A 56584-nucleotide genomic window follows, 5' to 3' on the forward strand; every position below is an offset into this window, starting at 1 on the left:
GGATCCTCAACCCGGTCGAGGCGACCAAGCTGTCGGTGGAGCGCATCCGCCGCGGCGAGGACACCATCTCCGTCACCGGCAACGTGCTGCGCGACTACCTGACCGACCTGTTCCCGATCCTGGAGCTGGGCACCAGCGCCAAGATGCTGTCGGTCGTCCCGCTGATGGCGGGCGGCGGCCTGTTCGAGACGGGTGCCGGCGGCTCAGCGCCGAAGCACGTCCAGCAGCTGGTCAGGGAGAACTACCTGCGCTGGGACTCCCTGGGCGAGTTCTTCGCGCTCGTGCCCTCCTTCGAGCAGTACGCCGAGTTCACGGGCAACACCCGTGCCAAGGTCCTGGCCGACACGCTCGACCGCGCCACGGCGACCTTCCTGAACGAGGACAAGTCCCCGACCCGTCGCGTCGGCGGCATCGACAACCGCGGCAGCCACTTCTTCCTGTCCCTGTACTGGGCGCAGGAGCTGGCCGCGCAGACCGACGACGCGGATCTGGCCAAGGTTTTCGCCCCGCTCGCCGAGACCCTCGCGGCGAACGAGCAGACCATCGTCGACGAGCTGAACGCCGTCCAGGGCAAGCCCGCCGACATCGGCGGCTACTACCAGCCCGACCCGGCGAAGGCGGCGGCTTTCATGCGCCCGTCGACCACCTGGAACGAGGCCCTGGCGTCCCTGAACTGACGCACCGCGACACCCACCTCCGCCCCGGCCGGGTCTCTCCGGCCGGGGCGGCCGTGTGTCCGGCACCGCCCCACCGATCGCGACGCCCCCGGCCCGGGCGGGTCGATATAGCATCTTGATCTTGCGCCACGCCCACCGTCCACACCCCCGGAGCAGCCTCATGACCCCTGCCGCACCATCCTTCTCCTTCCTGCCCGGCGCCGCCGGCTCGCCGGTGATCCTTCATGTGCCGCACTCGGCACGGGAGATACCGGCCGGGGTGCGGGAGGGCATCGTGCTGGACGACGGGGCGCTGGAGCGGGAGCTGGACCACATCACCGACTCGCACACCGCGGAGATCGCCGAGGCGGCGGCGCGGCTGGCGGGAGTGACGCCCTGGCGGTTCGTGAACCGGCTGTCGCGGCTGGTCGTCGATCCGGAGCGGTTCCCGGACGAGCGCGAGGAGATGCGGGCCGTCGGCATGGGGGCCGTGTACACCCGGACCACGCACCGCGAGGTGCTGCGACCGCGGGAGACCGATCCCGAGCCGCTCGTCGCCCGCTACTTCCGGCCCTACGCACGGGCGATGACCGACGCCGTCGCTGAGCGGCTGGCGGCGGTCGGCCGGGCCGTGGTCGTCGACGTGCACTCCTACCCCACCGAGCCGCTGCCCTACGAGCTGCACGGCGAGGGACCGCGGCCGCCGGTCTGCCTCGGCACCGACGCCTTCCACACCCCGCCCGAGCTGCTCGCCGCCGCGCGCGCGGCGTTCGGGGAGGCGGTCGGGGAAACCGGGCTCGACACCCCGTTCGCCGGAGCCTATGTGCCCCTGGAGCACTACGGGAAGGAACCGCGGGTGAGCGCGCTGATGGTGGAGATCCGGCGGGACACCTACATGACGGAGCCGGGCGGGCCGGCCGGGCCGGGGCTCACCCGGCTCGCCTCGGCACTCGCGGCCCTCGTGGACACCGTGTCCGCCTGACCCGCGCCCCACGCACCCGCACGCCGCGGCGGCAGGGCCCCGGTGCCGGTGGGCGGCACGGCCGAGGAGAACCGGCCGCGTCGGCCTACCGGTCCCCCGGCCACCGACGCCCACACCGGCGGACGCGCCGCGGGCCGGCTGCCGCAGTCTCGGCTCACGGTCCGGGCCGACCGGTCTCGCACTCCCCGGCCGACGGGCCCCCCCGGCGGCCGGTGGTGACGCCGTCCGTCGGCAGCCGCTGCCCGTCGTCCCGGTCGGTCGGGTCACGCGCCCGAGAGGCGTCGTCCGGAAGCCGCGCAGCCCGTCCTGCGCCTCGCCTCCGGGCTCAGGCGCGCAGCCACTCGGTCACAACGACCTCCGCGTCGGTCCGCAGCCGGAGGGCGAACGGGCCGCCCGGAGGCGCGTCGCAGGCGAAGCGGCCCATGTCGTCGGCGGTGAGCGAGGCGCCCGCCCGGGGGCCGTGCAGGACCTCGATCGAGGCCGACTGGGGCGGCAGCAGCTGACCCATCAGTCCCTCGTCGCTCACCTCCACGTCGACCGTCAGGCCACCCGTGTGGAAGGTCAGCATCCGCGGCACGTCCACCGCTCCCCGCACCGGGATGGCGTCGACCAAGGAGTCGAACGTCAGCTCGGCGATCCGCGCGTCCAGGTCGTGCAGCGCGTAGGCCTCGATGGCGGCCCGCCGCAGCTCGGCGGGGACCGGGTCCAGGATGGCGGCGGCCTGGCGTAATTCCTCCTCCAGCCGGTCGTGGTCGAACTCCTCGTCGACGAAGGGGACTTCGCCGAAGATGTCGTCCTGCTCGTCGTCGTTCATACCGTTCATGCCGTTCACAGGGCTCCCCGTGCGTCGAGTCGGGCGCGCAGGCGGCGCAGACATCGCTGGCGCATCGGTCCGATGCTGCCGACGGCGATGCCCAGGGCGGCCGACACCTCCTGATAACTGGGCGGCGGCGAGGCGATCAGGACCCGCAGCAGTTGCCGGCAGCGCTCGCCGAGCGCCTCGAACTCCTGCCACAGGAACCGGACCCGCTCGCTCTGCGCGGCCGCCTCCTCCGAGTCGAGGACCGACTGCTCAGGAGTCAGGTTCTCGCTGGGCCGGTCGAGCAGCAGGGGATCGTCGGTCGGCGTCAGCCGCCTTAAGCTCTTGATCACTTTCAGGCACTCGTTGCGCGCGGTGCTCGCGAGCCACGAACCGGCCTTGTGCGGCTCGCGGATCCGCCCGAGATGCTGGGCGAAGCGGAACCACACCGTCTGGTACACCTCGTGCCCGTCGGCGTCGGAGAGCCGATGCGCGCGCACGACCGACCACACCAATGGGCTCAGCCCGTCCACCAGCGCCTTCCAGGCCGCCGTGTCACCGTCGACGGCGGACTGGACGAGCGCGCCGACATCAGTACGGTCCACGGCCCCACCCCTCGTGTACGGCCTGTCATCGTACGCCGTGACGGGGCACCTCTCGGACGTCATGCCGCCCTCACGCCGGACCCGCCTGGGCCGGCTGCCAAGTGGGCGGAAGCAGTGCCGGTACGTGCGCACCCCGCACCTCGGCGAACTCGGAACCGGTGGCGAGGAGCCGGCGGGCGGCGGCCCGTGGATCGGTCAGGCCGTGCGCGGTCATGTGGGCCGCGACGAGCCCGGCGACCAGGGGGGTCGCGAAGGAGGTGCCGCTCCAGGACGCCAGCCCCTCGAACATCACCTGGTCCGGTTTGCCCGGGGCGACCTGCTGCGCCTCGCTCAACACGCCGGTGTGGCGCGGGGAGCGGCAGGTGCAGGAGTAGCTGAAGCCGTAGCGGCAGGCGTCGTAGGTGGAGTGCTGGTAGACGTACGGGACGGGGCTGTCGAAGCCGGTGAGGGCGCTGGTGAGGCGCTCGCCGGGGGCGTACACCTTCACCCAGGGGCCGTGGTTGCTGAAGCAGGCGCCGAACTCGCCGTCGCCGCGCAGCGCGCCCACCGACAGCACCGCGTCGGCGTACTCGGGCAGCGAGGCGTAGGCGGCGGGCCAGAAGGGCGCGGCGCTGCCGTTGTTGCCGGCGGCCGCGACCAACAGGGTTTCCTGGGACCGGAGTTCCTCCATGAACGCGGCCACGCCGAGCAGGCCGTCCACCCGGCCGTTGGAGGTGCCCGCGGAGAGGCTGATGATGTCCGGCCAGCCGTCCTGCACGGCGTCGAAGAGCCGCTCGCCGAACTCGGACTCCAGGATCGCGCCGGCGTCGTTGAGGGTGCCCCGCACGGTGACGTCGGTGTCCGGCGCGACGGCCGCGACGAGCCCGGCGATGAACGTGCCGTGGCCGACGTACTGCTGGAGGATCCCGTCCTCGTCGGTCTCCCTGACCTGGGCGTCGCCCTCGGTGCGGGCCAGCAGCGGGTAGGAGCGGTAGTCGTGGGTCAGGCCGGTGTCGATCACGAGCACGCCGACGGTGTCGGCGCCCTCCGCGCCCTGCGCACGGGCCGCCGGTGCCGCGGCGGGGTTGGGCCGGGCGCTGCGCGGGGCGGGCACCGGTTCGTCGCCGGGGCAGGCGTTGACGGCGATCGACACCAGGTGGTTGCGGCTGATCAGCCGGCGGCCGGCCCGGCCCTCCGTCTCCCGCAGCGCGCGCAGGGCGCCCGCGACGGTGTGGTCGGCGCCACGGCCGCCCTCGCCGGGGTCGCCGACCCGGATCCGGGTGATGCCCGAGCGGTTGGTCTCCGGGCCCGCCCGGCGCACATGGTCGGGGACCAGGCCCTCGGTCGCGGTGAAGTGCGAGCGGACCGCGTCCTCGACGGTCCGGGCCTCCTCGCCGTCGCGTGCGAGGACGACACCCTTCTCGTAGATGAACTCGGCGGAGTCGTCCGGTCCCATCGCCAACGGGACGTCGGGCAGCGCACGTTGGAGATGGTCGAACTGCTCGTGGAATCGCTGTGGTGCCATGGCGTGTCCTCCCCTACAGCCGGTGGTCGACAGCAAGACCCGCGGGACGGCCGTCTGATACAGGTGGTGCGACGGCGAACGGGGGTCGTGCGGTTGCGGCCGCGCGCCCCCTCACGATGCCGATTCCGTTGACACGACGTCCAATTGTTACTGGTGGATACAGTGCCGAACCGGTGTGGCACGCAGGCCGGAGCACTACCATCCGTGGAGTGACAGCGGGAAACGACTCGGTTCTCGAACTGCTGCCGATGGTGTTCGCCGCCCCGGGCGACGCGTTGTCGCGGGCGGAAGGCGTGCTCGACACCGATCCGACGCCGCTGCACGCCTCGGTCGCCCACCAGGTGATCGGCATCTGGCAGCGGGACTGGGGCGACATGCGGCTGGCCCTGGACCATCTGCGGCGCGCCCGGGACCTCGCGGCGCGCGCGGACTCGGCCGAGCGGGAGGCGGACGTCCTCGGCACGCTCGGCGTGGCGCTGGTGCACGCGGGCCGCACCCGGCAGGGGCTCGCCGCCTTCGAGCGGGGGATCGAGCGCGGGACCGGCCACACCCGCGCCCGCGTGATGTACCGGCGGGCCTACTCCCTGTGGGTCCTCGGCCACCATCGCGAGGCACTGGAGGACGTACGCCGGACGATCCCCGTGCTGCGTCAGGCCGACGACGTCATCTGGACGGCGCGCGCCCTCACCCTGCGCGCCACCGTGCACCTGGCCCTCGGGGCGGTGGAGCGGGCCGAGGCGGACTTCACGGCGGCCGAGGCGCTGTGGGACACCACCGGCCAGGAGCACGACAAGGCGGACGCGGTGGAGAGCCGGGGGCTCGCCGCCTTCCGTTCCGGGGACGTACCGGCCGCGCTGCGGCTCCTCGACGAGGCGGAGGAGCGGTACGCGAAGCTCGGCACACCGACGTTCATGCTCAACATCCGGCGCTGCGAGGTCCTGATGGCCGCCGGTCTCGCGCCGGAGGCGCTGGCCGAGGCGGACGCGGCGATCGGGGTGCTGGACGGCATCGGCGGCCAGTCCACCCGCAAGGCGGAACTGCTGCTGACGGCCGCGAGGGCGGCGCGGCTGGCGGGCGATCCGGGGACCGCGATCGCGCGCGCGGCGGTGGCCGAGCGGCTCTTCGCCGGACAGCGGCGCACCTGGTGGGAGACGCACGCCCGGCTGGTGCTGATCGAGGCGCGGGTGGCCACCGGACGCGGCTCGGGGCGGCTGGTCGCGGACGCCGCCAGGCTCGCCGAACGGCTGGCCTCCTTCCAGGCGCCGGCCGCACCGGAGGCCTGGCTGCTGGCGGGCCGGATCGCGCTGGACCTGAACTGGACCACGGACGCCGAGCGGTACCTCCAGATCGCGGCCCGCAGCCGGCGCAGCGGGCCGCCGCTGGCACGGATGACGGGCTGGGCGGCGCAGGCGCTGTGGGCGCGGGCCACCGGCTCGGGCCGGGGCGTCCTGGAGGCCTGCCGGCGCGGACTCGACGTCCTCGACGACCACCGGACGACGCTGGGCGCCTCGGAGCTGCGGGCCCGGGCCACCGCGCAGGGCGCCGAGCTCGCCGCGCTGGCCCAGGAGGTCAGCCTGGAGCGGGGCGGGCCACGGCAGTTGCTGGTGTGGAGCGAGCGGTGGCGGGCCACGGCGCTGTCCACGCCGCCCACCCGGCCGCCGGCCGACCCGGCGCTGCTGAGCGGGCTGACCGCGTTCCGGGTGATCGCCGCCCGCGCGGAGGCCGCCCGGATGGACGGCCGGCCGGTGCCGACGCTCGAGCGCGAACAGCGGCGCCTGGAGCGGGAGATCCGTTCCCGGACCCTGCACATCCGCGGGGTCACGCCCTGGGGCGGCGACCGGTTCGGCGGGGACCGCTTCGACGCGGGCCGGCTGCTGGAGCGGCTCGGCGACGGGCGGCTGGTCGAACTGGCCGTACTGGACGGGCGGGTTCAGGTGCTGCTGTGCGGGGGCGGGCGGGTGCGCCGGTTCCCGGGCGGGCTGCTGGCCGAGGCGGAGCGGGAGGCCGAACACGTACAGGCCGGGCTGCGGCGGCTGGCCCACCCGGGCGCGGAGGGCCGGCTGCCGGTGGTGGAGGCGGCGGGGCGCAAGCTGGAGGAACTGCTGCTCGGCGAGGCGGCGAGGCATCTGGGCCCGGGGCCGCTGGTCGTGGTGCCGCCTGCCCGGCTGCACCGGGTGCCGTGGGCGCTGCTGCCGTCGCTGCGGGAGCGGGTGGTCAGTGTGTCGCCGTCGGCCAGCGGCTGGCTGCGCGCGCGGGAGACCGAACCGCCCCCGGGCGGCCGGCAGGTCCTCGTACGGGGGCCGGGGCTGGCGTCCTGCGGGGCGGAGGTACCGGAGGTCGCCGGGCGGTACGGCAGGCCGATCGTGCTGGAGCAGGAGGACGCCCATGTGTCGCGGGTGCTGCAGGAGTTGGACGGGGCCGCGCTGGCGCACATCGCCGCGCACGGCACGTTCCGCGGCGACAGCCCGATGTTCTCGTCCCTGCGGATGGCGGACGGCCCGCTGATCGTCCACGACTTCGAGCGGCTCGCCCGCAGCCCGTACCGGATCATCCTCTCCAGCTGCGACACCGCCCGGCTCGCCTCGGTCGGCGCGGACGAACTCCTGGGCCTGGTCACGGCGTTGCTGCCGCTGGGCACGGCGGGTGTGCTGGCGAGCAGCGCACCCGTCAACGACGCGGCGGTCGTCCCGCTGATGCTGGCCCTGCACAAGGGCATCAGCGCGGGCCTCTCCCTGGCCGAGGCCCTGCGGGACGCCCGTGCCGCGCTGCCGGACGACGCGCTGCACCAGGCGACGGGATGGGCGTTCACGGCGTTCGGCGCGGCGTGAGACGGCCCCGGGCCCGGCCGGTTCAGGCCGGCTGCTCCACCAGCCACGGAAGGGCGCCGCGGTCGCCCGCGCCGAGCCGCGTGTAGGCGCCGTAGAGGTGGTTGCCGACGGTGCGGACGGACAGGGTGAGGCGTTCGGCGATCTGCCGGTTGCTGAGGCCGGCCGCGGCGAGGGTGACGATCTGCCGTTGGCGTGCGGTGAGTTCGCCCAGGACCAGACCGGACAGGGCCGGGGTGCGGGCGCCCTGGCAGCGCCGGGCCAGGGCGACGGCGCGCGTACGGGCGGTGCGGGCCGCGCCGGCGTCCCGGTGGACGCGTGCCGCCTGCGCGTACGCCTCGGCCGCGAAGAGAAGGAATCCGCGCTCCTCCAGCTCGGCGGCCACCAGGTCCAGCGCCGGTCCGTCGCCCCGGGCCAGCGCCCGGGCGTGCCGGGCGAGGCAGCCGTCGGCAGGGAGAAGCCGCACCGCACGCCGGGGGGCGCCGAGGCGTACGGCGTCGTAGGCGATGTAGGGGTCGTGGGCGATGTAGGGGTCGTGAGCCTCGCGGGGGTCACCGGTGGCGGAGTCGCCGGTACCGGGGTCACCGGTGCCATGGCCGGTCTCGGTCTCGGTCTCGGTCACGTCGAGTGTCTTCAGGGCCGTGTCGAGGTCGCCGCGGGCGGCCGGTGGCCAGGCGGCGGTGCCGGGGTGTTCGGCGAGGAGGTCGATCGGCGCGCCCGTCTCGCCCGACTGGGCGGCGGCCAGGGCGAGTTCGGTGCGGCAGGCGCGGTCCTGCGGGGCGGCGGCCAGGCCCTCCCGCGCCCAGGCCGCCGCCTCGCGCAGCTCTCCCCGCAGCCGTGAGAACCGCGCGCGGACGGCGGCGTACCGTGCCGGTACCGGTTCCCCCTCGGCGACGGCCCACTCCCCCACCGGCGTAGATGCCGTCCGGACGTCGGCCCGCTCGATGCGGCGGGTGAGCTCCGCCGCCTCGGCGTCGAGGGCGGACGCGGTGGACCGTCGTCGGCCGGTGAGCCGCCTCGCGCGCAGCCGGCCGGCCTCGGCGCGCAGGACCGGGCCGTGCAGGGGGTGGGCCAGACGGACGGTCGTGTCGTCGCCGACGTCGAGGAGGCCGTCCGCCTCCAGGCGTTCGAGGATCCTCAGGTCCAGGGTGTCCGCCGCCAGCGGCAGCGGTTCGGCGAAGGCGAGCCGGTCGAGGATCTCGCGTTCGTCGGGACAGGTGCGGGCGAGCACGACGGCGGCGCGTTCCCGCAGGGCCGGGGTCACCGGGACGCGGCCGCGCCATGTCCGCTCGTCGGTGTCCGCGTCCCTGGTCAGCAGGCTCTGCTCGCGCAGCGCGTCCAGCAGATCGCGCAGGAGGCGCAGATCACCCCCGCACAGACGGTGCAGACGGTTGACGGCGAGGGGCTCCAGGGGACCACCGGCACCGGCGTCGAGGAGTGGGGCGGTGTCCTCGCGGGGCAGGGGTTCCAGGGCGAGGCGGGGCAGCAGTTCGCCGGTCCACAGGCGGGCCACCGCACCGGGCGGGTGGACCCCGTCCGTGACGAGGACCAGCAGACGGGTGCGGCCCTGGACGGCCAACTGGTGGAGCAGGGCCGCGGAGGCGTCGTCTAGCAGCTGCGCGTCGTCGACCAGCAATGGCCGTACACCGGACAGGAGTTGGACCGCCCTGTGCAGGGTGACACCCTCGGGGAGCAGATGGGCGAAGGCGGCGAACGGCAGGTCGCGTGTCCCGGGGGTGCCGGCCACCCGGGCGCAGTCGGTGCCGCGGAGCGCCTCCACGGCCAGCCGGGTGCGGCCGCAGCCCGCCGGTCCGGTGATCACCATGCCGGGCCGGCCCACCGCCAAGGAGCGGCGGACGAGAGCCAGTTCCTCGTCCCGGCCGGTGAACGGCCACGGCGGTCGCGGGGTCCTGTCCTGGGGTTCGAAGGTCGTCACATCATGGGGAGTCGGCATACTCACGTCTGATACAGGGTGACTTGAGTAGCCCCCGACTCAGGCCGGCCACCGGTCCCGCACGGCAACATGGAACCCATGACCGCCCGTTACTGCTCGCTCGCCCGGCAGTCGGCCCCCGCCTTCGCGCCGGGGCTGGCCGTCGAGCGACTCGGCGCGCTGATGAGCGGGCGGCGGATCTGGGTCAACGGGACGGTGCTGCACTACTGCTTCCTCGACGGCGAGAGCGACGGGTCGGTCATCGCCCTGCCGGGTTCCGGGGGGACCCGCTGGGTGTCCTGGGTCGGCGGGGAGGACCAGCGGGAGGTCGTGCGGGACTGCTTCCGGGAGTGGCGGGAGCTGGGCATCGGGGTGTCCTTCGCCGAGGTCGCCGACCGCTCGGAGGCGGAGCTGCGCATCGGTTTCCAGCCGGGTGACGGCTCCTGGTCGGCGGTGGGCCGCGACGCGCTGTCGGCCGGTCTCAACGAGCGCACCATGAACTTCGGCTGGGACCTGACCGCGCCCGGGGAGCGCGCGACGGCCCTGCACGAGATCGGGCACGCGCTCGGCATGCAGCACGAGCACCAGAGCCCGTTCGCCGGCCTCCACTGGGACGACGAGGCGGTGTACGCCGATCTCGCGGGCCCGCCCAACCACTGGAGCCGGGAGCGGACCTGGTTCAACATCCTGCGCAAGCTGGACCCGGCCGAGGTGAACGGGTCGGTGTGGGACTCGCAGTCCGTCATGGAGTATCCCTTCTCGGCGGGGCTGATCCTGGAGCCGGAGCAGTTCCGCGGGGGTGTGCATCCGTCCGGCGGGCTGTCTCCGCTGGACAAGGAGTTCGTCCTCGGCTGGTATCCGCCGCCCGAGGGGGCGCGGCCGCCGGCGCTGGTGCCGTTCCGTTCGGTGCCGCTGTCGCTGGGGCCGGGCGAGCAGGTCGACTTCACCGTCGAGCCGCGCGAGACCCGCGAGTACACCTTCGCCACCTTCGGGGAGAGCGACTCCATGGTGGTGGTCTTCGAGGAGCGGGACGGGGAGCCCCGCTTCCTCGCGGGGCACGACGACGGAGGCACTGCGCACAACGCCACGATCAGGGTCCGGCTCGTCAGGGACCGCCGCTACTTCGTCCGCGTACGCCTGTACTCCGGCTGGGGTTCGGGCGAGACGGCGGTCATGTGCTGGTGAGCCGTGAGGCCACCCGCGAACCACAGTCCGGCGCCGGGGGAAGCGCCGGGGACGCGTCGCCTTCGGGGGAGGGAGACGCGTCCCCGGCCACACCGGGTCAGCCGTTCCCGGGCGGGCCCGCCCGGCGTGTTTCCATCGTGCGAACAGGCCGGCCGGGACGGCGACAGGAGCGTCCGGGCGGTGTGAGCATGACGGCATGCTTCCGGGAGATGATCGCGCGGCCCGGCGGGTACTGACGGTCTGTCTGGCTGCCGGGGCGACGACCCTGCTGGCCCAGTCGGTCCTGAACATCGCCGTCCCCGCGCTGCGCCAGTCGCTGTCCGCCGGCGCGACGGACGTGCAGTGGATCGTCTCCGGCTACTCGTTGGCCTTCGGGCTGGCCCTGGTGCCGGGCGGCAGTCTGGGTGACGTACGCGGCCGCAAACACCTGCCCTGCCGGTGAGCCTGGCGCTGCCGCGCGTTCCGTCCGGTGCGCGGCGGGTGCGAGGGCGGGCGGGGGCCACGGACCGTACGTCGAGCGAGGCGCCGTAGGCCGTCGGCGGTCAGTCACCCTGCCCCGGCCCTGTCCGGGCCGTTCCGCTCAACTCGAGCGGTCGCGCCGGGTCCTTCGACCACTCCTCCAGCGAACCGTCGTAGAGAGACACGTCCTCGCGCCCGAGCAGGGTGAGGGCGAGGGCGACCCCGGCGGCCGAGACACCGCCGCCGCAGTACAGGACGACCGGCGGGTCTGCGGTGCCGAGAACGGCACCGACGCGCGCGGCGAGGTCGGCCGCGGGCAGCACGCGGCCTTCACCGTCCAGGAGTTCGCGACCGGGAAGACTTCGGCTCCCGGGGATGTGTCCGCGTCGGCTGTACCGGGTGGGGGCCGACCCGTCGAAGCCGGCCGCGGGCAGCGCGCAGACCAGGGTGCCGGGCCGCTCGCCCCGGCTGATGGCCCCCACTTCGTGGACATCGGTCCACACTCCGGGACGCGGGACGGGCGCCACGGGGGTCACCTCGGGCACCGGCACCGGGTCGTCGCCGGACTCGAGGGGCCGTCCCGCCGCCTCCCAGGCCGCGAGGCCCCCGTCGAGCACGGCCGCCGGCACGGAGATCGCCCGCAGCATCCACCACAGCCGGGCCGCCCAGATCCCGCCCCCGGTGTCGTACACGACCACCGCGCAGCCCTGCCCCACGCCGACCCGGGCGAGCGCGCGGGCCAGCGCCCCCGGGCCCGGCACGGTGAAGTGCCAGGGCGCGTCGAGGTCGGCGAAGCCCCCGGTCAGGTCGGCGTGTCGGGACCCGGGGAGGTGTCGTCGGAGCCATCCCTCGCGGCCGCTCGCACTGCGGTGGTCACCGTCGTGCCGGGGTGAGGGAAGCAGCACCGTGGCGTCGAGGACGACCAGCCGGGGATCGTTGAGCCGGGCGGCCAGCCAGGTGTCGTCGACGAGGGGGCCGGGCAGCGGGGAGGTGGTCATGGCGGCCGATGGTACGCCCGTGAGCTGGGCGTCTTACCCACTGATCATGGCCGTCTCATATTACGGATCAAGGTTGCGCGAGGACCGTCGGCTGCCGTTATGGTTTCGGCCATCTACGCGGGAGCCCCTCCCCGGACGGGCTGAGAGGGCGTCTGGGATCCGTTCGTCGAACGCGGTCCCCATGGGGACGCCGACCGCACGAAACGCGCCCAGGCGCCCCGCGTAGGAGTTCACGTGTCCGCAGCAGTAGAGCAGAAGCCTCCGGTGGCCTCCACCCCGGCGGGCAGCTCCTGTTGTTGTCGGCTGGGCCGTTGCCGCGCGTGCCGCTGTCGCCGGTCCGTCTGACCGCGCACCAGCCCGCACGCCGCACGCCTCTCCCCCTCACCACCCTTCCGCGTTCCCGCGCGCCGCCTTCGGAGTTCCCTCATGCCGCACATCCGGGTCATGCTCGACTATTTCCACCCCTGGCCCAATTCCTCCGGTTTCTATGTGGCCCGTGCCCGCCGCTGGTTCGCGGAGGCCGGGCTGGACGTGGAACTCGTGGTCCAGGATCCGGGACGCGGTGACACCCTGGAGTACCTGGCCCGCGGCGAGGTGGACTTCGGCGTCTTCCCGCCCAACCGGCTGCTGGCCCGGCGCGCCGCGCACGGCCAGCCGCTGATCGCGGTGGCCGCCGTCAACCACCGGGGCCTGGAGGCGATCCAGACCACCGCCTCCACCGGCATCACCCGCCCCCGTGAGCTCGCGGGCCGACGCGTCGCCCTGAACCCGACCCCGCGCGGCCTGGCCATGGTCCGCCATCTGGTGGCGGCCGACGGCGGCGACCCGGACGCGGTGGTCACGATCGACGCGGGCACCCGCGAGCTCACGGTCGACGACATCGAGGCGGGCGAGGCCGACGCCACCTTCGGCACCTACTGGTCCTGGGACGCGCTGCGCGGCGACCTCCCCGAGGAACGGCGCGTGACCTGGCCCGTCGACGAGATCGGCGCACCCCGCTACCACAGCTACCTGCTGGGCACGAACGAGCGCCTGCTCGCCGAACAGCCCTCTCTCGTACGGGACTTCCTCGCCGTCACGGCCCGGGGCTACACGGCCGCCGCCCAGGACACCGAGCGCACGCTGGAGCTGCTCGAAGAGGTCATTCCCTACTTCCCGCGCCCGCTGATAGCCCGTTCCCTCGCCCTGATCGCGCCCACCTGGACGGACCCGCAGGGCCGTTGGGGAGTGATCGACCCGGCGCGCACCGGCCCGTACGCGCACTGGCTGTCGGAGCACGGAGCCCTCGCGCACGACCGGGACTGGGACCGGTCCTTCACCAACGCGCTGCTGCCGGCCGTGACCGCGTGAGCGTCCTGTCCTGCCAGGCGCGGGGGCTGACCCGGCGGCTGGCCGTCGACTTCAAGAGGGTGGACAGCGCGCTGTGTCGCCGGACGTGACCGCGCCGACACCGCCCCGACCCCCTCGCCCCCGAAGGAACCTCATGCACCGCCGTACCGTCCTGTCCGTCATCGCCGCGTCGGCCGTCCTGGCCGCCACCGGCTGCTCCGCGGACCCCTCGGCCGACGCCACCGCGAAGGACGGCACCACGACCGTCACCCTGGCCCTGGACTGGACCCCGAACACCAACCACACCGGCATCTACGTCGCCCAGCGGAAGGGCTGGTTCAAGGCGGCCGGCATCGACCTGAAGATCGTGCCCTACGGCTCGACCGCGCCCGAGACGCTGATCGCGAGCCACAAGGCCGACTTCGGCATCTCCTACCAGGAGGGCGTCACCACCGCGCGCGCCGCGGGACAGGACATCACCTCCGTCTACGCGGTCACCCAGAAGACGAACGTCACCATCGCGGTGCGCGCCGGCCGTACGGACATCGCGTCCCCGAAGGACCTGGACGGCGAGACGTACGCCGGTTTCGGCGCGCCCTACGAGAAGCCGCTCCTGCAGAAGGTGATCCGCAACGCGGGCGGCAAGGGCGACTTCAAGCAGGTCACCCTCAGCACCTCGGCGTACGCGGCGCTCTACGCGGGCAAGGCGGACTTCGCGATGCCGATGCCGACCTGGGAGGGACTGGAGGCGGAGCTGAGCGGCAAGCCGCTGAAGAACTTCCAGCTGTCGGAGTACGGATTCCCGGCGATCTACTCGACGCTTCTCGCGTCCTCCGACCGGTTCCTGAAGAAGAACCCGGAGGTCGCGAGGAAGTTCCTGGCCGCCGTCGACAAGGGGTACCGGTACGCGGCCGACCACCCCGACCAGGCCGCGGATCTCCTCATCGACGCCAACAAGAGCGTGCTCACCAACACCGAACTCGTACGGAAGAGCGAGGAGTTGCTGGCCAAGGAGTACTACAGGGCGGCCGACGGCACAATCGGCACCCAGAGCGAGGAGCGCTGGCAGGCCTTCGCCGACTTCGAGTACCGGGCCGGGCTGCTGAGCGACGCGAACGGCAGCAGGCTGACCGAGGCCCCGGACGCCACCTCGTTCTTCACCAACGCCTATCTGCCGGCCTCGAAGGCTGCGGGGAGCGCCAAGTGAGGTCAATACTGCGGTCGTTGTGGCCGCCGTTGCTCGTGCTGGCCGTCGTGGTCGGCGGCTGGCAGCTGTACGTGACCGGCGCGGGCGTCGATCCGACGATGCTGCCGTCGCCGGCGCGGGTGGTGGAGCAGGGCTGGGCCAACCGCGCGGACCTGTGGGCGCAGACCGTGCCCACGCTCCAGGAGACCCTGCTCGGCTTCGCGCTGTCGTTCACGGCGGCCTGGCTGGTCGCCGTGCTCCTGGACTTCTCGGCGGCGGCCCGCCGGGGGCTCTACCCGCTCCTGGTCGCCTCGCAGACCGTCCCGATCGTCGCCGTGGCTCCCCTGCTCATCATCTGGTTCGGTTTCGGGCTGCTGCCGAAGATGCTGGTGGTGACGCTGACGACGTTCTTCCCGCTGGCCGCCAACCTGGCCGCCGGGTTCGCCGCGACCGACCGTGAGGCGATGCGGCTGCTGCGCTCGCTGGGCGCGGGCCGGCTGCGCACGTTCCGGCTGGTGCGGGTACCGAGCGCGATGCCGTACTTCTTCGCCGGCCTGCGGGTGAGCATCACCTACGCCGTCGTCGGCGCCGTGTTCGCGGAGTACGCGGGTGCGGAGGCCGGGCTCGGGATCTATATGCAGGCGCAGAGGAGCGCGTTCCGGACGGACCTGGTGTTCGCGGCGGTCGGGGTGACGGCGGCGCTGAGCATCGCGCTGTTCGGGGCGGCCTGCCTGCTTCAGCGGCTGGTGCTGCCGTGGGAGCGGGCGCAGCGGGAGGAGACGTCATGAGCAGTCTGCGGATCGAGGAGGCCGGGAAGTCCTTCGGCGCGCTGGAGGTCCTGCGCGGTCTCGAACTGTCGGTGGAACCGGGCGAGTTCGCGGCCGTGATCGGGCCGAGCGGCAGTGGCAAGAGCACGCTGTTCAACCTCGTCTCGGGGCTCGACCGGCCGACGACCGGCCGGGTGCTGGTGGAGGGCGAACCGGCCGGGGTGCGATCCGGCAAGGTCGCCTACATGCCGCAGAAGGACCTGCTGTTCCCGTGGCGGACCGTGCTGGACAACACCGCGCTCGGCCTGGAGGCGCAGGGCGTGCGCAGGAAGGAGGCCCGGGCGCGGGCCGACGCGCTGTTCGCCGACTTCGGGCTCGACGGCTTCCAGAAGGCGTACCCCTCGCAGCTCAGCGGCGGCATGCGGCAACGGGCCGCGCTGCTGCGCACGGTCGTCCTGGAGCGTCCGGTGCTGCTGCTGGACGAGCCGTTCGGGGCGCTGGACTCGCTGACCCGCACCGAGATGCAGTTGTGGCTGGCGCAGATGTGGCAACGCCACCGCTGGACGGTGCTGCTGGTCACCCACGACATCCGCGAGGCGGTGCTGCTCGCGGACACCGTGCACGTCCTGTCGCCGCGCCCGGCCACCGTCGTCGCCCGCGTGGAGGTGCCGCTGGCCCGCCCGCGCGGGGCGGAGGACTTCACCGCGTCCGAGTTCGCGGCCACCGAGCGCCGGGTCCTGGAAGCGCTGCGCGGCACTACGGCGGTGAGGACCGCGTGAGCGCGCATCTGGCCCACGGTCTCGGCATCGACCCGGTCGAGCCCGACTGGGCGCCGCTGACCGACGACGAGGTGACGGACGTCGTCGGGGCGGGCGCCCGGGTGGTGTGGCGCAGCCCCCGCCCGCTGTCCGCGGCGGCCGTCGTCGAGCGGGACGGCCGGCGGCTGTTCGTGAAGCGGCACCACATCGCCGTGCGCTCCCCGGCGGGGCTGGCGGAGGAGCACGCCTTCCTGCGCCACCTGCGCGAGCACGGCGCGCCGGTGGTGGAGGTGCTGGACACGGCGGCACGCGGCACGTGGACGTACGAGGTGCACGCGGCCGGTGTCGGGCAGGACCTGTACCGGGACGCGCTGTCCTGGTCGCCCTTCCGCTCCCGCGCGCACGCCAGGGCGGCGGGCGAGGCGCTGGCCCGACTGCACCTGGCGGCCCGGGGGTTCGACGCGCCCCGGCGTCGGGTGCAGCCTCTCGTCGCCTCGTTCACGGTGTTCGCCGCGCGGGATCCCTGGGAAGCGCTGGACCGGTTCGTGGACGAGCGGCCCCAACTGGCAGCGGGGATCGGACGGTTCCCGTGGCGCGAGGACGTCCGGCGGGTACTGCTGCCGCTGCACGAACGGCTCGCGCCCCATCTGTCCGGCCTGGAACCGCTGTGGACCCACAACGACTGGCACGCCTCCAACCTGCTGTGGGGCGGCGACGGACAGGTCAGCACTGTCCTGGACTTCGGCATGAGCGACCGCACGACGGCCGTGCACGACCTGGCCACCGCGATCGAACGCAACGCCGTGCAGTGGCTCCGGCCCGGCTACCCGGTGAGGGAGGAGGACGTGACCGCGCTCGTCGACGGCTACCGGTCCGTACGACCGCTCACCGCCGTCGAATCGGCCGCGCTCCCGGCGCTGCTGCCGCTGGTGCACGCCGAGTTCGCGCTGTCCGAGCTGGGCTACTTCCACGGCGTCACGCGGTCCGCGGAGAACACCCGGCTGGCGTACGAGTACTGCGTGGGGCACGCCGCGTGGTTCGCCGGCGAGGACGGCGGACGCCTGCTGGACGTCGTGGCCCAGGCCGTCGGGGCCGGGCGCGGGCGATCCGCGGCGGGCACCTCGCGGTAGGCGTGGGTGTGCCGCCGTCGGCGCGGCGACGAGGCCGGCCGCGCCGAGGCGGTCACGTACGGGCGTCCGGGGACGCCGCTGCGGCGGACCGCAGGTGGATCAGTCCGACGGGGCGGAGTGCCCCCTGCGGCGCCACTCCTCGGCCAGGAGTTCGTAGGAGCGGACGCGGTCCGTGTGGTCGTGGGTGATGGTGGTGACGAGCAGTTCGTCGGCGCCGGTGGCCTCCTGGAGCTGTTCCAGGAGATCGGCGACCCGGGCCGGGGAGCCGACGAACTGGGTGTCGATCCGGTCCTGGACGAGCGCCCGGTCCTCGTCGGTCCAGGCGTGGGCGCGTGCCTCGCTCGGGGTCGGGAACGGGATCGCGCCCTCGGCAGTGCGGATGCTGCGCACCCACGGGCCGTAGCCGGCGGCGAGTTCGCGGGCCCGGTCGTCGTCCTCGGCGACGACGACATCGGCGGAGACGCTGACATAGGGCGCGTCGAGGGACGCGGAGGGCTTGAAGCGGGCCCGGTAGCCGTCCACCGCCTCCAGGACGGTCGCCGGGCTGACGTGGTAGTTCGCGGCGAAGCGCAGGCCCCGGGCGCCCGCGACCTCGGCGCTCTGGCCGCCGCTGCTGCCCAGGATCCACACGTCGACCTCGGCGCCCTCGCCCGGTACGACATGCGCTTCGAGGCCCTCCGGGGAGCGGTAGGTACCGGCCAGCAGGGCGAGGACGTCGTCGATCTGCTCGGCGTAGTCCTGCGAGGTGGCGTCCGGCAGGAGGAGCAGCCGGCGCTGGAGGGCGATCCGGGGCGAGCCGAGGAGGCGTTCGAAGGAGAAGCGGGGCGGGATCAGCAGACCGTTCGGGGCCCGGCCGTCGACGACCGGGGTGGCCGTGGACGACGGGCTCGGCCGTTCTCCCGGCGGACGGCCGCCCGAGCGGCCCAGGCCCAGGTCGAAGCGGCCGGGGTGCAACGCGTCGATCAGGCCGAACTCCTCCACCGTGGACAGGGCGGTGCGGTGTCCGAGCTGTACGGCGCCGGAGCCGAGCCGGATGGTGTCGGTGGCGGCCGCGGTCAGGGCCAGGACGACGGCCGGGGAGGTGCCCGCGACACCGGGGTTGAGGTGGTGTTCGGCGAACCAGTAGCGGGTGTATCCGAGCCGTTCCGCGTGCCGGGCCAGGTCGATGGAGTTGCGCAGGGCGTCCGGGGCCGTCGACCCCGAGGAGATCGGGACCAGGTCGAGCACGCCGAGAGGGATCTCAGACACGGGCCGGCTCCTCGGTGTTCGACGGTGTGGGAAGTGCCGGCCCCCAGGCGAACGGCGGGTCCGGCAGGTCCTCGCGCAGCACGGACGCCACCTCCGACTGGAACAGCTCCAGCGAGTCGCGGTGCCGGGCGTCGGTCAGGCCACTCGCGTCGGCGTGCACATGCAGCACGGTGTGGCCGAACCGCTCGTGGTAGCGGTGCACCTTGTCGATGACCTGCTGCGGGCTGCCGATCAGGGCGGAGCTGCGCTCGACGAAGTCCTCCACCGTCTCGAACACGACGGGCAGCCCGGCCTGTCTCTGGAAGGCGAGCGTGCCCTCGAAGACCGGCCGGTAGGCCTCGACGGCCTCCTGGGAGGTACGCGCCACGTACAGTCCCGCCGAGCCGGCGCCCACCGCGAGGGCGCCCGGGTCGTGGCCGTAGTGCTCCCAGCGCTCCCGGTAGTACCGGATCAGCTCGGCATAGGGCTCGATGGGATGGGTGACGTTCGCCGAGAACAGCGGGTCGCCGTAGCGGGCGGCCAGGTCGACGGACTCCCTGCTGGTGGCGCTGCCGTGCCAGACCCGGACGGGCTGCTGGTACGGCCGGGGCCACACCTCCGCGTCCGTCAGCTCCGGGCGGAAACGGGTCGCCGCGGTGACCTTGTCCTGGCGCCAGAGCTGCCGGAACACCTCGTAGCTCTCGGCGTTTCGCTCCCACTGGTCGGCGGGCGTGACCTGGAACAGCTCGCGCTGGGCGGCGCCGTTGCCCTTGCCGATGATCAGCTCCAGGCGGCCGCCGGAGAGGTGGTCGAGGGTGGCGTAGTCCTCGTAGGCGCGGACCGGGTCGAGGAGGCTGAGGGTCGTCACCGCGGTGAAGAGCCGGATGCGGCGGGTGAGGGCGGCGACATGGCTCAGGACCACCGGCGGGGAGGAGGAGAGGAACGGCCGCTCGTGCCGCTCCCCCACGCCGAAGCCGTCGAAGCCGAGTTCCTCGGCCAGCAGCGCGTTGCCGAGCACTTCGCGGAAGCGGTCCTGCGTGGACTTCAGGACGCCGGTGACCGGGTCCGGGCGGTGCACGATCAGGGTGATGGCGAGGAATTTCACGAGGCCACCCGCTCGGCTCCGCCTGCCTCGTCCGGGTGCGCGAGGCCGAGGTGGTCCCTGAGCGTGGTGCCCTCGTACTCGGTGCGGAAGACGCCTTGTTCCTGGAGGAGCGGGACGACCTGGTCGGCGAACGCGTCGAGGCCGCTCGGGGTGATGTGCGGGACGAGGATGAAGCCGTCGGCGGCGTCGGCCTGCACGTACTCGTTGATCGTCCGGGCGACCGTCGCCGGGGATCCGACGAAGTTCTGCCGGTTGCCGGTCTCGATGACCAGGTCGCGGATCGACCAGTCGTTGGCCTCCGCGAGCTCACGCCACTCGCGGGCGGTGGCCAGCGGGTCGCGGTACATCCGGACCTGGGCGCGGCCGCGCGCGATGTGGCTCTCGCCGAGGTCCGGGTCGATGTCCGGCAGGGGGCCCTCCGGGTCGTAGCCGGACAGGTCCCTGTTCCAGACGAACTCCAGGTGCTTGAGGGCGGTGGCGCCGCTGACCTGCTGGCGGCGCACGTCCTTGGCGATCTCCTCGGCCTCCGCGTCGGTGTCGCCCAGGACGAAGCTCGCGGCGGGCAGGATCAGCAGGTGGTCGGCGCGCCGGCCGTACTTGGCGAGCCGTGACTTGACGTCGGTGTAGAAGGCCTGGCCGGTGTCGAGGGCCGCGTACCGGCTGAAGATCGCGTCGGCGGACGAGGCGGCGAACTCGCGGCCCTCGTCGGAGTCCCCGGCCTGGAAGATCACCGGGCGGCCCTGGGGGCTGCGCGGCACGTTGAACCGGCCCTGGATGTCGAACTGACGGCCCTCGTGGACGAAGGCCCCGGCCTTGGCGTCCTGGAGGAAGGTGCCGGTGCTCCGGTCGGCGACGATCTCGTCGCCCTGCCAGGAGTCGAAGAGCTCGCCCGTGGTGGCGAGGAACTCCTTGGCGCGGGCGTACCGCTCATCCTGCGGGAGGTAGCCGCCACGGCGGAAGTTCTCGCCGGTGAATGCGTCCCAGGAGGTGACGACGTTCCACGCGGAACGGCCGTCGGAGAGGTGGTCGAGGCTGGCGAACTGGCGGGCCACCTCGTAGGGCTCGTTGAAGGTGGAGTTGATGGTCCCGGTCAGGCCGAGACGCTCGGTGACGGCGGCGAGCGCGGCGAGGATCGTGAAGGTGTCGGGGCGGCCGACCACGTCCAGGTCGTAGATCTTGCCGCCCTGTTCACGCAGGCGCAGGCCCTCCGCGAGGAAGAGGAAGTCGAACTTGGCGCGTTCGGCGGTCCGCGCGAAGTGGGCGAAGGAGCTGAACTCGATATGGCTGCCGGCCCGCGGGTCGCTCCATACGGTGGTGTTGTTGACGCCGGGGAAGTGCGCGGCGAGATGGATCTGCTTCTGGGGCTTGCTCATGGTGGGGTCTCCCTCCCGCTCAGACGGCGGCGTAGCGGTTGGCGGGGCGGGGCAGGCCCAGCAGCCCGCGCAGGGTGTCGGCCTCGTAGGCACGGCGGAAGGCGCCGCGGCGCTGGAGTTCGGGGACCAGACCCCGGGTGATGGCCGGGAGGTCGTGGCCGGCGACGGCCGGGCGCAGCCGGAAGCCGGTCAGCCCGGACGCCTGGAAGTCCTGGAGCAGATCGGCGAGTTGGGCGGGCGAGCCGGCGAAGATGCGGGCGTCGCTGCGGTACTCCTCGCCGGCGAGGGCGTCGAGGCGGTCGCGCCGGGCGGCGGCCTCGGCCGGGTCGTCGTCGAGGAAGACCACCAGGTCCGCGAAGACGTGCAGCGGCTCGGCCGCCCGCCCTGCCCGTTCCTGTTCGGCGCGGATCTCGGCGACGATCGCACGGGCCTGGCCGGTGTCGTGCGGGGTGACATACCCGACGTCGGTGGCGCGGGCCACCAGACGGTAGGGGACCGTGTCGTGTGCGAGGGCGGTGACCAGCGGCTGGCCCTGCGGCGGGCGCGGCGTGATGGAGGGCCCCTTGACGCTGAAGTGGCGGCCCTCGAAGTCGATGTAGTGGAGTTTGTCGCGGTCGACGAATCGGCCCGTCGCCACGTCCCGGATCTCCGCGTCGTCCTCCCAGCTGTCCCAGAGGCGGCGCACGACCTCGACGTAGTCGGCGGCCTCGTCGAACAGCTCGGTCACCAGCTCCTGGGTGGCCGGGGCGTCGTAGGCCTCGATCCGGGGGATCGTGCGCCGGCCGAAGTGGGCGGCCTCGGTGGGGCGGGCGCTGATCTGCACGCGCAGGCCGGCGCGGCCGGTGCTCACATAGTCGAGGGTGGCGATCGCCTTGGACAGGTGGAAGGGCTCCGTGTGCGTGGCCACCACGGTCGGCACCAGGCCTATGTGGTGGGTGAGCGGGGCGACGCGGGAGGCGACGAGGACGGCGTCGAGCCGGCCGCGCACCTGGTCGGTGCGGTCGTCCGGGTCGAGGAAGTGGGAGGACTGCGGGCCGAGGCCGTCCTCGATCGTCACGAAGTCGAGCAGTCCGCGCTCGGCCTCGGCGACCAGGTCGGCCCAGTATCCGGCGGTGAACAGCTCACGGGGTCGGGCGACGGGCTCGCGCCAGGAGGCGGGGTGCCAGCCAGTGCCGTCCAGAGCGACGGCGAGATGCAGCGGGGAGGAGGAGGTCGAGGACACGAGGGTGCCTTCCTGGAGGTCCGTACGAGAGCGCCGGCCTGCGCGCGGAGACGGCGCGGGCACACGGCGAGGTGCGAGCGCGTCGAGCCGGGGGTCCACCCGGCCGAAGGCTGGGGAAGGATCAGGAGCAACAGAGCGCGCCGGCCACGCGCTGAAGGTCGATGTGGGGCCGGGAGTGGAGGTGTACGGCGTGGCGTATGTGGGTCACGTCCGCACCTCCCTCATTCCTGGCGCCGCGCGGCGCCTCACACATCTCTTCATCAGTCAGAACGCCGTGAAATCGCCGGATGTTCCCGGTGTGCGCACCGAGACGATGGTCGAGCGGCGGCGCAGGGTGAAGCCGAGGGACTCGTAGAGGCGGATCGCGGGGGTGTTGCCGACGGCGGCGTGCAGGAACGGGGTGTCGCCGCGCGCGCGGATGCCGTCGCCCACCGCGCGGATCAGCTGGGTGGCGAGGCCGTTGCCACGGTGGTCGGGGTGGGTGCAGACAGCGCTGATCTCGGTCCAGCCGGGCAGCCGCAGCCTCTCGCCGGCCATGGCGATCAGGCGGCCCCGGTGGCGGATGCCGAGGTAGGCGCCGAGCTCGACGGTCCGCCGCAGGAAGGGGCCGGGGCGGGTGCGGGCGACGAGGTCGAGGATCTCCGGCACGTCGTCGGGGCCGAGGCGTACGGCCTCGGGTTCGGGTTCGGTGCGGAACGCCTCGGTGGCGGCGAGTTGGACGCCCTCTCCCCCGCCGGTCACCTCCCAGCCGTCGGGTACGCGGTCGACGGGCTTGATGCGTACGGCCGTTCCGGGGCCGACGAGGGTGAGCAGGTCGGCCCAGGCGGCAGGGTCCCCGGGGTCGGCGAGGGCGGCGAAGGCGTAGACGTCGGCCGGGTAGCGGGCGGCGCGGCCGACCCGGTCGGCGAGGTGGGCGTGCGGGCCGTCGAGCGCGGCCCAGACGGCGTTGTCGAGGGGGTGCGGGCGGGTGGTGGTCGGAGCTCCGCCTCCGCGGAGGTCGATCGAGGTGGCCACGGAGACGGAGTCCCTTCCTGTCGTTGCCGTGTTGCTGTCGTTGCCGTGTTGCTGTCGTTGCTGTCGTGTCTCACTCAACCGGCGTACGTCACAGTTGTGGTGACGTCCGATCAGGAGTTGTCCAGCGGCAGCCCGGGCGGGTTGACCTCGGACTTGGCGACGGCCTCGTTGGAGAGGTTGTAGGCCGCCAGCCACTTCGCGTACTGACCGTGCTCGATCAGGTAGTTGATGGCGTCCGCGACCGGCTTGGCGAGACCGCTGTCCTTCTTGGCGGTGGCGGCGATCAGGCCCTGGAGCGTCTCACCGGCGCCGGAGAAGGTGCCCGCGTTGCGGGTGGCGTTGGCCTTGCCCGCGGTCTGGGAGACGTTGTAGGCGATGCCGGGGTTGGGGCCGAAGTACGCGTCGATCTTGCCGCTGGCGAGCGCCAGGTAGATGCCGTTGCGGTCGGGGTAGTACTTGACGGTGAGCTTCTTGCCCTCGGACTCCAGCTTCTTCTTCCACTCCAGCAGGATCTTCTCCTGGTTGGTGCCGGAGCCGACGGTGACGGTCAGACCGGCGAGGTTCTCGTAGTTGCCGTCGAAGTTCCACGTGCTGGACTTCTCGACCTCCCAGCCGAGGTTGTCCTGGCGGTAGGAGGCGAACTCGTACTTCTTCTTGCGCTCCTCGGTGTCGGTGATGTTCGAGAAGCCGACGTCGACCTTGCCGCTGTCGATGCCGACGAAGAGGTTCTCCCAGGTGAAGTTCTTCGTCTCCGACTTCAGGCCGAGGACCGCGGCCACCAGGCGGCCGAGGTCGGGCTCGGCACCGGTGAGGGTCTTCTGGTCGTCGCCGACGTAGGCGAGCGGGGCGAAGCCGGAGGGCAGGGCGCCGATGCCGATGTTCAGCTTGCCGCTCTTCCTGATCGCGTCGGGCAGTTCGGCGCTGATGGACTTGACCTCGGAGACCTTCAGGGCGGTCTCCTTGGCGGCGCCGTTGGACACCCGGCCGATGGTCACGCTGCCGGCCGCGCTGTCGGTCGTGGTGGCGGCCTCGGTCTCACCACCGCAGGCGGCGAGCCCGGTGGCGAGAGTGGCGACCGCGGTCGCCGCGGTGATGCCGCGAATCAGGCTGCGTCGGGTGAAGTGGGCAGACATGGCCATCCTTTGTGACTGATGTGACTGGGCGAGAGGGTGGTGGCGTGGGGGGAAGCCTGGGGCGCGTGGGTGTCAGAGCACCTTGCTGAGGAAGTCCCGGGTCCGCTCGTGCCGCGGTTTGTCGAGGACCTCGCCGGGCGGGCCCTGCTCGACGATCTTCCCGCCGTCGATGAAGACCACCCGGTCGGCGACCTCGCGGGCGAAGCCGACCTCGTGGGTGACGATGACGAGCGTGGTGCCGCTGGTCGCCAGGTCCTTGATGACGGCGAGGACCTCTCCCACGAGCTCGGGGTCGAGGGCGGAGGTGGGCTCGTCGAAGAGGATGACGCCGGGGCGCAGCGCGAGGGCGCGGGCGATGGCGACGCGCTGCTGCTGGCCGCCGGACAGCTGCCGGGGATAGGCGCCGGCCTTGTCGGCGAGGCCCACCCGGTCCAGGAGTTCACGGGCCAGTTCCAGGGCGGCGGCCTTGGCGAGTCGCCCGGTGGCGGTGGGCGCGGCGGCGACGTTGTCCAGCACGGTCAGGTGCGGGAAGAGGTTGAAGTTCTGGAAGACGAAGCCGATCCGGCCGCGCTGGGTCAGGATGGCCCGTTCGCTCAGCTCGCGCAGCCGCTCGCCGTGCCGGCGCACGCCGATCAGCTCGCCGTTGATGCTGACGTAGCCGATCTCGGGCTTCTCCAGGTGGTTGATGACCCGCAGCAGGGTGGACTTGCCGGAGCCGGACGGGCCGAGGATCACGGTGACCTCGCCGGGCCGCACGGTCAGACTCACCCCGTCCAGGACCCGGTGGGCGCCGTACCACTTGTGCACCTCGTGCACCTCGACGGCGGCGGGCACGATCCCGGCGGTGTCGGCGCTCGGCACGGTCTCGGCGGTCATACGGCGGCCTCCCGGCGGATGCGGGCCCGCAGGTCGGTGAGACCGGTCCGCAGTTTCTGGAGCGGCGTCGGCGGCAGGGAACGCGTGGCGCCCCGGGCGTAGTACCGCTCGACGTAGAACTGGACGACGGAGACGAGGCTGGTCAGGATCAGGTACCAGACGGTGACGACCAGCAGCAGCGGCACGATGTCGCCGGGGTAGGTGGCCCCCATGGTCTGCGCGGTGCCGAACAGGTCGAGCAGGGACACGTAGAAGACCAGCGAGGTGGACTTGACCAGGCCGATCAGCTGGTTGACGTAGTTCGGCGTGATCGACCGCAGGGCCTGCGGGAAGACGATCTTCCAGAACTGGTAGCGCTTGGGCAGCCCGAGGGCGGCGGCCGCCTCGTGCTGGCCCTGGTCGACGGAGAGGATGCCGCCGCGGACCACTTCGGCGGCGTAGGCCGCCTCGTTGAGGCTGAGGCCGACGACGGCGATCACCATGTCGGTGGCCAGCCGGGACTCGTCGAAGCGGAAGAACGCCGGGCCGAAGGGAACCCCCACGCTCAGGGTCTGGTACAGGGCGCTGAAGTTGTAGAGGAAGAGCAGCACCACGATCAGCGGGATGGAGCGCAGCGCCCAGACGTAGGTCCAGCTGACCGCGCGCAGCACCGGGCTCCTGGACAGCCGGGCAAGGGCGAGCAGGATGCCGCCGAGGAGTCCCAACACCGCGCTGTAGGCGGCGACTTCCAGGGTGATCAGCAGTCCGTCGAGGATGACAGGACGCAGGAACCAGTAGCCGAAGCGGTCCCACTGGTAGAAGGGGTTGGAGATCAGTCCGTGCGTGAACTGCGCCACCAGGACCAGGGCCACGGCGGTGGCGATCCAGCGGCCGGGCTTGCGCAGCGGCTGCACGCGCTGGGCGGTGAGCTTCTCCGGCGGGACGTCGATGGCGGGTGCGGGCTCGGCGAGGGTCACGGCGCCTGGGGGTTCACTCATGAGGGGCTCCGGCGGGAGTGGGACACCCCGGGTCACGGCGGACGTGCGTGGCCGGACGCGCTGCGTCGGGCGGCGGGGACCGCTCCGAGGGCGCGAACAGGGCATGGCGCACGGATGCGTACAGGAGACCGGGGTGGGGCGGACAACGGCACACCGCTCGGGCGGTGTTCGTCAGGAACGCGGCGGCGGGGCTGCGGTGCGAGGGGTTCGTTCAGCCCCGACAGCGGGCACGGCCCGGTGCGGTACACAGTGCGCTGTTCACGCGAAGGAGGTCGACGGCGCGGTTGGCGACGAGGATGTCGAGGTACGGCCGTACGCAGCCCCGGGGGCGACGCGGCGCCGTCCGATGAGCTGCGTACATGTCCGTCACCATCACTGTTCCGGCCCCTGAGGGGCCCTCGCGCTTACCGATACGTCATTACCGAAACGTCGGTCCGGTCGTCACCTGGGGCACCCCACCGCGGAGCGAGGGTTGCCGGTCAGCTAGCCAGGGCTTGTCGCTGACGCTCATGACCGTTCTGGGCCGTAAGTAAGACAGTTGCCCGAACGAATGTCAACGGCGGTCCGGTGGATGGACCGGGTCAGGGCCGGTTGACCTGCGGTCGGACCGCCGAACCGTCTGCCGCGTGGGTCTCCCAGTCCAGGATCTGGACGGCGGCGCCGGCGGCCTCCAGGCCCTGGCAACGGGCGTGGTGGCGGCGGGCGATGGCGTCCAGGTCGAGGTGGGCGCCGAAGGCCGGGTGAGCGGCCAGCCGGCGGGCGTAGGCCCACAGCGCGGGGTGGTCGGCGATGCGGTGCACGGCGGCCGCGTCCAGGTGGTAGCGGTGCACGGTGTCGAGTTGGACCAGGGCGACCCACAACTCCACGTCGGCCGCGGTGATCTGATCGCCGATCAGGTGTTCGTGGGCACCGAGCCCTCGCTCCAGCACCCCGAGCGTGGTGAGCAGCGTGTCCAGGGCGGCGGTGCGCTCCGCCACCTCGGCGTCGGCCGCTCCGGCGCGCTGCGCGGCCTCCTCGATGCCCTGGGCGCACATCCGCTCGACGGCCTCGATCTGCGACTCCTCGCCGCACGGGTACAGAGTGGGCCGGCCGCCGCCGAAGTGACGGGCCAGGTCCCGGGCGATGTCGGGGCCGTGGCTGCTGACGATGCGCCCGGACCAGTCGTCGCTGAGCACGGGTGCCAGGGCGGGTCCGGTGTACCGGTGCGCGCTGGCGTCGTACAGCGGACGCAGCGCGGAGTGGCCTCCGTCGGGGCAGTCCGGGACGGCGGGCAGGAAGGTGACCGGGCAGGCCTTTTCCAGGCCGAGGAGGCTGTGGGTGACGGCGATGCGCAGACAGTCGGGGTCGGCCGCCGCCAGATGGAGGCGGTAGCGGCGCGGCACCGCGTAGTGGCCGCTGCGCGCGTCCCGGCCGATCCGGCCCCGGAAGGCGGCGGCGGGCCGGGTGGACGGGTGGGCGGCCAGTGGTGTGACGGACATGACTCTCCCCGGGGGCGGGACGCACGAGGGACGTGCGCGCGGCGGATGCGACGTCGAAGAGGGAGGTGCGGATCTCGTCCGCACGTGCCGGGTGCGGCCGCGTCCTCGGGACACCGCCGGTGCGGTTCGGCGCGGGGACGGGCCCGGCTCAGTCCTGGAACCTGATGGCGCTGCAGACGCGCTTCAGGTCGATGTGACGGCGGGAGGTGAGAAGGGGTGACGACCACGCCGTGCGGCCCGCTCGGCCGGTGGTCGGCTCCAGTCGCCCCATTGTTTCCCTACCCGTTCACTAGGATTCCCGAACCGAGTGTCGATCCGCCTCGAGCCTCCGTCAAGGGGGCGTCCACCAGGTGAGTACCGGAGCACCGGCGCCACCCCGGGAGGGCCCGCTGTGAGTGGGCGGCCCGGGGACGCTCGGTCGCACGCGGGCAGCGCCCTCGCCACCCTGACGGCCGCCGGTTCGGCGGGTGAGCCGACGGCCTCGGCGGCGGCACCGACGAAGGGGGCGAGGGCGGCGAGGAGACGAGGGCGGCGGGCCGTCCGGCGCACAGGGTGGTCGCGGAGCCCGCCTCGACGATCCGGCGGGCCATGGCCGCTCCCTGGCCGCCGCCCGGTCCGATGAACCCGACGCGCGTGAGGCGCCTTCTCAGCTCTCCTGCCGGGGGCGCCAGAACACCGCCAGCAGCCCGGCCGTCGCGACGACACCCACCCCGAGCACCACACCGGCGCCCGTCCAGCCGGTCACCCCGATGTCCGCGGCCTCGTCCACCGCGTACTTCCCCGGGCCCCATGCCCCCAGCGCCACCGCGAGGACGCCCAGGACGAGGACGTACTCGTAGCCCTCCTTGAACACGAAAAAGCCGTTGCGGCGGTGTGCGAGCAGGCCCGCCACCAGCATCACGGACAGCACCGCCGCGCAGGCCAGTGAGGTCAGGAAGCCCGCCAACAGCAGGACGCCCGCGCCGAGTTCGGTGAGGACGCTGAGCCACGCCTGGAGTCTCGGGCGGGTGAGTCCGAGCCCGCCGAACCAGCCGGCGGTGCCGGATATGCCGCCTCCACCGCGCCAGTGGTTCCAGCCGTGCGCCAGCATCACCCCACCGAGCACGACCCGTACGAGCAGCAGTGCGGTGTCCGAAGCCTCACCCATCGCCATGTCCTCTTCTCCGTCGGCAGCGCCCGTACACCCGGCGCGCACTCCTTGACGAGGATGGGCGCGTGCGGGTGGTGGGCGAGAGCGGTACGGCCGTCGCCGGTGTCGTGGCCCGCGCCCGCCTGCTCGTGGCGTACCACCCGTGGGGCTCCGGTGAACATGGAAGCGAGATGCACAAGCAGCGGGACGCCGGCCGAGAGCCGGGTCGACTCCTCCTGCCGGCCCGCCCGGTGCCGCTTGCGCGCGGGCGGGGACGAGCCGATGCCGCGGCCGCCGTGCGGCTGCCGCCAGGGGGGCGGCCGGCGCCCGCAGGGCGACGGCACGCGGCCCCGCCTCCCGGACGACCGCCCCCGGGTCCTCGGCCGGGGCGCCGGGCCGCGAGGCCCGACCGAACCCCGGACCTCCCTCAGGTGCGGGACTTCGTCGTCGCGGCGAAGGCGTCGGCGGCGGCGAGGTCGAAGTCGCCGTGGTCGCTGCCGAGCCCCTGCGCGACGAGTGCGGCGGCAGCGCTGCCGAGGACGGCGGCGTCGCTCGGCGTACGGCCCAGGCTCACGCCCCGCAGATAGCCGGCCGAGAACGCGTCACCGCACCCGGTGGTGTCGACGACGTCGACCACGAAGGCGGGGACCGGTTCCGCGCCGTCCGCGGTCACCACGAGCGCGCCGTCGCCGCCGCGGGTGACGGCGACGACGCCCGCTCCGGCGGCGAGGAGCTTGCGCGCGCCCGTCAGCAGGTCGCTCTCGCCGGTGAAGCCGAGGACCTGGTCCTCGTTGGGCAGCAGATGGTCGATGTACGGCAGGGCCGCCTCGATCTGCTCGAAGCTGCCGAGGACACCAGGGGCGAGCAGGTCCACGGAGGTGACGACACCGTGTTCCCTGGCGTACGACAGGATGCGCGTGGCGGCCTCGACGCCGATCAACTCCGGTCCGCCCAGGTGCAGATGGTCGGCCTGGGCGAGGTCGTCCCAGGGGACGTCGTCGAGGCCGTAGGTGATGTTGGCGCCGAGCAGGTGCAGCGAGGGGCGGTCGCCGTTGGGCCGGATCGGCAGCACGCTCGCGGAGGTGGCGGTGTCCGTGCGGCGGACCAGGAACCCGGTGTCGATGCCCGCCCGGTCCAGCAACCCCACCAGCAGGTCGCCGGTCGGGTCGGAGCCGATGGCGCCGGCGCTGCGCACCTGCGCGCCCAGCTTGGCGAGGGTGAGCGCCGTGCCGCCCGCGGTCCCGGCGGCGGTCATCCGGATGTCGTCGACCAGCGTCGCGCCCTGGCCCTCGGGTATCTCCTGCACCGGCCGCACCAGCACGTCCAGGACGTGCACGCCCATGGTGAAGACCTTCATCGGCTTTCCCCCTTCATCGGCCTCGTCGCCTCAGCGGCGTCATCGGCTCTGTTCCTGCGCGGGTGGTACGGGGTGGGTGGTGCCGTAGCCGCGGGCGATCGCGGCCTCGATCACGGCGAGTTGCTGCCGCTCGTCGAGGAAGCGGGGCCGGCCCATGGCGGCCGCGCGCTGGTAGACGCCGCAGGCCCATTCGAGCAGCAGCGCGTTCTCCACGGCCTTGTCGAGGGTCGTTCCGTGGGTGACGGCGCCGTGGTTCGCCAGCAGGGCGGCGCTGCGGCCGTCCAGCGCGGTGAGTACCGACTCGGCGAGTTCGGGGGTGCCGAACGTGGCGTAGGGCGCGACCCGCACCGTGCCACCGAGGGCGAGCAACTGGTAATGGATGCAGGGCAGTTCGTCGAGCACGCAGGAGACAGCGGTGGCCATCGGAGCGTGGGTGTGGACGACCGCGCCGGTGCCGTAGCGGCGGTAGACCCCGAGGTGCAGCTCCAGTTCCGAGGTCGGCCGCAGGCTTCCGGCCACCACCTCGCCGTCGAGGTCGACCACGGTCACCTGGTCCGGGGTGAGTTCGGCGAGGACCGCTCCGGTCGCGGTGACCGCGACCCGGTCCTCGACGCGTACGCTCACATTGCCGGCCGTGCCGATGAGGAGGCCTTCGGCCCCCAGGCGCCGGCAGACGTCCGCGACGGCGGCCCGCTCCTGTCTCAGCGCCGAGCTTGAGGCGGTCATGGGCGCGAAGGTAGCGTAAACGTGAAACAAAGTCACGTTCATGTTTGGAGGCAGTCCTTGGTCCAGGCGACCGCGGGTCCGGGCGGTGGCGCTCCCCTGCGCCGCACGCCGCGGCAGGCACGCAGCAAGGCCCGTCTGGCCCTGCTGCTGGAGGCCGCCGAGCGCATCCTGGTCGGCGACGGCGTCGAGGCGCTCACCACGACGCGGGTCGCAGCCGAGGCGAAGGTGTCGGTCGGCTCGCTGTACCAGTACCTCCCCGACCGTGACGCGATCATCGACGCCCTCGCCACGGGCTACTTCGCCCGCCTCGAGGACGTCATGGACGAGCTGGTCCGGACGGCGGCGCGGGAGCGGTGGGACGATCCCGTGGGCGTGCTCATCGACACCTTCGCCCGCGTGTACCGCACCGAACACGGTTTCCGTGCCCTGTGGTTCGGCAGCGGACTGACCGAGCGGACCCGGGCAGCGGACCGTGAGCACAAGCGGCGGATGGCCGACGGCGTCCGCCGGGTGCTGCTCGCGCTGGGCGTCGCCCCCGACGACGAGGCGCTCGCGCGGGCCTGCCACGCGGCGATCCTCGCCGCCGACGCCCTCGCCCAGGAGGCTTTCCGGCGTGCCCCGGAGGGCGACACCGACCTCCTCGACGAGGCGAAGGCGATGCTGCGCTGCTACCTCACCGAGGTCGTCGCACGCTACGAGCGACGGTAGCCGAAAGTCCGTGGCCACCGCCGCGGACCGCCCGGTAGCGTCGGGCCCGTAGCCGACCGCGCCGGCGGTCGCCGCACCCGGAGAACGAATCCCATGACCAGGCAGCCCTCCCCAGCCACCACGACCCTCTGGCGTCCCACGGGTCCCAAGGAGCTGGAGCTGGTCCGTGAGCTCGGCCGGCGGGCCTGGCCGCCCCGGCTGCCCGAGCAGCCGATCTTCTACCCGGTCCTCGACGAGGACTACGCCATCCGGATCGCCCGGGACTGGAATGTCAAGCACGACGGCGCCGGCTATGTCACCCGGTTCGAGGTCGACACCGCGTTCCTGCGCAGGTATCCGGTCCGGCAGGCGGGCGGCCGGACGATCCTCGAACTGTGGGTGCCGGCCGAGGAGCTGGACGAGTTCAACGCCCATCTCGTGGGCGAGATCGAAGTGGTGCACGTGTTCTCGTGACGCCCCCTGCAAGGTTTCCGCAAGGTCCCGGCAGGCCTTCCGTCCATCGGCGGGGGCAAACGCCCGGCAGACGGGGCCGATCCGGTCCCGCACGGACGACGGGGGTCTCGATGTCGGCGTTGCGGAAGAGTACGGAGTCGTCGGTCGAGGAGCGTGAGTGGCTGACGCTCGTCGAGCGCAAGCTGGTGCTGGTCGTGGTGCACACCCTGACCTACGGCAAGCGGCTGGTCGAGGTCCTGTCGCTGCTGGAGGCCGACTTCAGGGTGCAGGTGGTGTTCACGGCTCCGCCGCACGTCTTCGGCGACGAGGTGCCGCGCTTCCTCGAAGGGCTGGGAGGCGCGGTGCTGCCGTGGGACGAGGCGGTGCGGATGCGGTTCGACCTGGCCCTCGCCGCCGGCCCGCGGGGCGTCGAGAAGATCTCCGCGCCGGTGATCGCGATGTCCCACGGGGCCGGTTACCTCAAACGGCTGGTCTCGGTGCGGCAGCCGGGGGTGGCCGGGCTGCGCAGACAGGATCTGGTCCCCGGCGGCCGGCTGCCCGCCGCCGTGGCGGTGCCCCACCACGCCGAACTGGCCGACCTGGAACGGCACTGCCCCGAGGTGCTCCCGCTCACCCATGTGGTCGGCGATCCGGCGCACGACCGGATCGCGGCGAGCCTGCCGCTGCGCGCCCGCTACCGCCGGGCCCTCGGCCTCGCGGACGGCGAGAAGCTGGTGGTGGTCGTCTCGACCTGGGGGGCGCGCTCGTCGTTCGGCCGGTTCGAGGCGCTGCTGCCCCGGCTGACCGCCGAACTGCCCGCGGGACGGTTCCGGTCCGTCCTCCTGGTCCATCCCAACGTGTGGTCGGGGCACGGTTCCTGGCAGGTCAGGGCCTGGCTGGCACGCTGCGCCGAGCCCGGTACCGCCCTCGTGCCGCCGGAGGCGGACTGGCGCAGTGTCCTGATCGCCGCGGACTGGATCATCGGCGACCACGGTTCGGTGACGCTGTACGGCACGCTCACCGGTGCGCCGATCCTGCTGGCCGGTTCACCGGACCGGGAGATCAACCCCGCCTCGCCCGCCGCCACCCTCGCCGTGACCGCGCCGGCACTCTCGCCCGCCCACCCGCTCGTCGGCCAGCTGCGGTACACGGCGGCCGAGTACCGCCGGGAGGAGTACGCGGCGATCGCCTCGCGCATCACCTCCGAACCCGGCCGGTTCAACCGCAACATGCGGCGGCTCATGTACCGCCTGCTGGGTCTGGGCCAGCCCGCCCACGAACCGGTGACGGTCCCGCTGCCCGAGCCGCCCCCGCTGGACACCTGGGCGCGCGGGCGGCGGGAGGTGCCGGCGTGATGCGTTTCGTCTCCGTACGGCTGCGGACGCCGCCGTGCCCCCGGGGTCCGCGAAGCGCCCCGGCGGCGGACCTCTCGCTCCGCGTCCGCTCGGCCGCGGGCGACCACGACGTACTGGCCCGGGTCGGTCTCCTGGCGCCCGGGGGCCCGCCCGGCACGGGCGGGTCGGTGCCCGGTGCGGACGAGCACGTCGCCGCGGAGGCCGGCCCGTGCCCCGGCATCCGGTGGCCGGTCTGCGCCGATGTGCTGCACGACCCGTTTCCGCGCCCGTACGCCGACGCGGTGCGCCGACTGGGCGACCTCACGGCCGCCCACCCGGGGTGCCGGCTGGCCGCGGCGCCGCTGACCGGGGGCGGCTGGGCGGTCGTCGACGGGACGAGCCGCACGGTCCGGTCACTGGCGCACCGGGTACCCCCGGACCAGCCCCTGCTGGCGTCCTGTCTGCACGCCTGGCTGGTGGCGGGGCACACCCTGCGGGACATCCACGACATCCGCGTGGTGCACGACGGGTGAGCACGTCGGCGCCTACGTGCGCCGGAGCCGGCGGGCGTCCGCCGGGCTGGTGGTCTCGTACAGGGCGAGGGCGCGGGCGTGGAACTCCTCGCCGGCCGTGTCCTCGCCCCGTTCACGTGCGGTGTCGCCGAGCATCTCCAGGGTGCGGGCCTGCCAGTGGACCGCGCCGGAGGCGGTGAACACCGCGAGCGCCTCCGTCAGGTGGGCGATGCCCAGGGCGTGGTCGCCGGTGCGGGCGCGGGCCCGGCCGAGGAAGGCGAGGGCCCGGGCCGTGTCGTGCGGGTCGGCCGCCTCCACGAGTTGCTGCCGGGCCCGGGCGAAGCAGCTGACGGCCCGCTCGGGGTCGTGTTCGGCGAGAGCGACCTCGCCGAGCGTGATCCGGGCGAGCGCCACCCCTCGCGGGTAGCCGCACTCCTCCCAGGTCGCCACCGCGCTGTGCAGCCGCGACACGGCCTCGGCGAACCGCCCCGCCTCGAAGTGGCAGTTGCCGAGGCCGAGCAGCGCCTGTCCCTCGTCGCGGGGGTCCTCCCCGTCGCGCGCCGCGTACAGGGCGGCCGTGTACCACTCCACGGCCTCGTCCAGCCGGCGGGCGGCGCTCAGTCCGATGGCCCCGGAGTTGAGCATCTGGCGTTCGGCCTCCCGGTGTCCGTCGCTGCGGGCGGCCTCCAGGCCGATGCGGTGGGCCTCGATCCACAGGTCGTAGTGGCGCAGCCGCAGGAACAACGGCCACATGGCGTCGACGAGTTGCCAGGCCGTGGCGTGCCAGCCGCGCTCGACGGCCAGACGGAGGACCGCCATGAGGTGGCCGCGTCGCTCGTGCAGCCAGCCGAGGGCGCCGCGGTCGTCGGTGAAGGGCGGGGGCAGCGGGAAGGGATGCGCGTAGGTCCGCGGCAGTGTGAACTGGATCGGGGTGATGAGGCGTTGGGCCTCGGTCGCGGTCAGCAGGTGCCAGTCGGCGACGCGCCGCAGGGTGCGTTCGCGGTCCGCCTCGGTGTCGGCCAGGGCCGCGCGGTCGCGGGCGTGCAGGCGGACCAGGTCGTGGAAGCGGAGCGCGTCCGGGCCGACTTCCTCCAGCATGTTGGCCTCGACGAGTTCGTCCAGCCGGCGTTCCGCCCAGGCGAGGGGCTCCGCGCAGGCTGCGGCGGCCGTGCGGACGTCGAACTCGGGCAGGGGCAGCAGCCCGAGGGCCCGGTACATCCGGGCGGCCTCCGGTCCCAGCACCGCGTACGACGCGTCCAGGGCCTTGCGCACGGTCGCCTCCCCTTCGACTTCCAGCGCGGCCAGCCGGCCGACGTCGGGTGTGAGCGCGTCGGCCAGTGCGGCGACCGGCTGTCTGGGGCGGGCGGCGAGCCGGGCGGAGGCGAGACACACCGCGAGGGGCAGACCCGCGCAGAGGTCCACGACCTGGCGGACCGCGGACAGTTCCCCGGCGACCCGGCGCTCGCCGACACCGCGCAGGAACAGCTCCACCCCGGCGGCGGGGCCCAGCGCCCGCAGCCGGTGGAACTCCGCTCCGTCCAGCCGCAGTCCGGTCAGCCGGTGCCTGCTGGTCACGACGACGAGGCTGCCGGGCCCGCCCGGCAACAACGGCCGGATCTGTGCCGCGGAGAAGGCGTTGTCCAGCACCACCGCGATGCGCAGGTCCGCGGTGACGGACCGCCACAGGGACGCCTGTTCCACCAGGTCGACGGGGACCGCCCAGGCGCCGAGCGCACGCAGGAACCGGCCGAGGATCTCACCCGGGTCCGCCGGTCCGCCCGCCGCGTGGCCGCACAGATCGGCGTGCAACTGCCCGTCGGGGGCGGCTGATTCGTGCCGGCGCAGCCAGCGGGAGACCAGGGTGGTCTTCCCGATGCCGGCCGGACCGTTGACCACGATCAGCGGCTGCCGGGACCCGGCGTCCGTATGCCGCGTGAGCAGCCGGTCCAGGGCTTCCAGTTCGTCCCGCCGGTCGGTGAAGTGCGCGGGTACGGGCAGCAGTTGGCGGGGCGTCGGTGGTGGCTGGGGCGGGGCGGTCCGGACCTGGATGCCGCCGTGGACGTCACGGGCCTGGACGGTCGGTCCGTAGAACCGGGCCGATCCACCGATGGTGTTGCTGCTCGCTCTTGCCTGGTCGTCCTCCCGCGCCGCACTCATACCGCTCGTCCCCCTCCGACCGGTTGCCCGCTACATCGATCAAGGTGGTCCTACCCCCGACGGGCCTCCGACGATGCAGGCCACGGATGCCGGGGCTCCGGCAAGGAAGCGATTCGGCCAGCACACCGGCCCCTCTTGGAACCCCCTGCCCTGCCTGTCATGCTCTTCGCCCCATGGCATGACCGTCCCCGGTGCCGTGGTCGTCGAACGGCCGGACCAGCGGGAGGCGCTGGTGGAATTCCAGGTACTGGGCCCGGTGGGTCTGCGCGCGAACGGCCGGCGGCTGGAGCTCGGTTCGGACAAGGAGCGGACCCTGCTGGGCGTGCTGGCACTGGACGTGGGCCGGCCGGTCGCGCTGGACGTGCTCATGGACCGGCTCTGGGACGGTGAACCACCGCCGCGCGCACGGGAGAACGCACACAGCTATGTCTCGCGGCTGCGCAGGCGGCTCCGGCCGGCCGACCCGTCGTCCGCGAGCGCGCCACGCATCGTGAGCCGGGCCCACACCTACACGCTGGAGGCAGACCGCGAGGCCGTCGACTGGCACCGGTTCCAGCAGCTCGTGGCGCGGGCCGGGGCGCTCGCGGCGGACGGCGACGACGAGCGGACGGCCGCCCTCCTCGACCGCGCCGAAGGCCTCTGGCGGGGCGAGGCGCTGGCCGGGCTGCCGGGCCTGTGGGCCGAGACCACCCGGCGGACCCTGGCGGAGCGGCGGCTGAGCGCCGCCGTCTCCCGGATCGCCGCCTCCCTCCGGCTCGGCCGGTACACGGAGGTGACCGCCGAGCTGTCCGCCCTGGTCGACCGCTGTCCCGGCGACGAGACGCTGGCGGGGCAGCTGATGCTGGCGTACTACGGCGGTGCCCGGTACACCGACGCGCTGCGGGTCCACCAGGAGACCCGTCGGATGCTGATGACCCAGTACGGCTCCCGCCCGGGCGCCGAGTTGGACCGCATCCATCGCGGGGTCCTCGATCGGGTGCCGGCCGCCGATCTCGTCCGGGGCCGCACCGCCGTGCCCCGCCCGGCCCGCCCGGTCGCGGCCCCGCCGCCGGCCCGCCCGCGGCCGCCGAGGAACCTGCCGCATCAGCCGCCCCTGATCGGCCGGCGCGCCGAACTGCGGGCCCTGAGCACCGCGGTCGACGCGGCCGCGGAGCAGGGACGGGTGATCAGCCTGGAGTCCGTCAGCACCGTCAGCGGCATGGCCGGGGTGGGCAAGACCAGTGTGGCCGTGCACGGCGCGCACCGGCTGGCCGAGCGGTTCCCCGACGCCCAGCTGTATGTGGACCTGCGTGGCCACTCCCCCGTCGGCGAACCGCTGGGTCCCGGCGCGGCCCTGGCCACCCTGCTGCGTCTGCTCGGCGCGCCGGCGGAGACCATCCCGGTCGAGTTGGAGGGCCGTACCGCGCTGTGGCAGGCCATGCTGGCCGAGCGACGGGCGGTGATCGTCCTGGACGACGCGGTGAGCGCCGACCAGATCCGTCCGCTGCTGCCGAGCGGCTCGCCCACCCTGACGATCATCACGAGCCGGCGCCGGCTGACGGGCCTGCCGCAGGCCCGGCACATCCCGCTCGACGTGCTGCCGACCGACGACGCCATCGCCCTGTTCCGCGCCTGCGCGGGCGAGGAACGCACCCTGGACATCCGGGAGATCACCACGATCGTTCGCCTGTGCGGCCACCTCCCGCTCGCGATCGAGCTGGTCGCGAGCCGCTTCCGCGCCCACCCGGCCTGGACGCTCGGCACGCTGGCCGACCGCCTCACCCGTACCGAGGGCCGGCTGGACGAGATCAGGGATGCCGAACAGGAGCTGCTGCGGGCCTTCGACCTGACGTACCGGACCCTCACACCGGAGCAGCGCGCCGCGTTCCGCCGGCTCGGTCTGCACTCCGGGCCTGACTTCACGGTGGACTCGGCGGCCGCCTCGCTGGACCTGCGCCCGGCCGCCGCGGAGCGCGTGCTGGAGTCACTGCTGGCCTGCCATCTGCTCCGCGAGCCGGCCCCGGACCGGTACCGGTTCCACGACCTGCTGCGCGAGTACGGCCACTCCAGGTCGCTCGCCGACGACACCGACGAGGAGCGTGCCGACGTCCTGCGGCGCCTGACGGACTTCCATGTCGACGCCGCCGACCGCGCCGACCGTCTCGCGTACCCCCGCCGTACGAGGCCCGCGCCGCCGGGCGAGCGCGGCACCGGCGCGGCGCTGCCCGACTGGCCCGACGCCGGGGCCGCGCGGTCCTGGCTTGCCGCCGAGCGCGCGAACCTGCTCGCCACCGAGCGCCTCGCGCGTGACCAGGGCCGTCCCGGGGCGGCCGCCCGACTCGCCTACGCCATGGCCGGTTTCCTCGACGAGGAGTGCCACTGGCTCGACGCCGTGGCCGTCCTGGAGACCGCCGTCGAGCACTGGACCGGGACCGGCGAGCAGGCCGCGCTGTGCCGTGCCCTGCTGCACCTCAGCGCCGTCCACGCGCACACCGCGCGCTACCCGGAGGCCGCCGAGAGCGGCGGCCGGGCCCTGCGGATCGCCCGTGCGACGGGGGACGAGGAGGCGGAGGCCGAGGTGCTGCGCACCCTCGGCACCCTGAACTGGCATGTGGGCGACCATCAGGCCGCGCTCGTCCTCTTCCAGAAGTCCTTCGCGATCACCGCGAAATCCGGAGATTCCCTGGACCGCGCGCGTCTGCACAACAACATCGCGGTCACCCTGCTCTTTCTCGGGGAGTACGACCGGGCACTGGAACACTTCGAGAAGACGCTCAGCGGATTCACCGATGCGGGCGATCACGCGGCGCTCGGAAAGACGCTCAACAACATCGGTGATCTGCATCTGCGCCGCGGTGACCTGGAATCCTCGCGCCGGCCGTTCGAGGATTCACTGACGTTCCTCGAGCATTCCGGTAACCGTTACGACCGCGCCACCGTGCGCGGCAGTCTGGCCGATGTCCTCACGGAATCGGGCGACACCGCCGCGGCTCTCCCTCTTTACCAGGAGACCCTCGCGGAATTCCGGGCGCTGGGCGACCGGAAGAGTCAGGCCGACACACTGATCGGTCTGGGCGAGGCACACCGGAAAGCGGGGGAACCCGAGAAGGCCGTGCGGCATTTCCTGGACGCCCTCGGCATCGCCCGCCTGATCGGCGCCGCCCACCAGGAGATCCAGGCACTGCGCCACCTCGGTCAGGCCCATTTCGCGGCCGGGCGGTTCGACGCCGCGGGAGAAAACCTGGAGGCCGCCCTTTCGCTGGCCGAGCGCACGCACGACGTCGACGAGAAATCCCGGACGGAAAGTGTCCTGACGGACGTACGGCGGGCGGTAGGTGGCACCTCGGCAACGCACGCCTTACCCAGACACACGTTCGAACCAGGCGGTATTTAAACGCGCAAACAGTGAATATCATTCAATTACACAGATCACCTGACGGTCAGATATGTTCCCCTCCGCAAGATCGTAGTCAAACATGGAGGGATCTCGTTCACGTGAGCACAATGCGTCGACTGGCCGTCGTCACCGGTCTCGCCACTCTCGCTATTCTTGGCGTGACCGCGCCAAATGCCTCGGCGGCCGAGCCCGTCTCGACCGCGGCGGTCGGCACGTACAGGTGCATCATGATGTGACCCCCTGAGGGTCGATCGGCGCACCGGGGGTGGCAGCACACGCCGCCACCCCACCCATCGGACACGAGAGGGCGGTGCGGGGTTGGAGCCGATATCGGTGGCGCTGTTGGCGGCGCTGGCAGGAGGAGCCGGCGGCGAGGCCGGCCGACAGGCCTGGGCGACGCTCAGCGAACTCGTCCGGCGCCCGTTCCGGCGCGACGGCAGCAGTGCCGGCGACGATGACAGTGACGGCAACACCATTGCCCCGGTGGCGGGTTCGGCGGAACCGGCACTGGTCCGGCTGGCCGCGCACCCGGAGGACGCGGCACTGGCCCGCGCGCTGAGCACGGCACTGGCGGTGCGCGCGGCGGGGGACGCGGAGTTCCGGGCGGGTCTCGTGCGGTGGCAGGAGCTGGCCGGCTCGCTGCACACCGGCGATGTGCACAACGAGATCGGCGGCGGCACGTTCGCCGGCCCCGTTCTCCAGGGCCGCGACTTCTCCGGCCTCTCCTTCACCACCCCGGCCCCACCGCCGGTGGACCCGGCCACGGACACCCCGACCGCTTCCGACTGACGACGCCGGCGGCCGGACCGGCAGGTGTCATGCCAGCCGCTCCGCGAGGTGGTCGCCGACGCGCAGGGCGTTGGCGATGGCGGTCAGCGAGGGGTCGACCGCCCCGATGCTCGGGAAGAAGCTCGTGTCGACGACATAGAGATTGTCCAGGTCGTGGGCCTTGCAGTGGACGTCGAGGGCGGAACTGCCGGGGTCGTCGCCGAAGCGGACCGTGCCGCACAGCCAGAAGTCGACCGCGTGGTGGGCGAGCACCTCGAACGGCATGTCGGGGGCCACCGACCCGGCCCAGCGGGGTGCTTCGCCGTGGATCTGCTCGGAGTCGGACTTGCCGAGCATCTGGATGCTGCCGAGGGGGTAGTCCCAGTCGTCGGATCCCAGGTACCGGTCGTGCAGCGCCAGGGTCTTCTGGAACCTGGTGTCGTTCGGTTCCCTGGACACGGCCATCAGGGCCAGGTTGTTGTGCCGCATGTAGTGCCGGCCCACCACGTCCGAGCTGTTGGCCAGTCCCCGCGGATGCCGGTCGTCGGCCGAACGCAGCAGCAGGGCCGCGGAGTTGACGGCGCCGCAGGCGACCACCACGAGGTGGGCGCGGAACTCCACAGTGGCGGCGTCCCGGTCGCCCGGCTCCCCCACCGTGGCGACGACCGAGGTGACGCTCCGGCCGGTCGGGTCCGTCTCCAGCCGCCGCACGTCCGCGTGGGTGACCAGCTCGACGTTGGGGTGCGCGAGAGCGGGGTCGACGCAGATGACCTGCGCGTCGGACTTGGCGCCGACCAGGCAGGGGAATCCGTCGACGCGGTCGCAGCGGATGCAGGCGCTGGTGCGGGTGGCGCGGCCCCGGTCGTCCTGGGTGAGGTTCACCCCGATCGGGAGGTGGAAGGGATGCAGCGGCCCGCACCCGCGCTCCGGGTTCGAGCCAGGGCACGCCGTGCAGCCGGGGGATGTCGAGGAGGACCCCGCGTCCGGCGATGCCGTCGCGGGCGAGGTCGACGGACAGGGCGCTCGCGCCGTCCGGTGACAGTACGTCCGCCGCCCGTACACCGCCGTGCAGGGTGCCGTCGTAGACGACATGGCACAGCGCGTCGAGGTGGCTGTTCACGTCGCCGTGGACGTTCATGGCGAAGCGGTCCCGGGCGAACTCCATTCCCCTCGGCCCGGGTTCGCCGTCAGCCGGGGCGGTGAGCCGGTGTTCGGCCGGCTCGGCGTCGTCGGGGGCGCTGCGGGTGTTCACGGGGGCGGCGAGCGACACCGTACGCCCCGTCCGCACCTCGCGGACGGCGGCCCGCACATGGTCCGCGGTGATCGTGTCCAGGGCGCCCCGGCGCCCGGCACCGCCGGGGGACGTGTCGCGCAGGTGCCGGTACAGACGCCGGAAGTCGGCCCCGCTCAGCTCGCCGCTCGTCCGCATGCCCCCACCCTCCGGCAGACCCCCCGGCCCCCGCACGCCGAGTTGCCGGGCCCGGGGCCCGCCGCGTTAATGAGTGAGCGAACCGATCCGCGGAGGTCCGGATGGACATGATCCGTGTCCGCGCGGTGTGCCCGCCGGATCTCACGGAACGCGCCATGGCCCTGCTCGGCGCCGAGCGATGTGTCCTGAACCTGCACCTCCAGCCGGGCCGGGTACGCAACCCCGACGGTGACGCCATCCAGTGCGACGTCCTGACCGGCGCCGCGAACGAGGTGCTCCGCGGGCTGCGGGACCTCGGGCTCGAGCACCGTGGCTCGATCGTCCTCGATCCGGTGGACACGGCGTTCTCGGACCTCGCGGCCCGGACCTGGGCCGAGGAGCTGGGGACACGGCTGCGAGCGCCGGTGTGGGAGCAGGTGGAGGCCCGGATCCGGGCGGAGGGCCGCTACCCGCCGAGTTTCTACCTGTTCCTGGTCATCGCCGGGCTCATCGGTGCGGTGGGCATCATCACCAACTCCCAGATCCTCATCGTCGCGGCGATGGTGGTCGGCCCCGAGTACGGGGCCATCACCAGCGTCGCCCTCGGCATCGACACCCGCTCCCGGCCGAGGATCGAGCAGGGGTTCCTGGCGCTGCTGGTGGGCTTCGTACTGGCCGTCGCCGCGACCTTCCTCTTCGCCCTCCTCGTCCGCGGCTGGGGGCTCCAGCCGGAGGCCTTCGAGCTGGGGGTGCGGCCCGTCTCGAATCTGATCAACACCCCCAACTTCTTCTCGGCCGTGGTGGCGGTGCTGGCCGGGGTCGTCGGCATCGTCTCGCTGACGGAGGCCCGGACGAGCGCGCTGCTCGGCGTCTTCATCTCGGTGACCACCATTCCGGCGGGCGCGGACATCGGGGTCTCCGTGGCGTTCGCCAGCTGGGACGAGGCCTGGGGATCCCTGCTCCAGCTGCTGCTCAACATCGTCGTCCTGATCGTGGTCGGGACCCTCACCCTCAAGTGCCAGCGGGCCGTCTGGCGCCGGGTGAGCGAACGCCGGCACGCGCGCGCGGCCGGGCGGACCGCGTAGGAGCCGTGCGGGTGGGCGGGGTACCGAGGTGCGGCTGGCTCCGTCCGATGCTGCAATGAAGTCCGAAAACAGGGGGCCGCCGAACGCCGTGACCACCCAGGGGTGAAGCCGTGAGCGATGAATTCGTCGAAATGGGACCGATCGACTATGTCGTCGTCGAGTTCCCCGGGAACCGCATGACCGGCGAGGGCTTTCCCCTGCTGGTCGATCTGGTGGACCGCGGCCTCATCCGCATCCTCGATCTGCTGTTCGTCCGGAAGGAGGGGGACGGGTCCGTGGTCGGCCTGGAGATCGCCGACCTCACCGGCGACGGGGTTCTGGACCTGGCCGTGTTCGAGGGCGCCTCCTCCGGCCTGCTGGGCCAGGACGACATCGAGGAGGCCGGCAACGCTCTGGGCGCCGGGAACTCCGCGGCGATCCTGGTCTACGAGAACCTGTGGGCCGCGCCCTTCGCCACCGCCCTGCGCCGCGGCGGTGCTCAGCTGGTCGCCTCCGGGCGGATCCCGGTGCCGGCCGTCCTGGCCGCGCTGGACGAGACGGACGACGTGCGGCCGCCGAGGACGTAGAGACTCCGTCGCGGTGACGGAGGACCAGGTATTCCTGGGCCTCGGCCTGATCATCGTGTTGGCCGTCGGCTCCCAGGTGCTGGCGAACCGTCTGCGCATCCCCGCGCTGATCGTCCTGCTGCCCGTCGGATTCACCGCGGGCGCCCTGACCGACGACGTCGACCCCGAGCGGCTCCTGGGCAGCGCCTTCTCCCCGCTGGTCTCGCTGGCCGTCGCGGTGATCCTCTACGACGCGGGCCTCGGCCTGGACCTGAAGGGTCTCCAAGGCCACACCCGCCGGGTCGTGGTGCGGCTGATCTGGTTCGGCGCGCTGGTCAGCGGCGTCTCGGCGGCGCTGGTGGCCATGCCGCTGCTCGGGATGTCACAGGGCGCGGCCGTGATGCTCGGGGCGATCCTGGTCGTGTCCGGGCCGACGGTCGTCGGGCCGCTGCTCGCGTTCGTCCGCCCCACGGAGCGCCTGCGGCGGATCCTCGTCTGGGAGGGGTCGCTGATCGATCCCGTGGGCGGCATCCTGGGCGCGCTGGTCTTCCACACCGTCAGGGCCGGCGGGACCGGCGGCTTCGGCAGCCGGATCGGCCCCTTCGCCGTCAGCACGGCGGTGGGGGTGGCGGGGGGTGTCGTCGGAGCGGCGGTACTGACGGTGGCGCTGCGCAGGCTCCGGCTAGGGGAGGTGCTCGCCACCACGGTGCAGCTCGCCGCGGTGGTCGGCGTGGCCGCCGCCTGCGACATCGTCCGGGACGACACGGGGCTCATCGCCGCCGTTCTGATGGGGCTGGCGGTGGCGAATCTGTCCGGCGGGGGCGTCACGGCGCGGAGGCCGTTCTTCGAGACGTTCGTACATCTGATCATCGGACTGCTGTTCATCTCCATCTCGGCCACCGTCAGCCCCCAGTCCCTGCGGCATGTGCTGCTGCCGACGCTCGGGCTCGTGGCGGTCCTGGTGCTCGTGGCCCGCCCCCTGGTGGCGGCCGCGTCGGCCTGGGGAACCGATCTGACGGCCGGGGAACGGGGCTTCCTCGGGTGGATGGCGCCGCGCGGGATCGTGGCCGCGGCCACCGCCTCGACGTTCTCGGCCACGCTGGTGGACCAGGGCGTCGGTGGCGCGGCGAAGATCCTGCCCGCCACGTTCGTGGTGATCGTCGCCACCGTCACGCTGTACGGGCTGAGCGCGGCGGCGGTCGCCGGGCGGCTGGGCGTGGTGCGCTCGACGCGTTCCCGACCGTTGCTCGTGGGCGGCGATCCATGGGTGGTGGACCTGGGGCGGGCCCTGCGGTCGGCGGGGCTGGAGGTGGTGATGTGGGCGGGGCGCGAGACGGAGCGGGACGGCATCAGGGCCGCCGGCATCGAACTCGCCCCGGGGGAACTGTTCGCGGCGGCCACGGGCGAGGGCGCCGAACTCGAAGGCCTCACCGCGGTCCTGCTGCTCACCGGCGAGGACGACTTCAACGCGCTGGCGGCCACGCATCTCGAGGGAAGCGTCGAGGGCACGGTCCACCGGCTGCGGCCGCCCGCGGAGAGCCAGGGCGTCATCACCCCCTACGCGGGCGGCGAGGTGCTCTTCGAGCCGGATCTGACCGGGCCCGAACTGGCACGTCGTCACGCCCGGGGAGCCCGGGTCGTGACGCATCGCTTCGACGGCACCCTGCCGGCCGGACACCGGATGCTGTTCCTGGTGCGGGGTGACGGCCGGCTCCTCCCCGTCACCCGTGCCGGAGGCCCGGCGCCGCGGCCGGGGGACGTCGCGGTCCTCCTGAGCGCGTGACCCGTCAGCGGCCCGTGGACCGCCCGAAGGAGGCGACGGCGGCCCGCACCCGGACGAGAGCGGCCGGCAGGCCGGCTGTGGCGTCCAGGGTCAGGCCCGGCTCGTCCGGCTGAAGTGGCTCCAGCGTCGCGAACTGCGAGTCGACCAGCCGGGCGGGCATGAAGTGGCCGGTGCGCCGGGACACCCGGTCCCGTGCGGTGTCCCGGTCCAGGGCGAGGTAGAGGCACCAGAGCCGGGCGTCCGCGGCCGCCAGGAGTTCGTCGCGGTACGCCCGCTTGAGGGCCGAGCAGGCGACGACCAGCCCCTCCCCGGCCTCGGCGGAGTGCCGGACCCGGTCGGCGAGGGCCCGCAGCCAGGGCCCGCGGTCGGTGTCGTCCAGGGCGTGGCCGGCGGTCATCTTGGCGATCTCGGCGGCGCTGTGGAAGTCGTCGCCCTCGACGAACGTCACACCGAGCCGCTCGGCGACCGCCTTGCCGACGGTGCTCTTCCCGGAACCGGACACCCCGAGGACCAGCACGATCGGCGGTGCCTGCCCGGCCCCGCGCCCCGGCTCCCCGCGCGCCGACTCCCCGCCGCCGGTCACGGGCTCTCGGGCTCCCGTCCGGCCGCCGTCCGCCGCAGGTCCGCCTCGGTGAGGGGCTGGAGGGCCCCGGCGGTGTCCAGCCGGTAGAGCAGGACGAGGGGCGGTCCGACGAGCACCACGGCGATGGCCGTGACCAGCAGCAGCCAGCGCAGTGTCGTCGTCGCGCCGGCCGCCTCGGACACGGTCAGCGAGGTGGGGATGAGATAGGGCCGCTGGGCCAGCCCCCAGGCCACGACGACGAGTGCCACGCTGCCGACGGCGGTGATCCTCGCCCATCCGGTGGCGGTGCGGTACAGGGGTCGATGGTCATGTCGGTGAGAGCCGCGTCTCGCTGGAGGCCCGCATTGGCGACCATGACGTCGATGGTGCCGAACTCCTCGACCATACGGGAGACCATGTCGACGACCTGGTCCTCCTGCGACACATCGGCTTCGTGCGCATAGGCGCGGACGCCGAAACCCTCGATCTCGCGCACCACTTCTTCCGCGGCCTCACGCCCCGCCACGTAGTTCACGACCACATCGGCGCCCACCCGCCCCAGGCCGATCGCCGTGGCCTTTCCGATGCCGGAATTCGCGCCCGTCACCAGCGCTTTCTGCCCTGTGAGGAGCGGCTGGGCAAGGGGCTGGCGACCGTTGTTGCCGCTGGTTTCCACTCGTGTCTCCCTGGGCGTGCCGGCGCGGATATTCGGCAGACGTTCAAAGGAATCCGTCCGACAACGTAAACACGGGTGGCCCGGTGGGGCACGGTGGCGCGTCTCCCGTCAGCCGCCCGGGTGCCCGCCCGCGCTGAACGGCCCAACGGCCGACCGGCCTGTCGACCGGACGGGCTGGTCGGCCGGGCTGGTCGGCCGGGCTGGTCGGCCGGGCTGGTCGGCCGGGCTGGTCGGCCGGGCTGGTCGGCCGGGCTGGTCGGCCGGGGCGCGAGGACGGGACGCGGGGACGGGCTACTCGGTGCGGGCGTCCCGGCCCGTTCCGATGCACAGCGCCCAGATGACGAAGGCGTCCACGGCGATCAGCACGATGGCCCAGACGGGTTGGTACGGCAGCCACATGAAATTGGCGATCATCGACAGGCCGGCCACGGCGATACCGATGACGCGTGCCCACACCGCGCCGCGGAACAGAGCGGCGCCCGCGAGCGCGACCAGCACACCGAGGACGAGATGGATCCAGCCCCAGCTCGTCAGGTTGAAGTTGTAGGCGTAGTCACGGGTGACGACAAAGACGTCGTCCTCGGCTATGGCGGCGATTCCCTGGAATATCGCCATCACCCCGCCGAAGATCATCATGACCCCGGCGAAGCCGGTCCAGCCGGACACCCACGCTCCGCCGCCTCTTGCCGTTCCGTGTCCGTGGTGCATTCCGGTCGCGGCCATTCAGGGCTCCTCCCACTACATTTCGCCATTGACAGGTGGCCGTTCGGTCGCCCGGATATCAGCTTGCCACGATAAGCACAAACCGGCAGAACACCGGTATGCACGCAGTTCAGCGCGGGGGCCGACGTGCGAGGGAAATCCGGCGGTGGTCCAATGGGGGTATCCGGTGCGCCGGCCGTCGCGCGCCGGCCGGAGAAGCCGTCTCTTCCGCAGGTCTCCGGCGAGAAAGGAAACCGCCGTGCCAGGTCTCCTCCGCGGGGTCGCCCGCACAGCCGTCGTGGCGGGTACCGCGACCGCCGTGTCGAACCGCGTGTCACGCCGCCAGCAGGGGCGCTGGGCCCAGCAGGACGATCAGCAGGCCGCGCCGCAACCGGCCGCCGCTCCCCCGCCCGCCCCGCCGGCCGACATGAGCAGCAAGATCGACCAGCTGAAGCAACTCGGGGAGCTCAAGGCCCAGGGGGTCCTCACCGAGACCGAGTTCGAGGAGCAGAAGCGCAGGATCCTCGAGTCCTGATCCTGAGACGAGAGGCTGTACCGGAGCAGTTCCGGTACAGCCTCCGACCTACGACTTCGCAAAGTCGGGACGACAGGATTTGAACCTGCGACCCCTTGACCCCCAGTCAAGTGCGCTACCAAGCTGCGCCACGTCCCGAGGCGTTGCCGCGGCGGTGAGCTGCGGGAACGCGCAGGCAGAGCCTACCGTACGGGGGTGGGTGCGGCGGTCGGCGCCTGGTGGGCGGCCGGCCCCGGCAGCCGGCTCGCGCGGCGGACCGGGACCAGCAGGGCGGCGAGGGCGGCGCCCAGGCAGAGCACCGCGAGCAGGGTGAATCCGTGGGTGTAGCCGGAGTCGTAGGGCAGGCCCGACGGCTGCAGGCGGCCGGTGACCAGGACGCTGGTGACGGCGGCCCCGATGGACCCCCCGATGGTGCGGATATTGGCGTTCATGCCGGTGGCGGCGCCGGTCTGCCCGGCGGGCACGCTGCCGACGATCAGGTTGGCCATCGAGGCGAAGGCCAGGCCGATACCGAGACCGAACACGCCTGCCACGAAGGCCACTTGCCACTGCTCCTCGTGCCAGAGGGCGAGGAAGCCCATGGCGAGCGCCCCGAGTGCGGCGCCGGTCGTGAGCAGTGCCTTGGCGCCCACGCGGGGTTCGAGACGGCCGCTGAGCACACCGGAGACGAACATCGCGAGCAGCATCGGCAGCATGAGGAGCCCGGAGGCGGTGACGCTCGCGCCGAAGCCGTAGCCGGCGGTGCTCGGGGTCTGGACGAACCCGGGCAGGAAGGACCAGATCGCGTACATGCCCGCGCCGAACAGCAGGGCGGCGAGGTTGGTGGTCCACACGGCCGGCAGTCGCATGATGCGCAGGTCGATCAGCGGACTGCGGGAGCGGGCCTCGGTGAACAGCCACAGCGCGAACAGCGCCACGGCCACGGCGAACAGACCGACCACGCGGGCCGAACCCCAGCCCCAGCTGGCCGCCTGACTGAGCGGCAGCAGCAGGGCGACCAGCCATCCGGACAGCAGCACGGCGCCGAGCCAACTGACCTTGCCCTCCGCCCGGTCGGGCGACTCGGGCACATAGCGCACGGCGATCAGCGTGGCGGCCGCGACGATGCCGACGGGGATCCAGAACAGCCAGCGGTAGTCGAGCGCGGAGACGATCGGTCCGGCCGCGACCATGCCGACGCCACCGCCCGCGGCGATCACGGCGGACAGGTTGCTGATGCTGCCGGGCACCCGGGAGGGGGCGAACTCGTCCCTGATGATGCCGAAGGAGAGCGGGAACAGAGCGCCGCCGACGCCCTGGACGACCCGGGCGAGGATCAGGACGCCGATGGTCGGCGCGAGCGCGGCGAGCAGACAGCCGGCCAGGACGGCGAGCAGGACCCCGACGAGGGTGCGCTTCTTGCCGATCAGGTCGCCGACCCGGCCGAGGATCGGCGTGAAGACGGACGCGGACAGCAGGTACGCGGTCATCACCCAGGTCGCGGTGGACTGCGAGGTGTGCAGCGCGTGCTGCACGGTCGGCAGGGCCGGCGCTATCAGCGACTGGAGCATGGAGAACACGCCGGCACCGGTCGCGAGGACCGCGAAGGTGAGGCGGGTGGACTTGCGGGGCATGACAAGCCTCTCGGAAGAACCCGGTAAGAGGAGAAGAGGCCTCGGACTGTTAAAGTGGAGGCACCCCTCCACTGTAGCGGAGGCATCCCTCCGGTTCAACCGAGTTCCGCCCCAGGAGGCAGCAGTGCCGGCTCAGCAGTTCCCCATCAGCGAGATCGTCGCGGCCCAGCGCCCCGCCCGCAGGGACGCGGCCCGCAACTACGACGCGCTGCTGACCGCCGCGCGCGAGGCGTTCGCCGAGCACGGCTCCGAGGCGTCCCTGGAGGACATCGCCCGGCGAGCGGGCGTCGGCATCGGCACGCTGTACCGGAACTTCCCGACCCGCCGGGCACTGTTCGAGAGCGTGTACGCGGACGAGGTCAACGCGCTGTGCCGGTCGGCCGTGGAGCTCGCCGACCTGGAGCCGTGGGAGGCGCTCACCGCCTGGCTCGAGCGGTTCGCCGGGTACATGGTCACCAAGCGGGCGGTGCGCGAGGCGCTGGAGGGCGAGTCGGAGATCTTCCAGGCCTGCCGTGACTCGATGTACGCGGCGGCCGGCCCGCTGTTCGAACGGACCCAGCGGGCCGGGGCGGCCCGCGCGGACATGGACTTCGGCGATCTGCTGCGGATGGTCGCCGGGATCACCGCGACGGCCTTCGTGGATGACGCCCAGCGCGACCGCGTCCTGGCCATCGCCCTGGACGGGGTGCGCGCCGGGCGCCGGTGAGGAGGGGACGAGGGTCAGTCGGCCAGCGGGTACCGCGGGGCGAGCAGGTCCGCGATCCGCTCGGTGATCGTCTGGGCGGTGTTGCCGGTGGGGGCGTCCGGGCCGACCGTCGTGGACACCGCGATGGACAGCCGCTGGTGCGGCTCGTACGCCATCACGGCCGCGTAGCCGAAGAAGGACGGGTTCTGCACCACCCAGCCGTTCTTGACGATGACGCCGATACCGAAGTGGAAGTCCTCGGTCATGGGCAGGCAGACCGTGGCGGGGCAGTTCGCGGTGGGGTGCCCGAGGCCGACCGTGCCGGGGTCGAGCTGGGTGTCGAAGGAGCGCTTCGAGAGGAGTTCGCCCGAGCCGATGGCCTGCCCGGAGCGGGCCAGGTCACAGATGTCCTGGGTCAGGACGGCGCCCGGGGCGGTGGTCCAGGAGGGGTTGAAGTAGGTGGACTCCTCGTAGGTGCCGCGTTCGTCGTCGTAGGCGTGCAGCACGGGCGGCGGGATGAGCGCGGTGTCGTTGCTGCGGGTGTTGCGCAGCTTGAGGGGCTTCATGACGCGCTGCCGCAGGAGACGGTCAAGCGGGGTGCCGGAGATCTTCTCCAGGGCGCGGCCGAGGAGGACGAAGTTGGCGTGCGAGTAACTCCAGTTGGTGCCCGGCCGGTACCACAGGGGGTGACTGAGGGAGATCCCGACGAGTTCCTCGGGGGTCCAGTGCTGCCAGGGGTCGGCGTAGAGCTTCTTCAGGAACACCGGGTCGGTCACGTAGTCGTGCAGGCCGGACGTCGAGTCGCCGAGCATCCGCAGGGTGATCCTGTCGCCGTGCGGCAGGTCGGGCAGCCAGCGGGAGACCGGGTCGTCGAGGCGCGCCTTGTGCTCCTGGACGAGCTGGAGCAGCACGGTGCCCATGAAGGCGATGCCGACCGAGCCGGTGCGGAAGTGCATGGCGGGCGTGGCGGGCACATCCGTGAGGGACTCGCCGTCCGCGCCGGTGACGAGCTCACGCCCGTCGACCGTGACCTTGACCAGGGCGGCCTTGAGACCGAGTTCCTTGCGGGCGGCGCGGACGAGGGCGAGGACCTCGCGCGCCTGGCCCCGCGGTTTCGGGGTGGCGGCGCAGGCCCGGTCCTGGTGATGGGGACCGGGGGTGGCGGCCGCGGCCGCCGTCTGGAGGGTGGAGGCGAGAAGTGCGGCGGCGCACAGCAGCGCCGTACGGGTACGCGTCATACGGGCACTATGGGCTGATTGTCACATCGGGTATGGAGTCAACACTCCGTACGCCGTCCCCCCGGACCCGTACGGCCCTCGGCACACCTCCCGCGCCCCGGCCCGGTTGACCCGACCGGTGGAGGCGCCCGCCCGGACCACCGGCACCGTCCGGGCCGCCGGCGGCGACGGGGTCCGGGGGTCCGGGCGGGCGCACGACGCCCCCGGCCCGGCATACGTGCGGGCTCGCCCGGGCGGCGACCGAGCTGAACCGGCGCAGGTCCCTCAGCCCCGGGCAGGGGGCAACTGCCGCCGGCCTCTGGCCGCCGGATGCCGGCTGCCGGCAGCCGCCGAGGCTCGTCCGGGTCCGGCAGGCCAGGCGGGCGGCGCTGCTCGCGGAGACGATCGACGCCGAGGAGGTCCGTCGGCCCGGCCCGGTCGGCCGGGTGGCGGACGGGGCCGGGCGGAGGCCTTCGTCGACGACCTCGCCGCGGAGCCGCCCGTGCGCCGCACGCTCTCCACCGACGACCAGGACGCCCGTCGCGCCGGACACCACGGTCGGTCACGTCAAAGAGCGCAGGGCGTTCGGCCGGACGGTCGTGACCTTCCCGAGCATGACGGGCGAACTCGCCGCCGGATCTGCCGAGTCGGAGGGCGGAAAGGCCCTGCTCGATCGCGCCGTCGCCGAATTCGTCGCGGGTCGGCTCTCCGGCGCCGACGGCCGACGCGCCGAAGGTGAAGTTCCCCCGCACCGAGACGCAGGCCATTGGTGGCGACCGATGTCTTCAACTCTTCGGCGGAAAGGGCTACATGCATGAGTACCCGATCGCCCGGCTGTACGCGGACGCGCGCATCACCCGCAGCCACGCCGGAACGAGCGAGGTCATGCAGGCGGTCATCGCCGAGCCCCCCGGGAGTGTGCGCCGGGGGCGGGGCGCCGGGGCGCGGAGACAGGAGGGACGGTGAGGCATGGAGGACTTCTCCGGTCGGCCGGGGGTGGCGTTCGTGGCGGGTGGCACGGGCGGCATCGGCGCGGCGGTCGTACGGACGCTGGCCGCGCGCGGCAGCGCGGTGGTGTTCACCTACCGAGCCCGACGGGAGGCGGCCGAGGCCCTCGCCGAGGAGGCGAAGGGGCTCGCGCCGCTCCCCCTGGACCTGACCGACGAGAGGGCGGCGGCCTGGGCGGTGACCGCGACCGCCGAGGCGTACGGCGGCATCCACACGCTCGTGTACGCCGCCGGCCCACAGGTCCCGATGCGGCATCTCAGCCGGGTGACGCCGGGCGAGTACCGGGCCCAACTCGAGGCGGACGCGGGGGCGTTCTTCAATCTCGTCCATCCGGCACTGCCCGTACTGCGCCGGAGCCGGGGCAGCATCGTCGCGGTCACCACCGTCGCCACCCGGCGCTTCCCGGCACGCGACGGACTGTCCTCGGGGGCGAAGGGAGCGGTCGAGGCGGTCGCCCGCGCCCTGGCCGCCGAGGAGGGGCGCTACGGAGTCCGCGTCAACTGCGTCGCACCCGGCATGCTCACCGACGGCATCGCGGGCCGGCTGATCGAGTCGGGCGAACTGGACGACGAGGCGCTCGCGGTCACCCGGCGGAACATCCCGCTGCGCCGGTTCGGGAAAGCGGCGGACATCGCGGAGGCGGTGTCCTTCCTGGCCTCGGACCGGGCCGGGTTCATCACGGGCCAGGCCCTCGGGGTGGACGGGGGCTACAGCGTGTGAAGCGCCAGGCCGCGCGGAGAGAACCGGGGCGGGTGACCACGCAGTCAAGCCGGTCGACGACCTCCCGAAGACCGGCTCGACTCCGCAGTCGTTCCAGTCTTCGGGGCGCTCCGGTCCGCGTCAAGGTCCGTCTCACAGGTCGACTCCGGCACCGTCGTCCACACAAGCCTTTCCCGGTCACTCCCGGAGCGACACACGGAATTTTCCCCGCCACCCGGCCGCCGCCGGGAATGTGCGTGTCGATTCGGACAAGCGGTCCAGAGGAACCCATTTCCTGCGTTCGTTCATGTTTCTACCGTGTGAGTGGAGGGTGAACGAGGACGGGCTCGAAAGGAATTCATCCGATTTCCTACGCCTGGCCCACCGCCCATGACTGACCGAATCATTGCGGCTGGATAGCGCCCTGATCGTTCGAACGTTGACCACTGAGTAACAAGCGCACTACCTTTCAACGCGTTTCGAGCACGCGCTTTAGAACGGCGTTCCGCGGTGGACCCCTGCCCGCGGAAATCCGGTGAGCCGCCATTGCTGTCCCGAACCCCCCACCGTGCAGTCTCACCCTTGATTCGGAGAATCATGACGTCTGCTGTGCGTTCCGAGGACATGATCATCGGCATCTCTCCTTTCGGCGAACCCGATGCCGGGCTCGCCCTGGCGATCACCCGGGCCGGCGGGCTCGGCGTACTCGACCTGGGAAACGGTGACCGAAGAACCCGCGAGGCCCTGTCCCGCCTGCGCCGCGCCTCCCCGGGCGCCTTCGGGGTCCGGGTCGGCGCACACTGCCGGCTCACCCCCGCCGACCTGGAACCCGACGGCCCGCACACGGTGGTCCTCACCGCGGAGGCGGCACAGGCCCGGGAGGCCGCGGGGACCGCGAAGCCCGTGGGGACCGCGGAGGCCCTGGAGGCCGACAGTGCGCCCTGGCCGATCGCCGGCCTCTCGGCCCGCTACCGCGTGCTCGTCGAGGTCACCGACCTGGCGGGCGCGCGGGACGCGTTACGCGCCGGGGCGCACGGCCTGATCGCCCGCGGCGCCGAGAGCGGTGGCCGGGTCGGCGAACTGAGCACCTTCGTCCTGCTCCAGCAGCTCCTCGCCGCACCCGAGGTGGCCGCCCCGGTATGGGCGTGCGGCGGCATCGGCCCGCGCACGGCCGCCGCCGCGGTGGCCGGCGGTGCGGCAGGCGTCGTCCTGGACAGCCAGCTCGCCCTCCTCGCCGAGTCCGCGCTGCCCGAACCCGCCGCCGCGGCGCTGCGCGCCCTGGACGGCTCGGAGACCGTCGTCCTCGCCGGACACCGGGTCCTGCTGCGGCGCGGCCCCGACGCCCCGCAGCTCCCGGAGGACGCCGGAGCACCGGCGGTGGCGGCGCTGCTGGGCGCGCAGGATCCCCGCGCACAGCTGCTCCCGGTGGGCCAGGACGGCTTCCTCGCCGCGCGGTTCGCCGAGCGCTGGGGTGACGTGCGGCGGACCCTGCGGGCGGTGCGGGACGCGGTCCTGGACGACGTGCGCGACGACACGGCCGGCCGGGCCCTGCGGGCCGGGTCGCCGATGAGCCGGGCGCTCGGCACCCGGCTCCCCCTCGCCCAGGGGCCGATGACAAGGGTGAGCGACGGGGCCCCGTTCGCCGCGGCGGTGGCGGCCGACGGGGCACTGCCCTTCCTCGCCCTGGCGTTGGCGGACGGCGCGCGGACGCGGGCCATGCTCGCCGAGACCCGGGACGCGGTGGCCGGCCGGCCCTGGGGCGTGGGCGTACTCGGTTTCGCGCCGGAGGACGTACGCGCCGCACAGCTGGAGGCCGTACGGGAGCTGCGGCCGACGCACGCGATCATCGCGGGCGGCCGGCCGTCCCAGGCGCAGGCGCTGGAGCGGGACGGCATCCGGACCTTCCTGCACGTGCCGTCGCCGGGGCTGCTGCGGCAGTTCCTGGAGGCCGGGGCCCGCCGCTTCGTGTTCGAGGGCTCGGAGTGCGGCGGACACGTCGGACCGCGCGCGAGTTTCGCACTCTGGGAGGCCCAACTGGCGGTCCTGGAGGACTGGTCCGAGGGCCACCGGGCCGAGGACGTCGAGGTGTTCTTCGCGGGCGGTGTCCACGACGAACGGTCGGCGGCGATGGTCGCCGCGCTCGCCGCGCCGCTGACCGCGCGCGGAGCGGCGGTCGGCGTGCTGATGGGCACCGCGTACCTGTTCACCGAGGAGGCCGTGTCCCGCGGCGCGATCCGGCCGCTCTTCCAGCGACAGGTCATGGCCGCCGAACGCACCACGCTCCTGGAGTCGGCGCCGGGACACGCCACCCGGTGCGTGCCGAGCCCGTTCGCCGCCGGCTACCGCGACGAGGAGGCCCGGCTGCGGGCCGAGGGCGCCGGGGACCGACAGATCTGGGAGGCACTGGAGCGGCTCAACGTCGGCCGGCTGCGCCTCGCGAGCAAGGGCGTGACCCGGGAGACCGACGGCTCCCTCACCCCCGTCGACGAGCAACGCCAGCTCTCCGAGGGGATGTTCATGGCCGGAGCGGTGGCCGTGCTGCGCTCGGCGACCACCACGGTCGCCGCGCTGCACGAGTCCGTGACCACCGGCGCGGTCGAGCATCTCGCCCTGCGGGCGGCCGAGTTGAGCCGAGAGGAGACGGTCCGCGAGCCGGCTGCCCCGGCCCCGCTCGACATCGCCGTCGTCGGCATGGCGTGCATGTTCCCACAGGCACCCGACCTGCCCACCTTCTGGGCGAACGTGGTCGGGGGCGTGGACGCGGTGGGCGAGGTGCCCGCCGACCGCTGGGACCCGGCCGTCCACCACGGCGAGTCCACCCCGTCCAAGTGGGGCGGTTTCCTGCCCCGCATCCCCTTCGACCCCCTGCGGTACGGCATCCCGCCGACGTCGCTCGGCAGCGTCGAGCCGGTGCAGCTGCTGTCCCTGGAGGCGGCCAGGCGCGCCCTGGAGGACGCCGGATACGGCGAAGGGGGACGGGAGTTCGACCGTTCCCGCACCTCGGTCGTGTTCGGCGCGGAGGCGGGCAGCGACCTGTCGAACGCGGCCACGCTGAGGGCGGTCCTGCCCTCGTACTACGGCAGCGTCCCGGCGGGCCTGGACGACCAGCTCCCGCGGCTCACCGAGGACTCCTTCCCTGGCATGCTCGCCAACGTCGTCTCCGGGCGGATCGCCAACCGGCTCGACCTCGGCGGCGCGAACTACACCGTCGACGCCGCCTGCGCCTCCTCGCTGGCCGCGGTGGACGTCGCCTGCAAGGAACTCGTCGGCGGCACCTCCGACGTGGTGCTCTGCGGCGGCGCCGACCTGCACAACGGCATCAACGACTACGTCCTCTTCTCCTCCGTGCACGCGCTGTCCCCGACCGGCCGCTCCCGCGCCTTCGACGGTTCGGCGGACGGCATCGCGCTCGGGGAGGGCGTGGCCTGCGTCGTCCTGAAGCGGCTCGCGGACGCCGAACGCGACGGCGACCGGATCTACGGCGTGATCAAGGGCCTCGGCTCCTCCAGCGACGGCCGCTCGCTCGGACTCACGGCGCCCAGGCCCGAGGGCCAGCGCTCGGCCCTGGAACGCGCCTACCGCAACGCGGGCGTCTCCCCGGCCGACGTCGGACTTCTCGAGGCGCACGGCACCGGGACGGTGGTCGGCGACCGCACCGAACTGCGCATCCTGAGCGAGGTGTTCGGCGAGGCCGGGGCGGAACCGGGCGGCTGTGCGATCGGCTCGGTGAAGTCGCAGATCGGACACACCAAGTGCGCCGCCGGACTCGCCGGTCTGATCAAGACGCTGCTCGCCCTGCACACGGGCGTCCGGCCGCCCACGCTGCACGTCGAGGCCCCCAACGCGGCCTGGGACCGGGAGAGCAGCCCCTTCGCCTTCCACGCACGGGCCAGGCCCTGGGCGGCGCCTCCCGAGGAACGCCTCGCCGGAGTCAGCGCGTTCGGCTTCGGGGGCACCAACTTCCATGTGGTGCTGAGCGCGTACGCCGGCGGCGTGCCGCCGGTACGGGGCGCGGACGTCTGGCCGGCCGAACTGTTCGTCTTCCG

At 73.1% G+C, this 56584-nt stretch carries 49 protein-coding genes, 1 tRNA gene, 2 pseudogenes and 1 riboswitch (2 of these 53 only partly in view); of the genes and pseudogenes, 24 read left to right on the plus strand and 28 right to left on the minus strand.

Annotated features, from left to right (window positions below; translation table 11 throughout):
* Both ACFVYS_RS21655 and ACFVYS_RS21660 read left to right on the plus strand, forming a co-directional pair.
* Positions 1-677, plus strand: the final stretch of a protein-coding gene (locus ACFVYS_RS21655) for an NADP-dependent isocitrate dehydrogenase (RefSeq protein WP_389504269.1). It extends 1543 nt beyond the left edge of the window; only the last 677 of its 2220 coding nucleotides appear in the window; its start codon lies beyond the left edge, outside the window; it ends in the stop codon at positions 675-677.
* A gap of 160 nt (positions 678-837) precedes the next feature.
* Positions 838-1638, plus strand: a complete 801-nt coding sequence (locus ACFVYS_RS21660; protein WP_389504270.1) for an N-formylglutamate amidohydrolase — start codon at positions 838-840, stop codon at positions 1636-1638.
* 325 nt (positions 1639-1963) lie between these two features.
* On the opposite strand, the gene ACFVYS_RS21665 is transcribed toward ACFVYS_RS21660, so the two are convergent.
* The 3 genes from ACFVYS_RS21665 to ACFVYS_RS21675 all read right to left on the minus strand — a co-directional run bounded on the left by ACFVYS_RS21665 (position 1964) and on the right by ACFVYS_RS21675 (position 4546).
* Complete coding sequence (locus ACFVYS_RS21665) at positions 1964-2452, minus strand: hypothetical protein (protein WP_389504359.1); 489 nt, start codon at positions 2450-2452, stop codon at positions 1964-1966.
* A 14-nt stretch (positions 2453-2466) separates the two neighbouring features.
* Positions 2467-3042 (minus strand): RNA polymerase sigma factor, encoded by a 576-nt coding sequence (locus tag ACFVYS_RS21670; protein ID WP_389504272.1) that lies wholly within the window; start codon positions 3040-3042, stop codon positions 2467-2469.
* 70 nt (positions 3043-3112) lie between these two features.
* Positions 3113-4546, minus strand: a complete 1434-nt coding sequence (locus ACFVYS_RS21675; RefSeq protein ID WP_389504274.1) for a S8/S53 family peptidase — start codon at positions 4544-4546, stop codon at positions 3113-3115.
* A 209-nt stretch (positions 4547-4755) separates the two neighbouring features.
* Here ACFVYS_RS21675 and ACFVYS_RS21680 point away from each other — a divergent pair, with 209 nt between their 5' ends.
* Entirely contained in the window at positions 4756-7374 is a 2619-nt protein-coding gene (locus ACFVYS_RS21680; RefSeq protein WP_389504276.1) for a CHAT domain-containing protein, read from the plus strand.
* 22 nt (positions 7375-7396) lie between these two features.
* Here ACFVYS_RS21680 and ACFVYS_RS21685 read toward each other — a convergent pair whose 3' ends face one another.
* On the minus strand, positions 7397-9325 hold the full coding sequence (locus ACFVYS_RS21685) for a LuxR C-terminal-related transcriptional regulator (RefSeq protein WP_389504361.1): 1929 nt from the start codon (positions 9323-9325) through the stop codon (positions 7397-7399).
* Between the two features lie 78 nt (positions 9326-9403).
* Here ACFVYS_RS21685 and ACFVYS_RS21690 point away from each other — a divergent pair, with 78 nt between their 5' ends.
* On the plus strand, positions 9404-10489 hold the full coding sequence (locus tag ACFVYS_RS21690; RefSeq protein WP_389504278.1) for a M12 family metallopeptidase: 1086 nt from the start codon (positions 9404-9406) through the stop codon (positions 10487-10489).
* Between the two features lie 196 nt (positions 10490-10685).
* Positions 10686-10931, plus strand: a complete 246-nt coding sequence (locus ACFVYS_RS21695) for an MFS transporter (RefSeq protein WP_389504280.1) — start codon at positions 10686-10688, stop codon at positions 10929-10931.
* Positions 10932-11031: 100 nt separating this feature from the next.
* Here the strand turns inward: ACFVYS_RS21695 and ACFVYS_RS21700 are convergent, their stop codons facing one another.
* On the minus strand, positions 11032-11946 hold the full coding sequence (locus ACFVYS_RS21700) for a sulfurtransferase (RefSeq protein ID WP_389504282.1): 915 nt from the start codon (positions 11944-11946) through the stop codon (positions 11032-11034).
* 426 nt (positions 11947-12372) lie between these two features.
* Between ACFVYS_RS21700 and ACFVYS_RS21705 the strand changes: the two genes are divergently transcribed.
* From ACFVYS_RS21705 to ACFVYS_RS21725, 5 genes are all read left to right on the plus strand, one after another.
* Positions 12373-13296: an ABC transporter substrate-binding protein gene (locus ACFVYS_RS21705; protein ID WP_389504284.1), complete on the plus strand. Its 924-nt coding sequence runs from the start codon at positions 12373-12375 to the stop codon at positions 13294-13296.
* Positions 13297-13429: 133 nt separating this feature from the next.
* Positions 13430-14482 carry an ABC transporter substrate-binding protein gene (locus ACFVYS_RS21710; protein WP_389504286.1) on the plus strand — a complete coding sequence of 351 codons (1053 nt, stop codon included), beginning with the start codon at positions 13430-13432 and terminating at the stop codon, positions 14480-14482.
* Entirely contained in the window at positions 14479-15249 is a 771-nt protein-coding gene (locus ACFVYS_RS21715) for an ABC transporter permease (protein ID WP_389504288.1), read from the plus strand. The genes ACFVYS_RS21710 and ACFVYS_RS21715 overlap by 4 nt, the downstream gene beginning before the upstream one ends.
* Positions 15246-16007: an ABC transporter ATP-binding protein gene (locus ACFVYS_RS21720; RefSeq protein ID WP_389504290.1), complete on the plus strand. Its 762-nt coding sequence runs from the start codon at positions 15246-15248 to the stop codon at positions 16005-16007. Before ACFVYS_RS21715 ends, ACFVYS_RS21720 begins: the two co-directional genes overlap by 4 nt.
* Complete coding sequence (locus tag ACFVYS_RS21725; RefSeq protein ID WP_389504292.1) at positions 16004-17116, plus strand: phosphotransferase enzyme family protein; 1113 nt, start codon at positions 16004-16006, stop codon at positions 17114-17116. The genes ACFVYS_RS21720 and ACFVYS_RS21725 overlap by 4 nt, the downstream gene beginning before the upstream one ends.
* A gap of 99 nt (positions 17117-17215) precedes the next feature.
* Here ACFVYS_RS21725 and ACFVYS_RS21730 read toward each other — a convergent pair whose 3' ends face one another.
* The 14 genes from ACFVYS_RS21730 to ACFVYS_RS21795 form a co-directional block, all read right to left on the minus strand.
* Positions 17216-18364 (minus strand): LLM class flavin-dependent oxidoreductase, encoded by a 1149-nt coding sequence (locus ACFVYS_RS21730; protein ID WP_389504294.1) that lies wholly within the window; start codon positions 18362-18364, stop codon positions 17216-17218.
* Entirely contained in the window at positions 18357-19448 is a 1092-nt protein-coding gene (locus tag ACFVYS_RS21735; protein ID WP_389504296.1) for an LLM class flavin-dependent oxidoreductase, read from the minus strand. Before ACFVYS_RS21735 ends, ACFVYS_RS21730 begins: the two co-directional genes overlap by 8 nt.
* Complete coding sequence (locus ACFVYS_RS21740) at positions 19445-20821, minus strand: NtaA/DmoA family FMN-dependent monooxygenase (protein WP_389504298.1); 1377 nt, start codon at positions 20819-20821, stop codon at positions 19445-19447. Before ACFVYS_RS21740 ends, ACFVYS_RS21735 begins: the two co-directional genes overlap by 4 nt.
* A 19-nt stretch (positions 20822-20840) precedes the next feature.
* Positions 20841-22043 carry an LLM class flavin-dependent oxidoreductase gene (locus ACFVYS_RS21745; protein WP_389504300.1) on the minus strand — a complete coding sequence of 401 codons (1203 nt, stop codon included), beginning with the start codon at positions 22041-22043 and terminating at the stop codon, positions 20841-20843.
* Positions 22044-22164: 121 nt separating this feature from the next.
* Positions 22165-22296, minus strand: a complete 132-nt coding sequence (locus tag ACFVYS_RS21750; RefSeq protein ID WP_348983231.1) for a putative leader peptide — start codon at positions 22294-22296, stop codon at positions 22165-22167.
* Positions 22297-22307: 11 nt separating this feature from the next.
* Positions 22308-23057, minus strand: a complete 750-nt coding sequence (locus tag ACFVYS_RS21755) for a GNAT family N-acetyltransferase (protein WP_389504302.1) — start codon at positions 23055-23057, stop codon at positions 22308-22310.
* Positions 23058-23167: 110 nt separating this feature from the next.
* The gene (locus ACFVYS_RS21760; RefSeq protein ID WP_389504304.1) at positions 23168-24190 is read right to left on the minus strand and encodes a transporter substrate-binding domain-containing protein; all 1023 of its coding nucleotides are present in this window, start codon (positions 24188-24190) and stop codon (positions 23168-23170) included.
* A 72-nt stretch (positions 24191-24262) separates the two neighbouring features.
* Positions 24263-25066, minus strand: a complete 804-nt coding sequence (locus tag ACFVYS_RS21765; protein WP_389504306.1) for an amino acid ABC transporter ATP-binding protein — start codon at positions 25064-25066, stop codon at positions 24263-24265.
* Positions 25063-26043, minus strand: coding sequence for an amino acid ABC transporter permease (locus ACFVYS_RS21770; protein WP_383463647.1), 981 nt, complete (start codon positions 26041-26043; stop codon positions 25063-25065). The genes ACFVYS_RS21765 and ACFVYS_RS21770 overlap by 4 nt, the downstream gene beginning before the upstream one ends.
* 395 nt (positions 26044-26438) lie before the next feature.
* Positions 26439-26558: riboswitch (SAM riboswitch) on the minus strand.
* Between the two features lie 66 nt (positions 26559-26624).
* Positions 26625-27521: a glutathione S-transferase C-terminal domain-containing protein gene (locus ACFVYS_RS21775; protein WP_389504308.1), complete on the minus strand. Its 897-nt coding sequence runs from the start codon at positions 27519-27521 to the stop codon at positions 26625-26627.
* 646 nt (positions 27522-28167) lie between these two features.
* Entirely contained in the window at positions 28168-28668 is a 501-nt protein-coding gene (locus ACFVYS_RS21780) for a DoxX family protein (protein WP_389504310.1), read from the minus strand.
* On the minus strand, positions 28611-28994 hold the full coding sequence (locus ACFVYS_RS21785) for a hypothetical protein (protein WP_389504312.1): 384 nt from the start codon (positions 28992-28994) through the stop codon (positions 28611-28613). Before ACFVYS_RS21785 ends, ACFVYS_RS21780 begins: the two co-directional genes overlap by 58 nt.
* 83 nt (positions 28995-29077) lie before the next feature.
* Entirely contained in the window at positions 29078-30007 is a 930-nt protein-coding gene (locus ACFVYS_RS21790; protein ID WP_389504314.1) for a carbohydrate kinase family protein, read from the minus strand.
* A gap of 39 nt (positions 30008-30046) precedes the next feature.
* Positions 30047-30733, minus strand: a complete 687-nt coding sequence (locus tag ACFVYS_RS21795) for a class II aldolase/adducin family protein (protein WP_389504316.1) — start codon at positions 30731-30733, stop codon at positions 30047-30049.
* Between the two features lie 57 nt (positions 30734-30790).
* Between ACFVYS_RS21795 and ACFVYS_RS21800 the strand changes: the two genes are divergently transcribed.
* From ACFVYS_RS21800 to ACFVYS_RS21815, 4 genes are all read left to right on the plus strand, one after another.
* Positions 30791-31441, plus strand: a complete 651-nt coding sequence (locus tag ACFVYS_RS21800) for a TetR family transcriptional regulator (RefSeq protein ID WP_389504318.1) — start codon at positions 30791-30793, stop codon at positions 31439-31441.
* 93 nt (positions 31442-31534) lie between these two features.
* On the plus strand, positions 31535-31894 hold the full coding sequence (locus tag ACFVYS_RS21805) for a hypothetical protein (protein WP_389504320.1): 360 nt from the start codon (positions 31535-31537) through the stop codon (positions 31892-31894).
* 110 nt (positions 31895-32004) lie between these two features.
* Positions 32005-33228 carry a hypothetical protein gene (locus ACFVYS_RS21810; protein WP_389504322.1) on the plus strand — a complete coding sequence of 408 codons (1224 nt, stop codon included), beginning with the start codon at positions 32005-32007 and terminating at the stop codon, positions 33226-33228.
* Complete coding sequence (locus ACFVYS_RS21815; protein ID WP_389504324.1) at positions 33228-33740, plus strand: hypothetical protein; 513 nt, start codon at positions 33228-33230, stop codon at positions 33738-33740. Before ACFVYS_RS21810 ends, ACFVYS_RS21815 begins: the two co-directional genes overlap by 1 nt.
* Positions 33741-33752: 12 nt before the next feature.
* Here ACFVYS_RS21815 and ACFVYS_RS21820 read toward each other — a convergent pair whose 3' ends face one another.
* Entirely contained in the window at positions 33753-35876 is a 2124-nt protein-coding gene (locus ACFVYS_RS21820) for an ATP-binding protein (RefSeq protein WP_389504326.1), read from the minus strand.
* 178 nt (positions 35877-36054) lie between these two features.
* Here ACFVYS_RS21820 and ACFVYS_RS21825 point away from each other — a divergent pair, with 178 nt between their 5' ends.
* A complete protein-coding gene (locus tag ACFVYS_RS21825) occupies positions 36055-39249 on the plus strand; it encodes a tetratricopeptide repeat protein (protein WP_389504328.1) in 3195 nt (1064 codons plus the stop codon).
* Between the two features lie 321 nt (positions 39250-39570).
* Complete coding sequence (locus ACFVYS_RS21830) at positions 39571-40041, plus strand: hypothetical protein (protein ID WP_389504330.1); 471 nt, start codon at positions 39571-39573, stop codon at positions 40039-40041.
* A 27-nt stretch (positions 40042-40068) separates the two neighbouring features.
* On the opposite strand, the pseudogene ACFVYS_RS21835 reads toward ACFVYS_RS21830, so the two are convergent.
* Positions 40069-40929, minus strand: a pseudogene (locus tag ACFVYS_RS21835) (GMC oxidoreductase); the annotation flags it as partial.
* 621 nt (positions 40930-41550) lie between these two features.
* Here ACFVYS_RS21835 and ACFVYS_RS21840 point away from each other — a divergent pair.
* From ACFVYS_RS21840 to ACFVYS_RS21850, 3 genes are all read left to right on the plus strand, one after another.
* Complete coding sequence (locus tag ACFVYS_RS21840; RefSeq protein WP_389504332.1) at positions 41551-42513, plus strand: DUF389 domain-containing protein; 963 nt, start codon at positions 41551-41553, stop codon at positions 42511-42513.
* Positions 42514-42644: 131 nt separating this feature from the next.
* Positions 42645-43079: a DUF6325 family protein gene (locus ACFVYS_RS21845; RefSeq protein WP_389504363.1), complete on the plus strand. Its 435-nt coding sequence runs from the start codon at positions 42645-42647 to the stop codon at positions 43077-43079.
* 13 nt (positions 43080-43092) lie between these two features.
* On the plus strand, positions 43093-44841 hold the full coding sequence (locus ACFVYS_RS21850; protein ID WP_389504334.1) for a cation:proton antiporter: 1749 nt from the start codon (positions 43093-43095) through the stop codon (positions 44839-44841).
* 4 nt (positions 44842-44845) lie between these two features.
* On the opposite strand, the gene ACFVYS_RS21855 is transcribed toward ACFVYS_RS21850, so the two are convergent.
* The 4 genes and pseudogenes from ACFVYS_RS21855 to ACFVYS_RS21870 all read right to left on the minus strand — a co-directional run bounded on the left by ACFVYS_RS21855 (position 44846) and on the right by ACFVYS_RS21870 (position 46802).
* On the minus strand, positions 44846-45424 hold the full coding sequence (locus ACFVYS_RS21855; RefSeq protein ID WP_389504335.1) for a gluconokinase: 579 nt from the start codon (positions 45422-45424) through the stop codon (positions 44846-44848).
* Positions 45421-45672 (minus strand): hypothetical protein, encoded by a 252-nt coding sequence (locus ACFVYS_RS21860; protein ID WP_389504337.1) that lies wholly within the window; start codon positions 45670-45672, stop codon positions 45421-45423. Before ACFVYS_RS21860 ends, ACFVYS_RS21855 begins: the two co-directional genes overlap by 4 nt.
* Before the next feature lie 53 nt (positions 45673-45725).
* Positions 45726-46079: pseudogene (locus ACFVYS_RS21865) on the minus strand (SDR family NAD(P)-dependent oxidoreductase); the annotation flags it as partial.
* Between the two features lie 291 nt (positions 46080-46370).
* Positions 46371-46802 carry a hypothetical protein gene (locus ACFVYS_RS21870; RefSeq protein WP_389504338.1) on the minus strand — a complete coding sequence of 144 codons (432 nt, stop codon included), beginning with the start codon at positions 46800-46802 and terminating at the stop codon, positions 46371-46373.
* Between the two features lie 238 nt (positions 46803-47040).
* Between ACFVYS_RS21870 and ACFVYS_RS21875 the strand changes: the two genes are divergently transcribed.
* Positions 47041-47316: an SHOCT domain-containing protein gene (locus tag ACFVYS_RS21875; protein WP_389504340.1), complete on the plus strand. Its 276-nt coding sequence runs from the start codon at positions 47041-47043 to the stop codon at positions 47314-47316.
* Positions 47317-47380: 64 nt separating this feature from the next.
* Here ACFVYS_RS21875 and ACFVYS_RS21880 read toward each other — a convergent pair.
* Positions 47381-47454 (minus strand) — tRNA-Pro (locus ACFVYS_RS21880).
* Between the two features lie 44 nt (positions 47455-47498).
* Positions 47499-48929 carry an MFS transporter gene (locus tag ACFVYS_RS21885; protein ID WP_389504342.1) on the minus strand — a complete coding sequence of 477 codons (1431 nt, stop codon included), beginning with the start codon at positions 48927-48929 and terminating at the stop codon, positions 47499-47501.
* A 124-nt stretch (positions 48930-49053) separates the two neighbouring features.
* Between ACFVYS_RS21885 and ACFVYS_RS21890 the strand changes: the two genes are divergently transcribed.
* Positions 49054-49635 carry a TetR/AcrR family transcriptional regulator gene (locus ACFVYS_RS21890; RefSeq protein WP_389504343.1) on the plus strand — a complete coding sequence of 194 codons (582 nt, stop codon included), beginning with the start codon at positions 49054-49056 and terminating at the stop codon, positions 49633-49635.
* A gap of 14 nt (positions 49636-49649) precedes the next feature.
* Here the strand turns inward: ACFVYS_RS21890 and ACFVYS_RS21895 are convergent, their stop codons facing one another.
* The gene (locus ACFVYS_RS21895) at positions 49650-50852 is read right to left on the minus strand and encodes a serine hydrolase domain-containing protein (protein ID WP_389504344.1); all 1203 of its coding nucleotides are present in this window, start codon (positions 50850-50852) and stop codon (positions 49650-49652) included.
* Between the two features lie 714 nt (positions 50853-51566).
* Here ACFVYS_RS21895 and ACFVYS_RS21900 point away from each other — a divergent pair.
* The 3 genes from ACFVYS_RS21900 to ACFVYS_RS21910 form a co-directional block, all read left to right on the plus strand.
* Positions 51567-51797, plus strand: a complete 231-nt coding sequence (locus tag ACFVYS_RS21900; RefSeq protein WP_389504346.1) for an acyl-CoA dehydrogenase family protein — start codon at positions 51567-51569, stop codon at positions 51795-51797.
* Between the two features lie 3 nt (positions 51798-51800).
* A complete protein-coding gene (locus tag ACFVYS_RS21905; protein ID WP_389504347.1) occupies positions 51801-52559 on the plus strand; it encodes an SDR family NAD(P)-dependent oxidoreductase in 759 nt (252 codons plus the stop codon).
* 576 nt (positions 52560-53135) lie between these two features.
* Positions 53136-56584: part of a beta-ketoacyl synthase N-terminal-like domain-containing protein coding region (locus ACFVYS_RS21910; protein ID WP_389504349.1), annotated on the plus strand (this coding region is incomplete at its 3' end). 1582 nt of the annotated region lie beyond the right edge of the window; the window shows 3449 of its 5031 annotated nt.

The organism is Streptomyces sp. NPDC058295 (genome assembly GCF_042880655.1).
GTDB classification, from domain to species: domain Bacteria; phylum Actinomycetota; class Actinomycetes; order Streptomycetales; family Streptomycetaceae; genus Streptomyces; species Streptomyces coriariae.

Bases quoted from the DNA above. Each gene is read 5' to 3' on its own strand.
- ACFVYS_RS21660 (WP_389504270.1), top strand. From the start codon at position 838: ATGACCCCTGCCGCACCATCCTTCTCCTTCCTGCCCGGCGCCGCCGGC.
- ACFVYS_RS21895 (WP_389504344.1), bottom strand. From the start codon at position 50,852: ATGACGCGTACCCGTACGGCGCTGCTGTGCGCCGCCGCACTTCTCGCC.
- ACFVYS_RS21825 (WP_389504328.1), top strand. From the start codon at position 36,055: ATGACCGTCCCCGGTGCCGTGGTCGTCGAACGGCCGGACCAGCGGGAG.
- ACFVYS_RS21740 (WP_389504298.1), bottom strand. From the start codon at position 20,821: ATGAGCAAGCCCCAGAAGCAGATCCATCTCGCCGCGCACTTCCCCGGC.
- ACFVYS_RS21840 (WP_389504332.1), top strand. From the start codon at position 41,551: ATGGACATGATCCGTGTCCGCGCGGTGTGCCCGCCGGATCTCACGGAA.
- ACFVYS_RS21780 (WP_389504310.1), bottom strand. From the start codon at position 28,668: ATGGGTGAGGCTTCGGACACCGCACTGCTGCTCGTACGGGTCGTGCTC.
- ACFVYS_RS21705 (WP_389504284.1), top strand. From the start codon at position 12,373: ATGCCGCACATCCGGGTCATGCTCGACTATTTCCACCCCTGGCCCAAT.
- ACFVYS_RS21775 (WP_389504308.1), bottom strand. From the start codon at position 27,521: ATGTCCGTCACACCACTGGCCGCCCACCCGTCCACCCGGCCCGCCGCC.
- ACFVYS_RS21805 (WP_389504320.1), top strand. From the start codon at position 31,535: ATGACCAGGCAGCCCTCCCCAGCCACCACGACCCTCTGGCGTCCCACG.
- ACFVYS_RS21885 (WP_389504342.1), bottom strand. From the start codon at position 48,929: ATGCCCCGCAAGTCCACCCGCCTCACCTTCGCGGTCCTCGCGACCGGT.
- ACFVYS_RS21720 (WP_389504290.1), top strand. From the start codon at position 15,246: ATGAGCAGTCTGCGGATCGAGGAGGCCGGGAAGTCCTTCGGCGCGCTG.
- ACFVYS_RS21765 (WP_389504306.1), bottom strand. From the start codon at position 25,066: ATGACCGCCGAGACCGTGCCGAGCGCCGACACCGCCGGGATCGTGCCC.
- ACFVYS_RS21750 (WP_348983231.1), bottom strand. From the start codon at position 22,296: ATGTGTGAGGCGCCGCGCGGCGCCAGGAATGAGGGAGGTGCGGACGTG.
- ACFVYS_RS21770 (WP_383463647.1), bottom strand. From the start codon at position 26,043: ATGAGTGAACCCCCAGGCGCCGTGACCCTCGCCGAGCCCGCACCCGCC.
- ACFVYS_RS21790 (WP_389504314.1), bottom strand. From the start codon at position 30,007: ATGAAGGTCTTCACCATGGGCGTGCACGTCCTGGACGTGCTGGTGCGG.
- ACFVYS_RS21710 (WP_389504286.1), top strand. From the start codon at position 13,430: ATGCACCGCCGTACCGTCCTGTCCGTCATCGCCGCGTCGGCCGTCCTG.
- ACFVYS_RS21700 (WP_389504282.1), bottom strand. From the start codon at position 11,946: ATGACCACCTCCCCGCTGCCCGGCCCCCTCGTCGACGACACCTGGCTG.
- ACFVYS_RS21675 (WP_389504274.1), bottom strand. From the start codon at position 4,546: ATGGCACCACAGCGATTCCACGAGCAGTTCGACCATCTCCAACGTGCG.
- ACFVYS_RS21870 (WP_389504338.1), bottom strand. From the start codon at position 46,802: ATGGCCGCGACCGGAATGCACCACGGACACGGAACGGCAAGAGGCGGC.
- ACFVYS_RS21690 (WP_389504278.1), top strand. From the start codon at position 9,404: ATGACCGCCCGTTACTGCTCGCTCGCCCGGCAGTCGGCCCCCGCCTTC.
- ACFVYS_RS21815 (WP_389504324.1), top strand. From the start codon at position 33,228: ATGCGTTTCGTCTCCGTACGGCTGCGGACGCCGCCGTGCCCCCGGGGT.
- ACFVYS_RS21760 (WP_389504304.1), bottom strand. From the start codon at position 24,190: ATGTCTGCCCACTTCACCCGACGCAGCCTGATTCGCGGCATCACCGCG.
- ACFVYS_RS21695 (WP_389504280.1), top strand. From the start codon at position 10,686: ATGCTTCCGGGAGATGATCGCGCGGCCCGGCGGGTACTGACGGTCTGT.
- ACFVYS_RS21795 (WP_389504316.1), bottom strand. From the start codon at position 30,733: ATGACCGCCTCAAGCTCGGCGCTGAGACAGGAGCGGGCCGCCGTCGCG.
- ACFVYS_RS21665 (WP_389504359.1), bottom strand. From the start codon at position 2,452: ATGAACGACGACGAGCAGGACGACATCTTCGGCGAAGTCCCCTTCGTC.
- ACFVYS_RS21820 (WP_389504326.1), bottom strand. From the start codon at position 35,876: ATGAGTGCGGCGCGGGAGGACGACCAGGCAAGAGCGAGCAGCAACACC.
- ACFVYS_RS21810 (WP_389504322.1), top strand. From the start codon at position 32,005: ATGTCGGCGTTGCGGAAGAGTACGGAGTCGTCGGTCGAGGAGCGTGAG.
- ACFVYS_RS21905 (WP_389504347.1), top strand. From the start codon at position 51,801: ATGGAGGACTTCTCCGGTCGGCCGGGGGTGGCGTTCGTGGCGGGTGGC.
- ACFVYS_RS21845 (WP_389504363.1), top strand. From the start codon at position 42,645: ATGGGACCGATCGACTATGTCGTCGTCGAGTTCCCCGGGAACCGCATG.
- ACFVYS_RS21685 (WP_389504361.1), bottom strand. From the start codon at position 9,325: ATGCCGACTCCCCATGATGTGACGACCTTCGAACCCCAGGACAGGACC.